The following is a 57671-nucleotide window of genomic DNA, read 5'->3' on the forward strand; positions in this document are numbered from 1 at the left end:
TGTTCCGCCACGCTGCGGTAGAGCGCATCGCTCACGCCGTGAACGCCAATCTGGGTTAGCGCTTCGGTGAAGGCCAGCGCCGCTTTTTCACGGGCGCTAAACAGCGGGGACTCGCGCCAGGCCGCCAGATGATACAGGCGCAGCTCGCGCTCGCCGGCGATTTTCGCCTCTTTTGAGTGCATATCCAGACAGAACGTACAGCCGTTCAGCTGCGACACGCGAATGTCGATCAGGTGCTTAAGCGCCGGGTCGATGGAGGTTTTTGCCACCTCCATGCTCAGGGCAGACAGCGCGTTGGCGAGGGCAGGTGTAGCTTTATGGTGGTTAACGCGAGTGCTCATGGTCTTTCCTCTTTTTGTGCGGCATGTGTCATGCGATGAGGCAAATCTACGCCGTTCATGACATAGTAAAAAGATACAAAAATCGTGAAACGAGGTAGGACATGAAGCCGGGCTATCACGAGATTTATTCCCGCTATCGCGACAACATTATGCGCGGCGTGCTGAAGCCGGGCGATAAGGTACCTGCCATCCGCGTGCTGGCGGAAGAGCTGAAGGTGGCGCGTAAAACCGTCGAAACGGCGTATGCCATTCTGACGGGTGAAGGGTATCTGGTGAGCCAGGGGGCGCGCGGCACGCGGGTTAACCCGGACCTCCTGCTGCCGGACAAGCATGCCCCGGCGGAGCAGCCCACCGGAGCGCTTCCGGCCTCGCTCATCAGCCAGCGCGAGCGGGCGGGTTTTCTGCGCCCCGGCATCCCCGCCCTCGACAGCTTCCCGTATAAAAAGTGGCTGCTGCTGGCGGGCCAGGCGACGCGGGCCATGCGTCAGGAGGAGATGCTCAACCCGCCGGTGCTGGGCTGGTATCCGCTGCGCCAGGCCATCGCCAGCTACCTCAACATCTCGCGCGGCTTGTCCTGCACCGCTGAACAGGTGTTGATCACCAGCGGCTACAGCGGCAGCCTGCGGCTGATCCTCGATACCCTCGCCAGCCGCAGCGACAAGGTGGTGTTTGAGGATCCGGGCTATTTTATGGGCCAGCAGCTGCTGAAGCGGATCGTGCCGCGCCTGCACACGGTGCCGGTCGATCGCTGCGGCATCGACACGGACTACCTGCTCCGCCACCATCGCGACGCGCGTTTTGCCATCGTCACCCCGTCGCACCAGAGTCCGCTGGCGGTCACGCTCTCGCTGCCGCGTAAACAGCAGCTGCTCGACTGGGCCAGCCAGAACGAGGCGTGGATTATCGAAGACGATTACGACGGAGAGTTTCACTATACGCGCAAGGTGCTGCCGTCGCTGAAAAGCCTCGACCAGCACGACCGGGTGATTTTTATGGGCTCCTTCAGTAAAACCATTATGCCGTCGCTGCGCATGGGCTACGTGGTGATGCCCGCCAGCACCGTCGGGGCCTTTACCGACTGCGCGGACATCACCACCAGCGGCCAGCCGGTGCTGACGCAGAAGATCCTCACCGCGTTTCTCAACGAAGGGCATTTTTCCGTCACCTGAAAAAGATGCGCGCGCTGTATCAGACCCGCCGCGACTGGATGATTGCCGCTCTGCAGGAGGTGTATGGCGATCTGTTTTTCACCGAGCAAAACGACGGCGGGATGCATATCGTGGCGTTCCTGACCAAAGGAAGTCGTGACCGGGAAATCGCGCGCTGCTGGCAGGAACAGCAGCTGCAGGTCAACGCGCTCTCGGAGTGGTATCGCGGGTCGGGCAAACGCTACGGGCTGGTGATGGGCTATAACAACGTGCGTTCTTATCAGGAGGCGCTGGATTTGCTGGAAAGGCCGAAGCGGCAGACGCTTGCGCTGTTGAGCTGAACATCGCCGGGTGGCGGCTTCGCCTTACCCGGCCTACTCGATCCTGTAGGCCCGGTAAGCGTAGCGCCACCGGGCGATGACGCGGCTCATACATCATACCGCGATAACCCGACGTCCTTGAGCTGCTCGTCGCTCATCTGGCTCAGGATGCGGCGGGTGCGGTTGATGCGATACCAGTTACGCAGCGTTTTTGCGATCCAGACAAACACAATAAACGGACGTTTTGAACGATTCTCGTAGAATTCCATGATGCTCTCCTCACTGTGTCAGTGGGGTTATCATCCCGGAAATCGGCCTGTGCAATACAGATGCAAAAACAACTTTTGTTTAACATACAGATCCGCTAAAACAGTATCTGCATGGCAATTTTCGCAGCAATCTGTACTGGTTTTATAATCTGTATGGTGAAAATAGAGGATACAGCATGACGCGCTATCAACATCTGGCCAACCTTCTGGCAGAACGCATTGAACAAGGGCTGTATCGCAGCGGCGAACGTCTGCCGTCGGTGCGCGCGCTGAGCCAGGAGCACGGCGTGAGCATCAGCACCATACAGCAGGCCTACCAGATCCTCGAAAACCTCCAGCTGATCACGCCTCAGCCGCGCTCCGGCTATTTTGTCTCGCCGCGCAAGGCTCAGCCGCCCGTCCCGGCGATGACCCGCCCGGTGCAGCGCCCGGTGGACGTTACCCAGTGGGATGAGGTGATGATGCTGCTGGACGCCCGCGCCGACAAAGAGATGATCTCCTTCGGCGGCGGTTCGCCGGACATTAACCAGCCGAGCCTGAAGCCCCTGTGGCGCGAGATGAGCCGCATCGCGCAGCATAACCCCGGCGAGATGCTGAGCTATGACGTGCTTGACGGGCGCCTGGAGCTGCGCGAGCAGATCGCCCGTCTGATGCTGGACGGCGGCTCCACCGTCTCGGCAAGCGACATTGTGATCACCAACGGCTGCCACGGCGCGCTGTCGATCGCCCTCCTGTCGGTGTGCAAACCGGGGGATATCGTGGCGGTGGAATCACCGTCGTTTCACGGCACCATGCAGATGCTGCGCGGGTTTGACATCAAGGCGATTGAAATTCCCACCGACTCTGAAACCGGGATCAGCATCGAAGCGCTAGAGCTGGCAATGGAGCAGTGGCCGATCAAGGCGGTGATCCTGGTGCCCAACTGCAATAACCCGCTCGGGTTTATCATGCCGGAGGCGCGGAAAAAGCAGGTGTTGGCCCTCGCCCAGCGGCACGATATCGTGATTGTCGAGGATGATATTTACGGCGAGCTGGCGGCGGAGTACCCGCGCCCGCGCACCATTCATTCCATGGATATCGACGGCCGCGTGATCCTCTGCAGCTCGTTTACTAAAACCGTGGCGCCGGGCCTGCGCGTCGGCTGGATTGTGCCGGGACGCTACTACGACCGGGTGATGCACATGAAATACGCCGCGGGCGGGTTTAACGTGCCGGGCACGCAGATGGCGGTGGCGGCGTTTATCCGCGACGGCCATTACCATCGCCACGTGCGCCGTATGCGCCAGATTTATCAGCAGAATATGGAAACCTACACCTGCTGGGTGCGGCAGTATTTTCCGGCAGAGATTTGCGTCACGCGCCCGCAGGGCAGCTTCCTGCTGTGGGTTGAGCTGCCGGAGACGGTCGATATGGTGTGCGTCAGCAAGCAGCTGTGCCGGCTGAAAATCCAGGCCGCGGCCGGGTCGCTGTTTTCCGCCTCCGGGAAGTACCGCAACTGCCTGCGGATCAACGTGGCGCTGCCGCCAACGGAGAAACATCGCGAGGCGTTGAAGAAGATGGGTGAAGCGATTGTGATTGCGATGGAGGAGTAGTTTTTGCCGGGTGGCGGCTTCGCCTTACCCGGCCTACGTTCTCGCCGTTGTAGGCCCGGTAAGCGCAGCGCCACCGGGCAACAGGCCGCACTACTCGTCGAAGTACCAGTACCCCTGATTAATCAGCCCGGTGAGCTCCTCGACAAACGCCGGGTTTTTCAGCGCATCGCCCAGCTCGGCCTGACCGAGTTCGGTGTAGCGGCACAGCGCATCCGCCGCCTTCGCGTCTACCGTCTCCAGCTGTTCGCTGTTGATGAAGAAGCTGCCGTTGATGTTCAGCACGCGCAGCCCGCTCAGGCGAGACAGCGTTTCGCCGCCCTGCAGCGCGTCCAGCACCTCTTCCGGCGCGTACGGCGGCTCGGCGGCGGCGATATCCAGCTCGTGGCGCGGCGTGGAGACAAAGCTGCCGAACCATTTTGTGAAATCATCCGGCTTGCTAATCATGTCGATCATCATCTGACGAATGCGATCCAGCTCGTACTGCTCCACGCGGCCCGGGTGTTCGCGACAGGTCAGATCCGGATCGCTGTAGTGCTCGCCGCCCAGATCGTTTTCCAGCGCATAATCGGCGAAGCTGCTGATCAGATCGCGGCCGTTCGGCCCGCGAAAGCCGACGGAGTAGTTGAGCGCCGTTTCATGGGTAAATCCGTCGTGCGGGAATCCTGGCGGGATGTAGAGGATATCGCCCGGGGCCAGATCTTCGTCAATAATCGGCTCGAACGGATCCACATGCAGCAGCGCCGGATGCGGGCAGAACTGACGCATCGGCAGCTTGTCGCCCACGCGCCAGCGGCGGCTGCCCATCCCCTGAATGATAAACACGTCGTACTGATCGATATGCGGGCCCACGCCGCCGCCCGGCACGGAGAAGGAGATCATCAGATCGTCCAGGCGCCAGTCCGGCAGAACGCGGAACGGACGCACCAGCTCCGCGGCGGGCATATGCCAGTGGTTCACCGCCTGCGCCAGCAGCGACCAGCCGGTTTCGCCCAGATCGTCGAAGTGCTCAAACGGGCCATTGCTGGCCTGCCATTTACCGTTGAAATGGCTCACCAGACGGCTATCGACCTCCGGCTCCATCGCCAGCCCTGCCAGCTCGTCCGGGGTAATCGGATCGACAAAATTCGGGAAGGCATTTTTCAGCACAACGGGTTGTTTTTGCCAGTATTTCTCAAGAAATTCCGGCCAGTTCAGGTTCAGTTGATACGCCATGGGTAGCACCAGTGAGAGGGGAAACAGGCGCGATTATAGGTAAGAAAGCAGAGGGGGAACTTGTCATGGGTCAAACCCGCACGCGTAGGTCGGGTAAGGCAAAGCCGCCACCCGACACATACACGGTGCTAAATCTTAATCCAGGTTCAACTCGTCGTAATGGGTAATCAGTTTACCCACGATGCCGTAGTCCAGCGCTTCCGCCGGGGACATCCAGAAGTTGCGGTCGGTGTCTTTTTTCACTTTTTCCAGCGGCTGGCCGGTGGCGTCAGCGATCAGCTTGTTCACGCGATCCAGCATGCGGATGATCTCGCGCGCTTCGATCTCAATATCCGTCGCCTGACCGCGCACGCCGCCCAGCGGCTGGTGGATCATAAAGCGGGTATTTGGCAGCGAGTAGCGGTGCTCTTTTTTCGCGGCCAGGAAGATGGTGATCCCGGCGCTCGCCACCCAGCCGGTGCCGATGACGTGCACTTCCGGGCGAATGAATTTGATGAAGTCGTGGATGGTGTCGCCCGCTTCCACGTGGCCGCCCTGGCTGTTGATGTACAGCTTGATCGGATCGTTGCTGACGCTTTGCAGCAGGATCATCTGGGTGATCACTTTCTGCGCCAGCTCCTGGTTGATCTCACCGGAGATCACAATCGAACGGGACTCCAGCAGTTTTTGCTGCAGAGCGCCCGCGCCGTTTGACCCTTCCGCTTTATCCTTGTCGCTTTCTTTCAGTGTGTAGTGCATTGTCTTTTCCTCAGCTTGTCGCGCTCAAAACCAGAGTGTAGCCTGTTTTACCGGTGAAAGTCCTCACCGACACATCACGAGGGAACTTATGCATATTGCCCATGTTGCACTCTGGACCCGCAGCCTGAACGCCCAGGTTCAGTTCTGGGAAACGGTTTTTAATGGCCGCAGTAACGAACGCTACGTCAGTAAAAATCGTCCGGGGTTTGAATCACACTTTATTACGCTGGATGACGGTCCGACCATCGAGCTCATGACGCTGCCGGAGCTGCCCGACGCCCCGCTGCACCCGGAGTTTATCGGCTGGGCGCATATCGCCATCAACGTCGGCAGCAAGGCAAAAGTGGACAGCATGGCCGAGCGAGCCCAGGCCAACGGCACGCTGCTCAGCGCTCCGCGCCTGACCGGAGACGGCTTTTATGAGGCGGTGATCGCGGACCCGGACGGCAACCGCATTGAGCTTGTCGGTGCATAAAAACAGCGTTTCGTTCCTTCACCGCCCCCGCCCCGGCTCGCTATACTTCATACGGTTATCATATTGTTAAATGATAATGATAGTTAATGTGTTAAGATGAAAGGCAGCATAAACAGTCTCTTACGTCGCCGTAGTGACTGTTTGCATCCTCGACATGTCAATCAGCACCGGGGCGGTGAATGGAACACATTGTGTATGTGGTAGATGACGATGACGCCGTCAGACAGTCCGTGATCGGGCTGCTGGACTCGGCAGGCCTGAACGCCATCGGCTTTTCATCGGCAGAAGCGTTTCTGCAATACCGCTTTGAGGATCTGCCGTCGTGCGTGATCCTCGATATGCAAATGCCCGCCATTTCGGGTTTTGAGGTAGCAGACGCCCTCAAGGAAAGCGGGCGCGAAATCCCGATTATTTTCCTCACCGGCCACGGCACCATCCCGATGTCGGTGCGCGCCATCAAAGGTGGCGCGTACGAATTCCTCACCAAGCCCGTCGAATCTAACGCGCTGATAGACGCCATCGAATCCGCACTGCAGCTGGCGGAAAACAACGCCGAGCGCAATAAAGAGCACTACGCCCTGAAGCAGCGCCACATGTCCCTCACGCCGCGCGAGCACGAGGTGCTGACGCTGGCGATAAGCGGCATGCTGAACAAACAAATTGCCGCGGAGCTGGGCGTCAGCGAGATCACGGTGAAGGTGCACCGCCGCCGCGTGATGGAGAAAATGCAGGTGCGCTCCGTGGCCGAGCTGGTCAGGGCCGTTGAGCGCCTGACCAAAAGCCAGCCCGCGGAGTAACGTTTACGCTTCCTGCGCGGCCAGCGGCAGCGCGAAGGCAAATACCGTGCCGTGCGGCTCCCGGCGGCGCGCGCTCAGCTTCCCGCAGTGGCGCTCGATAATGCTGGCGCTGATGGTCAGCCCCATCCCCATTCCCTGCGGCTTGGTGGAATAGAACGAGTCAAAAATCTGCTCCAGCCGCTCGGGCTCAATGCCGCTGCCGGTGTCGGCGATCTCAACGATCACCTTCCCGTCCGCGTTGCTGGTGCTGAGGGTGATGGTGCTGGCACGCTCCTTCACCTCGGCCATCGCCTCAACCGCGTTCATCACCAGATTCAACAGCACCTGTTGGATCTGCACGCTATCGCCGGTGATAAAGCTGTCGCTGGCGTTCAACAGATAATCAACGCTTATGTATCGCTGCTCCAGCTCGCTGCGCGAAAGCGTGATGATATGGTGGATCAGGGAGTGCATGTCGATGCGCGAGAAGGTGGGATCCTGCTTGCGCGTCAGGGACTGAATGCTGCGAATGATCTCCCCCGCCCGCGCGCCTTCGGCGGCGATCTCCTCCAGCCCTTCCCGCACTTTATCCAGCCGGGCGGGCTCGCGGTTGAGCCAGCGCAGGCTCGCTCCGGCGTTCGAGACGATCGACATCAGCGGCTGGTTGATCTCATGGGCGATGGAGGAGGTCAGCTGCCCGACGGTGGTGGCCCGGGACACCCGCGCCAGATCCGCCTGCGCCACCCGCATGGCATCCTCCGCGGCGCGCTGGCTGGTGATATCGGTGATGATGCCGTAATACTCGTTCACCTCGCTGCCCACGCCCACCGGATCGCCAATGCCGAGGATGTAGCGCGTTGAGCCGTCGGGACGCTTAACGCGAAACTCCGCGCGCATCGAGAGCCCGTCGCGCACGCTTTGGGTAACAATGGCGCTGATGCGGGCGTAATCGTCCTCATGGACGAAGGTCAAAAACTCCGCCATGGAGATCGTCTTTTGCTGCTCGGGCAGGCCGAGAATGCGGGCATACTCGTCCGAGACAAACATCAGATCCTGCTCCAGCTCCCAGCGCCAGCTGCCTGTGTGGCTGATCTGCTCGCCCAGCATTAGCGAGGTCTGGCTGGCGCGCAGCTCTTTCTCCACCCGGCGGCGCTGGATGTTCTCCGCCAGCAGCTCGGCGTACAGCCGCGCCGTCTCCAGGGAGACCGCCGCCTGCGCGCCCAGCAGGCTGACCACGCGCGAGTGCTCGGCGGTAAACACTTCCGGCATCAGGCGGTTTTCCAGGTACAGCACGCCCACCAGCCGCGCCTGTTTGAACATCGGGACGCACATCACCGCCGCCCCCGAGGTCACCAGATAGGGGTCCTGACTGAAGGGGTGAAACTCCTCCGGCCTGCCGGTGCGGATCTCCTGCCCGGTGCGGATCACCGCCGCGAGCACCGACAGCGGCAGGTCGGTCGCCGTCGGCACGTCTTTCAGGATCCGCACCCGCACGCCGTCGGTGCTGGTCCAGGCGCTGGCCTCGATCTCCGGAATCAGGCTATCGCTCACGCGAAGCAGCAGGCCGCGCTGCGCCCCGGCGCGTTCGAGGAGGATCGTCATCAGGTTTTCGATTAAGCGCTCAAGGTTGATCTCTTCCGACAGCGCGCGGGAGGCTTTGATCACGCTCTGCAGATCGCGGATGGTCTCGTTCTGGGCGAACGCTACCGTGTCATAGGCGCTCGCCTGCCCGGAGGCCAGCAGGTGCGGGAAATCCTGCTCCAGCTGGCGCACCTTGGCCTGCGCGCCCGCCCGGCCCCAGGCGGCAATTGCGCCGCGGAAGTGCGCGTCCGAGGCGGTTGGATAGCCGCAGGCCAGCGCAAAGCGCCCCGCCAGCTCGTGTGCCAGGGCATTAATCGGATTAAATCCGCCCTCGCGGGAGAGCCGGACCGCCTTCTCATACTGCTCAAGCGCGATGCTGTTCATTCCGTCCAGACGCACGATTTCGGCGTAGATCAGCGCCTCTTTATCCGCGAACGTGCCGGGATTGATGCGCGCCCAGAGGGCGATTTTGTCGTAGTGGGCGTGAATGCTGCGGCGGTGGTTCGCCGAGAAGGTCTCCGGCGTCAGCTGACGCGAAAGCGCCAGCGCGCTGTAGAGATGGTAATCCAGCAGATGGATGTGCCCCGGCGCGGACCACGCGTACCACCCCGCCATCTCCAGATCCGCCTGCGCGTCGGCGTACTCGCCGCAGGTAAAGTGCGCCATGCCGCGATAGAGCCAGTACCAGAACAGCATGGTGGAGGTCTGCTCCGGGGCCTGCTCCGGCGACGCGGGAAGCAGCGCCTCGGGCAAGACCTGCGACGCGGTCCAGGTGCCGATGACCGGCGTGCGCAGGAACTCAACGTAGCCGCGCTGCACCATCAAAATGCTTTCCACGTCCTGGAAGTGGGTTTTACGCACGAACGCCAGGCCGCGATCGATGCTGGTCAGCACCCCGTCCAGGTGATCGCCCCGCGAGAGGAAGTTGATCACCTGGTGGCAGGCCGCAAAGCAGGCCATCGTCATATCCCCGTGGGTGACCGCCGCGCTGAAGCAGGCTTTCGCGCACTCGATGGTGAACGACAAAGGCTGGGTCCAGACGCTGAGCTGGTCGAGCGGCAGCAGGGTCTTGGCTTCAAAGGCATCGTAGCCGTGGCGGGTCACCAGCTCGCGGGCCAGCGTGCCGTACTGAAACCCGAGGCGATACTCGGCGTAGCGGTGACCCATCAGCACGCCAAACCAGGCCATCGCCGTGGTGGAGGCGCCGGTGATGCCGTGATCGAGGGTCAGGTGCATCATGCGGCAGAGCAGTAAAAAGTGCAGGCGCGGGCAGATGAAGCTGGCGCAAATGCTGGCGCTGTAGAGCAGGTTCATCACCGCTTCCGTTTCCGGGTTCTCCATCCGCGAGAGCGGGGCAAAGAGATGTTGCGGCGCGTCATTTGCGCGGTTGCAAAAGCGTTCCCAGGCCTCGTCGCAGTCGGCATCTTCCGGATAGCGGCCAATCTGGATGCCAAACACCCCCAGCCAGCAGAGCGCCGCCTCCAGCGCCAGACGGCTGTCCGACTGACGAATGTAGACTTCCACCAGCAGGTTTGCCGCCAGCGCTTTTTCGGTCAGCCCGCCGGGGCAGCCGAGGATGGCGTCACACAGCTCGCGAGTCCGCTCCAGGTGCCCCAGCGCAAACTCGCAGCCCGCCTCTTCGATATCGAGCATAAAGTCCGACACCGTCCCGGCGTTGCCCAGCGCTCTGGCGGTCTGGATATAGCTCAGCGCCGAAAGATAATCTCCCGAACGCTTCGCGCGTCGCGCGGCCAGCAGGCTCAGCTCGCGGAACCTCTGGCGCTGCGGGGCGGGCTGGATGCTGTCCAGCGCGGCCGTGACGTGATGTACAGCGCGGAACAGCAGCTCATTCCCCGCAGCCTGGCGGGCGGCGTCGGCCAGCAGGCTGGCGGTGGTCAGGTGAAGATGGCTTTTCTCATGCCGATCCAGCAGCGCAAAGGCGGCCTCCTGCACCCGGTCGTGGGTGAAGGAGTACGCTTTCTCCGTCAGCACGATAAGCTGCGCCATCACCGCCGGGTGCAGCGCATAGCGCATTTCCGCCATCGACATGCCGACCACGCGGCACATCATCTCCATCTCGCCCGTGCCGCCGAGACAGGCGATGCTGCCCAGCAGGCGGCGCGTCTCGTCGGGCAGCACTTCGAGCTGCTCCAGCACCAGGGTGACCACGTTTTCGGTGTAATGCCGGGCGCGGATCGCCTGCAGATCGTAATGCCACTTGTCCTGGTATTTGTTATGCACCACCAGCCCGTCGTCGACGATGCGGCGGAAAAATTCATGCACAAAAAGCGGGTTGCCGCCCGTCTTCTCGTGGATCAGGGTGGCAAGGTCGGTCGTCGCCGCGCTGCGGGTGCGAAACACCGTTGCCAGCCAGCGCGCCACGGCTTTAACCGAGAGCGCCTGCGGGACAATCTCGCTCGCGTGCTGTGCCGCCTCCGGCAGGCTCGCCAGGTGCTGTTGCAGCGTGGGGTCGGACAACGAGCCGATATCGCGGTGAGCGACAACCACCAGCAGCGGGATGGCGCCGCAGCTCACCAGCAGCGCGTTGAGCGTTTGCAGGCTGGCGGCGTCGCTCCACTGAAGATCGTCCAGCACCAGCACCAGCGGGCAGCCCTGCGAGGCAAAGGTTTTCACCAGCGCCAGCACCATATGGCTGAAGCGCGCCCGGGCATCAATGGAAAACGTATCCGCCGAGAAGCGCGGCTTGCGCTCAAGCAGCAGGCCCAGCTCGGGCACCAGGCTGACGGTCAGTTCTTCATAGCCTTCCAGGGCGCGCGAGAGGCGGATTTTCCACTTCGCCACCTCGTCTGCCGGCAGCCCCAGCAGGTGCAGCGTCAGGGTGCGGAACGCGGAGCTTAATACGCCGTAGGGCAGCGACGGTGAAAACTGATCGACTTTGCCCACCGCCAGCAGCACCGCGCGCTGCTGCAGCGTTTTAAGCGCCGTCGCAATGATCGAGGATTTGCCGATCCCCGACGGCCCGCCGATGGTCACCAGCTCCGGCACGCGGTTCTGCCCCACCCGCTCAAACGCGGCAATGACGTCGTTCGCCTGCGGATGGGTCGCGAACAGGGAGTCCGCCAGATGGATCGCCGGGGTACGGTCCTGCTGGCCGGGGGTAAAGACGACGATTTCGCCCTCGCAGGTCAGCGTCGCCTGGCAGCGGCGGAGGTCGGCAATCAGCCCGTCGACCGTCTGGTAGCGGTTATCGGGGTGCTTTTCCAGCAGCTTCAGGATGATGGTCGACAGCATCCCCGGCACGTCCGGGCGTATCGCGTCCGGGGCCAGCGGCGCCGAGGCGATGTGGTAATGCGCCCAGTTGGTCTGGTCGTCCTCTCCCAGCTCAAACGGCAGGCGGCCGGTCAGGAGTTCATACAGCACCATGCCGAGGCTGTACAGATCGCTGCGGTTATCCACGGGACGCTGGGTGCGGGAGGTGTGTTCCGGCGACATCCAGGCAGGCGTACCGCCCGAAACGGCAAGCCGGGTCTGGGAGAAAGCATCGGAGAGCGTGCAGGAGAGGCCAAAGCTGCCCAGACGGCAGGTGGCATCGTGCTGAACAAAAATGCTGCCGGGCTTGATATCGCCGTGGATCAGGTTTTGCAGATGCATCTGGCGCAGGGGGGCGCAGATCTGGATCGCCAGCTCGATAAAGCGCGCGATCCCCGAGATCGCCCTGCCCGCGCGTCGCGCCAGCAGCTCAAAGGGAAACGGGGCGTACACCAGCGCGAAGCGCCCCCGGTACTGGGTGGAGGCGACGGCGCGAATGGCCCAGCTGTCCTGCAGCATATCGCGCAGCGCAAACTCGTTTTTGAGCAGCCGGGTGGCCCGCTCTTCCTCTTCGTCGCTCACCGCGGTGGCGATAATGAACGAGCCGCCGGAATGAGGATGTCGCGCGTGCATCCAGGCGATTCCGCCCTCCTGCGCCAGCACGGTAAAAATCACATCCTCTTTAAGGACAAAAACCCGCCCCTGGTGAAGATTCCCCTGGGCGGGCCAGAATGCAGGCTGCTCGTTTTCGTTCATCCGCGATCCTTATTGTCGGCGGGCCAGCTCCCGCTGGATATGATCCAGCAGAATATCGATGTTAATGGGCTTACGCAAAAAAGCAGCGGCGCCCAGACCGAGAGCGTACCGCTGCATATTTTCATCAGCATGACCGGAGATAAAGAGCACGGGCGGCGGCGGTACGGCCAGCAGCCGCAGCTTGTCAAACAGCTCAAGGCCGCTCATGCCCCGCAGCTTGATATCGGTGATCACCAGCGCCGCGCCGGACAGGGCGAGCGGATGGCTCAGAAATACCTCTGCCGAATCAAACGTATCGGTCGAATAGCCTTCCGACTCCAGGAGATTACTCAACCCGCTGCGGACGGAACGTTCGTCATCAATGATGGCAATGCGCCACGGCAGCGTCATGCTGTTATTCCTCTAACCAGTCATTTAACGTCGCGGGTATCCTTCGCGGGCGCAGGGGGCGCCGTGCCGCTGATTTTCGGTACGCATTCGTGACGAAACCAGGCGAGGGTAAGCGGTTCGCGACTCAGTAAACGCCGTCCCTCCGGGATGAGCTGTTCACCCACCAGCATGCCAAACAGGCCAAGCAGGGCGACAACCGGCGGCGCCGGGGAATGGACGTCGAGCAGAGCGTAAATTACCCCAGCACCCACGCCGCACACCAGCGAAATTATCCATGCTTTCATGACGACGCTCCCGTCTGCGAACTGGCCTGCGGAACGATCGCCTGAGGCGGCGGCGCGCCGTCGCGGGATAAGAGATGGCGCGTCGCCTGTTCACCCGCCAGCATCCCCAGCAGGCCAATCAGCGCCAGCGCGGGGGGCGCGGGGGAGCGCACCTTCAGCACGGCATACATCAGGCCAATCAACACGCCTGCCGCAAGGGATATCAGCCCAGTACTCATCGTGAACTCCAGAGAAAGAGGCAGCGGCGAGCCGGATGAGGGACCAGCCCGCCGACGGGACTTAGCGAGCCGGAACCGGCGCTAAGGTGCGGTGCTCGCTCTTCTGGCGAGACGGCGCTTTGTGCACCATGGTGTAGGCGTAATCCACGCCCATGCCGTACGCGCCGGAGTGCTCGCGCACGATGTCCATCACCGCGGTGTAGGTCTCTTTACGCGCCCAGTCGCGCTGCCACTCCAGCATTACCTGCTGCCAGGTCACCGGGATCACGCCCGCCTGGATCATGCGCTGCATCGCGTAGTCGTGGGCTTCTTTGGAGGTGCCGCCGGACGCGTCCGCCACCATATAAATTTCGTAGTCGCCTTCCAGCATCGCGCACAGGGCAAAGCTGTTGTTGCACACTTCGGTCCACAGACCGGCCACCACGACCTTCTTCTTGCCGTTGGCCTTCAGCGCGTCGCGCACCTTCTGGTCGTCCCAGGAGTTCATGGAGGTACGCTCCAGAATGTCCTGACCCGGGAACACGTCCAGCAGCTCAGGATAGGTATTGCCGGAGAAGCTTTCGGTCTCTACGGTGGTGATGATGGTCGGGATGTTGAACACCTTAGCCGCTTTCGCCAGCGCCACGGTGTTGTTTTTCAGCACCTGGCGGTCAATCGACTGCACGCCAAACGCCATCTGTGGCTGGTGATCGATAAAGATGATCTGACAGTTCGCAGGGGTTAACACTTCGAGCTTTGAAGAGGTCATAGCATTTTCCAGTGGTTAAGAGTAGAAATCGCCGCGAGCGCCGCGACGATAAAGTCACCCTCATCCTGCGGTTTTCCCTCTCCGCGCGTAATTATCTCTTCGTATAGTTAACCTTAGGTATAGTTGTACTTTGGTATACCTATCCTATTGTATAACTGGATCTTTGCCGAAACCGGTTCCCATAATCCTGACCATTCCCCTCTCAGTCAGGAGCAGTTATGGTTACCCTCGGTAAAGCCGATCTCATTCTGGTTAACGGCCAGTTTCACACCGTCGATCGCGAGAATCCTGTCGCGGAAGCCGTTGCCGTGCGCGATGGAAAATTTCTGGAAGTGGGTACCGTCGCCGAGGTGATGCAACACCACGGCGACGGCACCAAAGTGGTGGATTTGAAAGGCCACACCGCCATCCCCGGCCTCAACGACTCGCACCTGCACCTGATCCGCGGCGGGCTGAACTACAACCTCGAGCTGCGCTGGGAAGGCGTTCCGTCCCTGGCCGACGCCCTGCGGATGCTGAAAGAGCAGGCGCTGCGCACCCCGTCGCCGCAGTGGGTGCGCGTGGTGGGCGGCTGGACCGAGTTCCAGTTTGCCGAGCGCCGCATGCCGACCCTGGACGAAATTAACGACGCCGCGCCGGACACCCCGGTCTTCATCCTGCACCTCTACGACCGCGCCCTGCTCAACCGCGCCGCGCTGAAGGTGGTCGGCTACACCAAAGACACGCCAAACCCGCCGGGCGGCGAGATCCAGCGCGACGCCAACGGCAACCCGACCGGGATGCTGATCGCCCGTCCGAACGCCATGATCCTCTACGCCACGCTGGCCAAAGGGCCGAAGCTGCCGCTGGAGCAGCAGGTTAACTCCACCCGCCAGTTCATGCGCGAGCTGAACCGCCTGGGGCTGACCAGCGCCATCGACGCGGGCGGCGGCTTCCAGAACTACCCGGAAGATTACGAGGTGATTGCCGAGCTGCACGACAAGAAGCAGATGACCATCCGCATCGCCTACAACCTGTTTACCCAGCGTCCGGGCCACGAGCTGGAAGACTTTGAAAAATGGACCGACATGCTCACGCCGGGCCAGGGCAGCGACTTCTTCCGCCATAACGGCGCGGGCGAGATGCTGGTCTTCTCCGCCGCCGATTTTGAAGATTTCCTCGAGCCGCGCCCGGACCTCGCGCCGGGCATGGAGGATGAGCTGGAGCGCGTGGTGCGCCATCTGGTGGAGCACCGCTGGCCGTTCCGCCTGCACGCCACCTATAACGAATCCATCAGCCGCATGCTGGACGTGTTCGAGAAGGTGAACCGCGACATTCCGTTCAACGGCCTGCACTGGTTCTTCGACCACGCGGAAACCGTTACCCAGGCCAACATCGACCGCATCAAAGCGCTGGGCGGCGGCATTGCCGTCCAGCACCGCATGGCCTTCCAGGGCGAATACTTTGCCGAGCGCTACGGCATCGAAGCCACCCGCCACACGCCGCCGGTGGCGAAAATGCTCGAGACCGGCGTGCCGGTAGGCTTAGGAACGGACGCCACCCGCGTGGCGAGCTACAACCCGTGGACCGCGCTCTACTGGCTGGTCTCCGGCCGCACCGTCGGCGGGATGCAGATGTACGACCACAGCGCCCGTCTGGACCGCGATACCGCCCTGATGCTCTGGACCCAGGGCAGCGCGTGGTTCTCCAGCGAGCAGAACCAGAAGGGGCAGATCAAGGTCGGCCAGCTCGCCGACCTGGCGGTGCTGAGCAAAGACTACTTCCGCGTGCCGGAAGAGGAGATCAAGGGCATCGAGTCCGTCCTGACGGTGGTCAACGGCGATATCGTCTACGCCGCGGGCAGCTTTGGCCCGCTCGCGCCGCCGGCCATCCCGGTCCTGCCCGAGTGGTCCCCGGTGGTCAAGGTACCGGGCCACTACCGCAGCGCGCCGCCGCAGGCCGCACGCGTCGGCATGAGTCCTATTCACCACTGCAGCGGCCCGTGCGGGGTTCACAGTCACCAGCACGATTTCGCCCGCACGTCAGCGATGCCGGTGTCCGACGATAACGCTTTCTGGGGGGCGCTGGGCTGCAGCTGCTTTGCATTCTGATGAAAAACACCACTATGCCGCCCCGGGTCGACCTGGGGCTGTTCTTCCTGCGCCTGACCGGCAGCCTGCTGCTGCTGTACGTGCACGGCCTGCCGAAGGTGCTGCACTTCAGCGAAGAGCTGACGCGCATTGAAGATCCGTTTGGCTTCGGGCCTTACGCCAGCCTGATCCCGGCGATTGTCGCCGAGGTAATTTGCCCGCTGTTGATCATTGCGGGCGTGTACACCCGCCTGGCATGCCTGCCGATTATCGCCGTGCTGCTGGTGGCGATGCTGGCGGTCCATCCCAACTGGTCGATTGCCGAAGGGCAGTTTGGCTGGCTGCTGCTGATTATCTTCACCACTCTCGCCCTCACCGGGCCGGGCCAGTGGCGGCTGCAGCGTAAGGGAACGGAGAGGTTCGCATGACCCAGGTTAACGACGTTCGCGACGCCCACGTCGAGACGACGCCCGCACCGACGGTTTCACCCTGGCAGCCGCTGAGCCAGCCGGTGTTCCGCATGCTGTGGATCGCCACAGTGGTCTCTAACGTCGGCTCATGGATGAGCGACGTCGGCATCAACTGGAGCATGCTGACCCTGAGCGCCGACCCGCTGGATATCGCGCTGGTGCAGGCGGCCAGCAGCCTGCCGATGTTCCTCTTCGCCCTGCCGTCCGGGGTGATGGCGGACATCGTTGACCGGCGTAAATACCTGCTTTTCTCCCAGCTGTGGGTGTTCATCGCCGCCGCCGGGCTGACGGCGCTCTCCTTCACCGGACACGTCACCCCGACCGTTCTGCTGGTGGCGACGTTTCTGCTGAGCGTAGGGGCGGCGATGAGCTCGCCGCCGTTCCAGGCCGTGGTGCCCGATCTGGTGAGCAAGCCGGAGCTGGGCGCCGCCGTGGCGCTGAACTCGCTCGGGGTGAACATCAGCCGGGCGATTGGCCCCGCGCTGGGCGGTTTTCTGCTTTCGCTCGCCGGGCCGTGGATGGTGTTTGCCCTGAACGCGCTGTCCGTGGTCGGCGTGGCGTGGGTGCTGTGGCGCTGGCGTCCGGCGCCGTCCGTGCAGCGTCTGCCGCCGGAGCACTTCTTCTCCGCGGTGCGCTCCGGCATTCGCTACGTGCACGCCGCCCCGGTGCTGCGCAACGTACTGGTACGCACCGTGGCGTTCTTCGTTTTCGGCAGCGCGGGCTGGGCCCTGCTGCCGCTGGTGGCGCGCCGCGAGCTGGGCTTAGGCCCCGCGGGCTACGGCGTGATGCTGGCCTGCATTGGCCTGGGGGCGATTGCCGGGGCCATCCTGCTGCCGCGCCTGCGCCAGCGGCTGAACGCCGACCGCCTGATGGTGGCCGCCAGCCTGGTCTTTGCCCTCACCATGCTGGCGCTGGCGTTCGTGCGCCACGTCTGGCTGCTGAACCTGTTTGAGTTTTTCACCGGCTTCGCGTGGATTGCGGTGCTCTCGACGCTGAACCTCGGCGCCCAGCGCAGCGCCGCCCGCTGGGTGAAGGCCCGGGCGCTGGCGGTCTACCTGACGGTGTTCTTCGGCTCGATGACCACGGGCAGCGCCATCTGGGGGCAGATTGCCTCCCGGTTCGGCACCCCGACCGCGCTGGTTGTCGCCACGCTGGGGATGGTGCTGGCAAGCGCCACCGTGTTCCGCTGGAAGCTGGAGAAAGACCCGGACCTGAACCTCGACCTGATCGGCCAGCCGCTGGACGGCGTGGAGATCGACCTGCCGAACGAGCGCGGCCCGGTGCTGGTCTCGCACGAGTACATCATTGACCCGCACAACGCGAAGGCCTTCCTGGAGGCGGTCCACGAGCTGCGCCGGGTACGCCGCCGCGCCGGGGCGATGAGCTGGGCGGTGTACGAGGATATCGAACGTCCCGGACTGTTTATCGAGACCTTCCTGATGGGCTCCTGGATTGAGCATCTACGCCAGCAGGAGCGCCACACCATGAATGACCTCCTGCTGCAGAGCCGCGTTCTGGCTTTTCATCAGGGCACAACATCACCGGCCATTCGCTACCTGGTCGCGCCGGTATAACCACAACCATCACCTGTACAGGAACACACTATGGCAACGTTTAAGGCAAAAGACGGCACGCAGATTTACTACAAAGACTGCGGCGCGGGTAAACCGGTTCTCTTCAGCCACGGCTGGCCGCTGGACGGCGACATGTGGGACAGCCAGCTGAACTATCTGGCCGAACGCGGCTTCCGCGCCATCGCCTTTGACCGTCGCGGCTTTGGCCGCTCGGATCAGCCGTGGAACGGCTACGACTATGACACCTTTGCATCCGACATCAACGACCTGATTACCACTCTGGATCTGCAGGACGTGACGCTGGTGGGCTTCTCCATGGGCGGCGGCGACGTGACCCGCTACATCAACAACTACGGCAGCGCGCGCGTCGCCGGTCTGGCGCTGCTGGGCGCGGTGACGCCAATCTTCGGCAAATCCGACTCCTTCCCGCAGGGCGTGGATCAGAGCGTGTTCGACGGCATTCGCGACGGGCTGCGTAAAGATCGCGCCCAGTTCATCAGCGACTTCGCGACGCCGTTCTACGGCATCAACGCCGGGCAGACCGTTTCCGCCGGTGCCCTGACCCAGACGCTGAACATCGCCCTGCTGGCGTCCCTGAAGGGCACCATCGACTGCGTGACCGCCTTCGGCGAAACCGACTTCCGCCCGGATATGGCGAAAATCGACGTGCCGACGCTGGTCATTCACGGCAGCAACGACCAGATCGTGCCGTTTGAAAGCACCGGCAAGCTGGCGGCAGAGATGATCAAAAACGCCACGCTGAAGGTGTACGACAACGCGCCGCACGGTTTCGCGCTGACCCACCAGGACCAGCTCAACGAAGATCTGCTGGCGTTTGTGAAGTCGCTGTAATGTCCCGGGGCTGACGCCAGCAGGCGTCAGCCTGAATATGCACTTCCTAGCATACAAAATTTTAATGTAGAACTCCCTTTCCGTTGTGACTAGTATTCCTTCTTTTCAAAGGGAGACTACATAAGATGAATATTCAGTTTTATAAGCAGCTAACCCGAAAGTTTATCATCGCTATTTTAACATCCTCTTCATTTGTCACAGCCTGTACATTTAGCGTTATATGGTTCTATCTTGCGAATATTGATCGGCTTGATATTTTATACGATGCGTTGAGCGTGAGTAGCGCAGTAGGAATAATATTTGGGTTTACCCTTGTTTCACTACTTGGCTTCAGCCTTGTCATTTTTATCTCATCTTTCCTTGCTTACTTAATTTACACCGCACATGAGAAAGAGTTTGTTAAATACGAAGGTTTGACACATAGCTTTACCTCAGTCTGTTTTGGTAATAGCGTTGTGATGTGCGTTGTGCTTATCGGAGCGTTCTGCTTAGAATTTTTTCTGCATATAAATGGTTTTATCGTTCTTGCCTTAGCGATAGCCATAATACTGGCCGCATCGTATGGCTTATGCTACAAGCTTATGTTCAACGTTCAGTCATATAAGGATGTTGATGATACGCGTGATGTAAAATATTTGCAGAAAAATGCCGTCAGGAAATGGCTGCCTCTGTTATTGATTGCCCCTGCTTTTACACAAATCTTCCCACTCATTTTTATCGCGGGTCAGCTAGATTTTAACGAAGAAAGTAATACGTTCTTACAGGTTATCATTTTCCTTGCACTCTCGGTCGCGATGATTATTGTGGGTATTTTCCCAGGAATGATCCTGATAAACGAAAAGAAAAATAAAAATATATTGCAAATAATCATTTATACACTAATCATTATTCCTGTCAGCATTCTTGTCCTGACAATGATTTTCCGCCCCACCCCCAATATGATCATTAACATGACCATGAACCTTTCCGGCATTAGCGACTGGCGCACACATCAATATTACATAGATACTCACACTCACCCGCCAGCGATGTTTGATGGTTTAACATGGAACACACGCTACTATAAAGATATCCCTTCGAGATTCTTTATCACCGGCGTAAACATTTTCTCGCTTGGAAACATTCAGCTTATTTGCCCTACGCAAATCAATCATGCCAGATCGCTGAGCCTGAAAACTACGCCAGACAACTTTGACGAATATGACCTTCGCATAAAACGGTTGAAAAACACCGCTATGAAATGTATCCCGTTTAAGAAGGATGAGATACACCAATGGGACTCGCCTATAGCTGAACCTGTTTATTTTCAGAAAATTAAATCTACCGATGATAGCCTTTTATTAAAGTTGCTTCACGATATCAAGTAGCTTTTTAAGAAACGCCCGCAGCGCGGGCGCTACTTAATCAATTCACCGTAAGCGGAGGATCATGCTTCTGCCCGGGCTCACCGCGTTATGGACAAATTTGACGTGCCGACGCTGGTTATTCACGGCAGCAACGACCAGATCGTGCCGTTTGAAAGCACCGGCAAGCTGGCGGCAGAGATGATCAAAAACGCCACGCTGAAGGTGTACGACAACGCGCCGCACGGCTTCGCGCTGACCCACCAGGATCAGCTCAACGAAGATCTGCTGGCGTTTGTGAAGGCGCTGTAAGTCTTTAAAAGCGAAGCCTGATGGCGCTTCGCTTATCAGGCCTACAAGGGCTGGTCCTGTAGGCCGGGTAAGGCGCAGCCGCCACCCGGCGCTTTCGCAGACGCGTTCCGCTCCGCCAGCAGCCGACAAATCTCCGCGTGCTTCTCTTCGGTAAAGGTAAAGCGCGACATAAAGCCCATGCGGATCAGCGACCCTATTGCCGGCAGCAGACAAATCCCGAAGAACAGCCCCGACAGCACGCCTTGGCTCTGAATTTGCGCCTGCGGCACGTAGCCGATCATCGTCAGAAACACGCCGATTAACCCGCCGCCCACCGCCACCGACATCTTGCCGGTAAAGGTCTGCCCGGAGAAGGTGATCGCCGCGCAGCGCTTGTGGGTGTGGTACTCCGCGTACTCGATGGTGTCGGCAATCATCGACGAGGTGAGGATGTTGGTCATCATCACGAACAGCGTGCTCAGGCCGAGCAGAATAAACAGCATCGTCACCTGCTGATACCCGACAAACCACATCACCACGCGCACCGCCACGTCCAGCCCGCAGAGGATCATAAACAGCTTCCGCTTCTGCATCCGGCGCGTCAGCATCGGCGCGACCAGGCACAGCACCGCCGCCACGATCCCCATCACGCCAATCGCCATCTGCAGGCTGCCGTCGCCCAGGTTGTTGATAAAGAAGTAGATATACAGCCCGCCCGCCACGTTGTGGAACACACAGAAAAAGAACGACAGCAGGACGATAAACAGCGGCTTGTTCTGGCGCAGGTTGTGGAAGGTGTCGCGGATGGTCACCTTTTCCGGGCTCGGCGGCACGCGCTCTTTGATCTGCATAAAGCCGTTGAGCATCAGCGGCAGGCCCACCAGCATCATCACCAGCGCCGCCATAAAGTAGCCTTTATCGTTGCTGTACTGGGCGAAGAATGCCGCCAGCTTCGGGAAGAAGATGTTGGCGCAGGCAATGCCCGCGTTCACCCCGAGCATCGCCGCCGTCACCGCGCGGGTGCGCTGGGCGGAGTCGTTGGTCATCACCGACGACATCGACCAGAACGGGATATCGGAGATGGCGTACAGCGTCCCCCATAGGATATACGTCACCCCGGCGTAGAGGATTTTGGTGGTCATGTCCGCTTCGATTTTATAGAACGACAGCAGCGTGACGCCGGTGATCAGCAGCGGCGCGATCAGCAAAAAGTGGCGAAACTTGCCGAACCGGCTGTTAATGGTGTCCATAATGCTGGCAAACAGCGGATCGTGAACCGCGTCCCACGCGCGGGCAATCAGGAAGATGGTACTGGCCGTCAGCGCCGAGATCCCCAGCACGTCGGTGTAAAAATAGTTAATAAACGAACCCACTAAACCAAAGCTAAAACACTGACCTAAACCATAGCCAAAATAAGACCACAGCTCGCGAGACGGTATTTTCATTGTCATTGCCATTGTTATATGCCTGCCTGGTTGCCCGGCGGTCGGCCGCCGGGTCGATATTATTAGTCCTGCGCCTGCGGGGCGATCTTGCGCAGCTGCTGCATCAGGGCGATTTCACCGCGCGAGAACGGAATGCCGTTCTCCTCGAACACGTCGTGGAACCAGAGGCGGCAGTAGTCCGTGGACTCCTTCATCACCACCGGCCACGGCAGCCACGTCTGGGTTTTGCCGCGCACCAGCCCCCACTGGTACGGCGCGACCTTCGCCGCGTACATCAGCGGGAGCTGCTCTTCGATGGTGCTGCCCACGTGGCGCGCCAGCCATTCGGTGCAGAACAGTGGGCGACCGAGCGCCTGCAACTGCTGGATAATCGCCGTCATCCGCCCGGTGTGGGTGTAGGCGTGGAAGCTCACCACGTCCGAGAGCGCCAGCGCGGTCTGGTCCAGCGGATGCTGGAAGAACGTCTCGCCCTCCTCTTCCGGCGGCAGACGCCACGCGCAGACGGTGAGCGGATGGGTTGGATCTTCTTCACGCACCCACTGGAATGCGAGCTTCATCAGCGCGTGGGCGCAGGTCTCCAGCTTCGCGTCGTACTGCACCTCCTGCGTGCCCGTCGCGAAAATGCCGCGGTTGCCCGGCTCGTTGTACAGATCCCACAGCAGCACGCGCTTATCCTCGCGGAACTGGCGGACAACGTCGCGGATATAGCGTTCAATGTCTGCCCAGCAGTCGGGATCGCACACCTTGTCGCGCCCCGGGCTCGCCGCCGCCTGGCTGTTGTGCTTGCCCGGCACCGGCGGCTTTTGCGGGCCGAGATACGGCTCGTCGCCGGAGAAGCCGCAGTCGTCCATCAGGGTCAGCATGGTGCTGAACCCGTGGCCGTCAGCAATCGTCAAAAAGCGGTCGATTCGCGCCATCAGCCCGTCGCGGTCGTGCTCCCAGACGATAAACGGCAGGTTGATGCGCAGGGTGTTGTAGCCCGCGTCCGCCGCCCAGCCCAGCTCGCGCTCGATGGTTTCGGCATCGAAGGTCTCTTCCTGCCAGATATCGGTCCAGTTCACCGCCGTCGACGGCAGATAGTTAAACCCGCACAGCCAGCCTTTTTGCTGATACCACGCCTGTGCCTGCTCCCTGCTCCACTGCTCTTTCATTACGCGTCCTCTTACTGATAATATTTAGCTAATAAATATTAGTTGCGGGATAAATGCGCAAATCACGGCGATAAGAAAAGCGACGCCCCTCACAAAGTTCACGCTTCGATGAATGAGAAACGTGATCGACGGCGCGTAAGCGTGCGGTTAGGGTATGATGCGAATTCGCGAAAGGGAGAGGACGGATGAAGCGAAAAACGAAAGTGACGATGAACGATATTGCGCGGGCGGCAGGGGTGTCGCAGGCGACGGTATCGCTGGTGCTTAACCAGTCCCGCAACATCAAGCTCAGCGACGATACCCGCCAGCGGGTGATTAATGTGGCTACCGAGCTCGGCTACGACCGCCTCCCCGCCGTTCACGCCCCGCGCAACCAGGAAGAGATCGCCCTGCTGGTCAGCTCCATGCAGAGCTTCGACCCGTTTATCGACGCCATCAGCCAGGCGCGGGAAGCGGCGTGGCGCAACGAGACCCTGCTCACCGTCTACGACTACGGCGACGACATCGAGCTGGCGCTGAACATCATCCGCCAGCTGGAGAAGCGCAACTGCATCGGGATTGTCCTCGCCTCACCGGTCACCACGCTGGTGGACATGACGGCATTCCAGGACTGCACCCGCATCCCGCTGGTGCTGCTCAACCAGCGCGACCCCGGCTCGCCGCTGCTGCCGTCGTTTATCCCGGACGACTACGCCAATGCCTTCCAGGTGACGAAACACCTCATCGCCTGCGGGGCGACGCGCATCGCCCACATCACCGGCGAGAGCTGGATGGAAGCCTCCCGCCAGCGTCTGGCGGGCTATCAGGCGGCGCTGCAGCAGGCCGGACTCGCGTGCGACGATAATCTGGTGCGCCAGACCAACTGGCAGTTCAGCGAGTCCTTTACCGCAACCACCTCCCTGCTGGAACTGGCCGAGCGCCCGGACGCCATCTTCTGCGCCAGCGACTGGCTGGCGATTGGCTGCTATCAGGCGCTGGCGGTGAACGGCGTGCGCATCCCGCAGGACATGCTGCTGGCGGGCTACGACGACCAGAAGATTTCCGAGCAGCTCACCCCACCGCTGACCAGTATCCAGCTGCCCTACAGCGAGCTGGGACGGCTGGCGGTGGAGTACCTGTGTAATCAGGAAGATGCCGCCACGCACGTGACGCTGGCGGGCAGGCTGAAGGCACGCGCCTCAAGCCCCGTCTGAGGTAAACACCATGCCCGCATAGGGCTTCTCGCGACACGCCGCCAGCCGCGCGGCGAGGCTGCCCACGTGCAGCTCCAGCTTGTGCCCGTCCGGATCGAGAAAATAGAACGACGCCCCCTCGCTTTTGTTCTGCTTCCAGACGGTGACGCCCGCCTGCTCCAGCCTTTGCGAGAACGGTTCAAAATCTTCTTCCGTGACGGTAAACGCGTAGTGGGTGTAGTCACTCTCCTGCGGCGGCACGTACCGGCGCGCCTCGTCGTACGACAGGCAGACCCACAGATCGCCGCAGGTGAGATAGGCCCCGGTATTCCAGCGGGCGTGCAGGGTCAGACCCAGCAGCTCGTGCCAGAAGGTGACGCTTTTTTGCAGGTCGCTGACCGCGAGGGTCAGATGGTTGAGTGATTGCAGCATGACGTGCCCCGTATGACTGAAATTTAGTTAATTTATCTTACCTCTACAGAGCCTTTTCAAAACCATTTCGGAGTAATTTGCATTAAGTGAACTCCATATTTAGCCCCCCTATAATTGACAGCAGTAGATGCAGAGGATCTTGTTATATGATACTCGCTATCATATACCTCGGACATATAACCAAATGAAAAAAATCATAAAATACCGTTTAAGTAATCTTCAGACATTCATAATTTCTTTTTTCTTAATAATTATCGGTTGTAGTATAACACGGTATACCAGCCTTGAAACCGCATGGCTTTTTTTGTTGGGTGGGCTTTTTTTAGCATTTATATCACTTCTGGAAAGCAAGCGTCTTTCGCGCGTTGAAAAAGGGGTTTCGCTCATTTTGTTTGGGATATTCATGGGATTAGGAATTCCCGAACTATTCCAAAAAAACTATAAAGACTTAATGACGCCTGATTTCAACGAGAACCTTGCTATATTTACTCAAATGGCTTTTTTTGTTTGTGCCGGAGCCGGAGGAGGTGTACTCGCCAACCATGCAGAGAATATTAAGACGGTCGACGTCACACCAAATACTCAAAATGGAAATGTTGATACAGCATTAAACTATATAAAAATATTGCAAGTAGAAGCCATATCACAGCGTAAAAAGATAGAGCAGTTAAGGTTAGTTATAATCGTGGCTGTAGGCTTGGGTTTGGCAAACCTTATCGTAACCATTTTAAAGTAGAGCAGGATGCAATTGAATTGTTCAATAATTATGATACTGTAGTTCTATGAACATAAACCACGCCGTGCTCACCGTAAACCGCTGGTGGCTGCCTTCTTAAAGGCGGCACGGAGTAGTTTTTCCCATTTTCAGATAGCCGCCGAAAGGCGGCTTTCTCACATCTAAGACCCCTTTCGGCAATTGCACATTAAGGAGTCTTTATGAACGCACCAACCATCCTTACCGGCGACCGCCCAACCGGCCCGCTGCACCTTGGCCACTTCGTCGGATCGCTGCGCCAGCGCGTGGCGCTGCAGCAGACGCACAGCCAGTTTGTGCTGATTGCCGACCTGCAGGGGCTGACCGACAACGGCAGTAACCCGCAGAAGATCCGCGACAACATCCCCGAAGTGCTGGCCGACTACCTCGCCGCCGGCATCGACCCGAACCTGACCACGATCTGCCTGCAGTCCGCCCTGCCCGCCCTCGCCGAGCTGACGATGCTGTATATGAACATCGTCACCGTCGCCCGCGTGGAGCGTAACCCGACGGTGAAAAACGAGATTGCGCAGAAGGGCTTTGCCCGCTCGCTGCCGGTCGGGTTTATGGCCTACCCCATCAGCCAGGCGGCGGACATCACCGCGTTTAAGGCCGAGTGCGTGCCCGTCGGCGACGACCAGCTGCCGATGATTGAGCAGACCAACGAGATTGTGCACAAGATGAATAGCCTGCTGCCCGCCCCGGTTCTGCGCCACTGCAAGGCGATGCTGAGCGACACCAGCCGCCTGCCCGGCATCGACGGCAGCGCCAAGATGTCGAAATCGCTGGGCAACACGCTGCACCTTTCTGCCAGCGAAGAGACGATTCACCGTGCGGTGAGCGCCATGTACACCGACCCGAACCACCTGAAGGTGAGCGACCCGGGGCAGATTGAGGGGAACGTGGTGTTTACGTATCTCGACGCGTTTCATCCGGACAAGGAGAAAGTGGCGGCGATGAAGGCGCACTATCAGGCGGGCGGGCTGGGTGACCGGGTTTGCAAGAACGAACTGGAGGGGTGTTTGCAGGAGCTGATTGCGCCGATGCGGGAGCGGAGGGCGATGTATATGCAGGACAAGGGGGAATTGATGGCGATGCTGAAGCGCGGGACCGAACGGGCGCAGGGGGTGACGCAGGAGACGTTGAGGGAGGTGAAGGTTGGGCTGGGGGTGCCGGTGTTTTGAAAGTGGTTTAAATAAATATCCCGGCGCAGGGCCGGGATATTTATCAGGCGTTGCGCTTAATTACCGGAATATCGCCGGTATCATTTAACGCGCCAGGAAATGTTTTTAACTACTGCGCGACTTTCTGCTTATTGATATTCACCACGCTCATACCTTCCAGGCATCCCCATAATTCTCTTGTATGCTGGGGCGTAATCACAATACAGTCTTTCATGGCGCGGATTTTTACCGGCATGCCGTTGATAAAGCCTGCACGTTTTAACCAGTCGCCGCCCAGAAGAAGGTATTTCATGTCTATACGCGCATACAGTTCGCAGCAGGCGGCACTGTCCTGCGGCGATTCCGCGGGGGGATGAACGGGTGCCGCGTTGGGCGGGTTGCCGTGAAGTCGGCGGGCGCTGTTTTTGCGTACCAGCTCGCAGTTTTCAATCATGCCGGTGAAAGCGTCTGATTCTGTTTTGCAAACGGTAAACTCTGGCTTAAAATTCGTCGCAGCCATTTTCAACTCCTCAGTAGTTGTTGTGGTTAGCGGTATGGGGGTGTTGCAGCACCTTCATATCGCGAATTCCTCGTTAAATTTTCTTTGATACTTCCTTTGCCGTTCGGCGTAATTTCTGGTGCTCATTATACAGAGCTGAATATAAACACAGCGGTTTTGGAGGTGGTAAATTTGAATTTTGCGAGGAGGATTCAGGAAAAGGGTTGGGTCAGAGAAATTAGCAGCGAGGACTATCAGAATATAAGGTGAGCGTCCGCATGAACCTCAGAGCAACCATTCGCCGATCTGCGGGCTGGCAATGCGTCGTTTTATTATCAAGTTCGGTGACCGACTGAGCGATCACCTTTAATACGATGGCAGTTACACAGCATTACGGACAGGCTCCTTTGAGAGGATAAGCGTTAATAAAGAGGAGGCACTCAATGCCTCCTTTCTATTTGTTACGCTCTTACGTTCCAATCGTCCGTATACTGGACATTACCATCAACATAACGCCAGGTGATTTTGTCATACATCAGGGAAACAGATTCCATGTGGTTGATCTGCGAGTTTCCTGCCATTTTAGCGTTTGGCATCCCTGGGTTAATGCCCGTCACTTTCACACCCTCAATGGTCATGACGAAGTAGCACTCTTCTTGTCCTGCATGGTTAATGCGATACCAGCGAATCTCCGCACTTTTCAACGTTTGACCGGTGGCAACGGCTTTGTATAGGTACGGGCTGGAGCTATCAAACTCCTTTTCAATCATCATCGGAGAATGTGAACGCTTGCCAGTAATCTTCCCGTTGGCACTGTCTACTGGAATGTTCAGACCATGACTAAAGCCGACAATCTCTATACTCCCCTCACGATCCTGAACGTCTACGGCTCCTTTAATGTCTGCGCCGCCATCGTCCTTAAGCCACATGTAAGCCGGAATAGGCATTTTACAAACTCCTTTTAGTTGTGATTTTCTTCGTGATGAACCAGTAGCAAACAATCGTTAAGAGCAACTGAAAGCCCACAATCGCCGCCATTGTGAAATTTGAATACGTTTGATCCGGGAATAAAGACTGATAAGGCAGCAAGCGAAATAACGCCCAAAACAGGAAGGTAAACCCGAAGATTTTAGCTAACCGTCGCAGTGTGGAACTGAACCACTCTCTGGGGATGCCAGCTGGACTAACTTTGTGTGTCGCGCCACTGTACGCCGTGGTTATGGCGCTCATGACAGGTACGCTGATTAATGTATTGATTAAGATGCTAAAATAGCCGTCTAACGATTCCCAAACTTCTAAATCAGGTTCACCCAAAATGAAGCGGGTAAACTTGTCGGCGCTCTGGAAATCAAAAAGCCCCGTAATAGAATTAACTAATCCATCATACGGAACCATTTCAGCAACGATCAGCACAACAACAGCGAACAGCACTATCTTGATGAATAAACTAAGGGCATGTTTTGCCATTGGAGATCACCTCAATCGTGCCGTATGCCTGTAGCTTCCTCATGCAAGGAACATCTATTTTTTGGCTTCTCAACAGAGCATTACGCAACATGGCAAAATCAGAATCATGTGGGAGAGTGATACAACCTTCTGATAGTACGCCTGGGTGCAAACGGAAATTGCCACGCTGAACGCTCTCAATCCATGTGTAATCGTCGATCCCCCAATCATCACGCCATAATGCGAACCATTCAGAATGTTTGAACGTTGCACCATTGGCGAAGTGATTATAAATGTCTCTTCCCACTGTGTTTAGCTGTGACTTGAGTCCACCCTGAGGGCGGTCAACAATCCAGTATTTACCCGCTGGTACTGGCCCCTCTTTGGGGATCATTCCACATGCCCCACGATTACGGTAAGCACCATTACCAGAGAAAGCTAAAAACGTGCCTATACCAGGAAACGATAACGGGGAGTAGTACGCATCATTAATTACGAACTTTCCATGTAGAGCCATAGATAACCCTTTTATCTATAATGATTTATTGGCTTATCGTACTCCTACGCAATCGGACATAAGAAGGTTTTCTTCCGAGAGTCCTCTGATTTTCAGACAATAGCCCGTTGGTGGTAAGACAACGTGTAAGGCCGTTAGGCGGTAACATCAGAGGTGAGTCAGGAAGCTAAGTTTATCAAGTTGACCATGTAGCCTCAGGGGCAAGACCGAACCGCTGGCAGAGTGACCTGCTCCCTGATGTTAGTAATGTCTTCATAAGCCACATGAGGACATCCCCATGAAGAGGCGTTTTTCCGACTGGCGTAATTACTGCTGCCTATTATACAGAACTGAAGATAAATACAGCGGTTTTGCGACAGGTAAAATTGGGAAATACGAGGGGGATTCAGGAAATGGGTTTGGGGGATACTGGTAAATCGCTGGCTTGAAAATCAGTCTTATTTTCCTCATCCAGAAATCTATTCATTCGCTAAAGTACCTTAGACGACAAATCCGTCGCATCCAGCCCTTCTTCTCAGATCCCACAAAAATTCATCAAACCTATAGATTAACGATTTACATCACCCTGATTTTGTTATGTGATCCTGTTACAGGCTTTAGTAACGCCCTGCCCAGCCAACCGTAACAGGACTTCATTGATGGAATTTTATCAGGTCGATCCGACGCTTGAGAACTACTGGCGTGGTGTGATCCTCTTTGGAAGGAACGTCGCATCTTACAAATTTGCGCTGGCGTCAGCGTTGTATGAAGTGGATAAGACAGGCAGCGATTTGATTACGCTCGACCAGCTTGCTGTGCCGTTCAGCCGTTATCTTTGCGAGCACCTGAAACATGCGCCAAAACAGATCACCTCCCGCAGTAGTCAATTTTTGGAAACCTGCCTGAAGTTCAACAGAGGTGAAATCACCCACGCCCAGCTCATTGAAGCGACGGTGCGCCTTGGCTTTAACAACGTGATTGATGCCTTTCATTACGTGAACCAGGGCGAGATCGATAAACGTTTTTTCCTTGATGAACGCAAAACCAACAACGGGATCCGCCTGACGCATAACTTCTTTTTACTGGGCGAACGCCTCCAGTATAAAAACCTCGCCTTTGAAACCAATGCCCGCTGGAACCTGGTGGAACAGGCCTGGTCGATGGGGATTTCGCGTAACCTTGTGGGCGTAGAGTTCGACGAAGATAATCAGCTGTTGTTCACAAGGGTGAATAAGCGTCGCGTAGACATCACCAGCTGCCGCGACAGCCTGAATGGTTATCAGAAAGGACGATGTTTTTACTGCTTCAAACCCATTAGCCTGGTACCGGGAGACGCAGAACTGGCGGACGTCGACCACTTTATTCCCTGGGCTGCCCGCCATGAAGTGAGCAATATTAACGGCGTATGGAACTTAGTGCTGGCCTGTCGATGTTGTAACCGTGGCGTTGAAGGCAAATCTGCACGCATTCCCGAGCTCAGGCTCCTGCAGCGGTTACACACCCGCAATGAGTATTTTATTCAGAGCAAACTGCCGTTACATGAGACGATTGTTCTACAGACGGGGCAACGTCCTGAAGCACGAAAAAGCTTTCTTCAGCGCAACTGGCAGGCTGCGCTGGACAAACTTATCCATACCTGGAAACCCAACGCGGAAGGCGAGGCAACGTTTTAATGACTCTTCACTATTATCAGAACCACGCACAGGATTTCTTCGATGGCACGGTCAATGTCGATATGACCCCGCTTTACGAGGCCTTTACCCAGCATCTGCCTCATGGTGCCCGGGTTCTGGATGCGGGTTGCGGTTCAGGCCGGGACGCAAAAGCCTTTCATGAGATGGGTTATGAGGTGGATGCTTTTGATGCCTCTTCCGCGATGGTGGAACTGGCAAGGCAACATACCGGGTTACCCGTGCAGTTGATGACGTTTTCAGAGATCGACGGTAAAGCGCAGTACGATGGGATCTGGTGTTGTGCATCTTTGCTGCATGTCCCCTCTTCTGAGTTGCCTGCGGTGATGCAGAAGCTTGCGGATGCGCTTAAGCCTGGCGGCGTCTGGTATGTGTCCTTTAAGTATGGGAACGGTGAACGCGTGCAGGGTGAAAGACGGTTTACGGATCTGGATGAAGAGGGGTTGCGGATGGGAATAAGTAATATAACAGATGTGGCGATAACTTCGCTTTGGGTTACGAAGGATTATCGGCATGAAAGAAGTGAGAGATGGTTAAATGGGATATTACATAAAAAAAACTCTATTTTTTAGAGTGGCTTTTACTTATCGGTGAAGGACTTATATTGAGATGTTCAGTTGTACACATCTCATCTTCATGCCGACATAAATGGCTATATCACTCTATCCTCAACAAAGATGTTATCGCAGCTCTAATGAACTTAGAAACTCATAGTCCAAACATTTAGCTCGTTCTCTTTTTTTGACAAGCCATACAAATTTCGTATTTTACTATTGAACCATCACCATAATTGTTATATAGCGTAATAGGTGGTTTTTCAGATATTATATTTACTCATCACTTAAGTGAAATTTGCTTTTACTTAGAAATCATAAATGAAAGCAATGATGATCAAGCAATTAATCAATATTTGATATGTCATATATCAGTAGTGTTCCTCCTGGCCACCTACAAAAATTAGGTATTGCCATACAAACGCTTCGAGGGTACGCTAATCGGTTTTTTAAATTAAACATTCATTAAGTCTTGTCTCGCTTGACTATAAGGAGAATGCTTTGGTTCAATCAGAATGCATTTCATGGACAAAATGTACTTCATGGCTAACAAACTTTCTTAGTCGTAGAGGATTGAGACAACCCGATGGTCGCCCGCTTTATGAATATCAAGCGACGAATGAAGAATATGTGGACTTAACGCAGTTACTTCGAGCGGTTAGCCAAACTACAAATATTGTTGATTATAAAGGCTATGCTTCCTGTTTTGTGTTTTTTTGCTCTGAATGGTACCGCAGAGACTATGAGCGGAATTGTGGGTGGACTTGGGAGCCCATTTACAAAAAGCTAGGTACATCGTTAACGGCGACGGAACTAAGGCATATCGTTCCTAAAGGAATGGAGAATTACTGGATGCGACCAATTCGATTTTATGAATCGGATAGACGTAACTTTCTAGGAACGTTGTTCAGTGAGGGTGGTCTACCTTTTCGTTTACTGAAGGAATCAGATAGTAGTTTTCAAACCGTATTTTCCCGGATCCTTAATCAGTATGAACAAGCTCAGATAGCAGGTTTTTCCATGCTTTCGCTGGTAAGAAACATTATAGAAAGATCTTCGCTTCCAGCTGTTTTTATTGAAGACACATCAGTAGAGCTCATCAGTCATATGGCAGAAAAACTCAGCTCATTGGTACTGATGTATAATCTAAGCGATGACTCTGAACCAGTAGCGCAGCTTGATAAAACTCATCCAAAATGGCGGGATGAATTCCCTATGCCACTTGATGATGAAACAGGCACCCGCTTTCTAAATGGATTGTTACGTACTGCATCTATAGAAACAAAACCCCGTTCACAAAAAAATAAATGTACCGGTTGTCAGTTCTTTTGGACAGAAAAATCGCCGGATCAAATACGTGCGATAGTTTCGTTACCAGATGAACTCTCTTTTCCAATTATTAGTGAACCTTCAACTACACGATTTGAACTTGCTATTTACGAAGGCATTAACGAAGTTGCAAGCCTTGGTGTAGTCTATGCCTCCCTCGAAAATTCGCATGCCAGAATTCGCATCCGTAAAAATGAATCACGATTTGTCAGACATGACCCTTCTGCGAGTTTATCGTTAGTTGCTCGGGCAGGCGGAATGAATGTTGGCGCAATAAAACTGGATGATAGCGAAATCGCCATTGGTGAGGTTCCACTTACTTTTGTTGCTGAAGGAGAACGATGGCTATTACAAGGGCAAGCTTCGTGCAATGTTCGTAACAGCGATGTTCTTATTGTTCTACCTCGAGAAAAGACAACTGTTTCAGGATATGAAACGACTTTGAATACAATTTCAGTCTTAGGCTTCGAAACACTCTCCGTAAAAGGTTGCCATGAATTAATTATTTCTGGAAATGAAATATATCGTATACGCACTGGAAAAGAACAGACTAACCCTGGTGGGGTTGAGTTTTATGGTAAAAGAGTAAATTGGGTATGCAACCCTACTGAAACATTCCTTGGGGTCCCTAAAGTCACCTCGAAAAATCCTGATGTAAAACATATCCAATTTAAACCTTATTTTAATAGTAAATCAATCGAAGAATGCCAGTTACAAGAGATGATGGGATCTCAATTTGTTTCCGTCAGGAATAGTGATAATGAGACTATACTCCGTCGAAAAATTGGAATATTACCGGCAGACTTTAATGTTCAGATTCATGGTGGCGATCAAGCTAATGAAGGTACCATTGTCATCTCAACGCAACATCCCTGCATGTCTGTCTTAAAAAATAAAACATTCGAGATTGCGCGAAAACGCACAGCAGGACGCACCGAGATATTACTCAAAGCCGAAGGCATCCCTCCCGCCTTTATCTCTCTGGAAATTTATCCTAATTTGGGGGCTGACTCAATTGAATTGACTTTGCCTTATCCTGCTAAAGGTTGTTTGGTTTTTGATGCAAATGGAGACCTTCTTGAAAAAAATATCACTTTGCATGATTTACTTGGTTCAAGAGCCTACTTGTTTGGTAAAAATGGTGAACCGACTCGATTTTCACTGGAATTACATCTACGCACTATAAATGGTCAACAGGCATGGCATGAATGGTTTTATACGGCAGGAGAACGCCCTATTGAACTCAATTTATACAGTCTAAGAGAGCATATTGAAAATTTGCTATCTCTTGAGTCAGGAATTGACCAAGTTGTGGATATGCGAATCAGAGGTGCTGGCGTAGCGATGAGCTGGCAGATTCGGCGCTACAAATACAGTTTGCGTTATGATTATGAAAAAGAAGTTCTCACCAGCCAGTCGACAAGCTATCGTGCCGGGCAACTCCCTTCTCCTGTCATCATGTTATTGAGCGAGCCAGAGCGAAAAGCAGTCTCGTTGTCATCGAGGCTAAGTGAGGGTGTACCTGTTGGTGAATATGAACTGAGTTCAATCGTTAGCAAAAACGGGCCTTGGCTAGTAGTCCCAAAGGAAGGTGATGAAATGGCGTTTCGTCCATGCTTCATTCGTGGCGAATCTTCCTTACATGGCGATGAAAGTAGCGTTCGTTCACTTCAGAAAGCCACCCAACTTTTTAATCCCCAGGCAAAAGTGAATACCATAACGCTGGTGCTTGATCAGATGGCTACCGATCCTGCGCACTCCGGTTGGCAGTTTATGCACAGTCTTTATGAACATTTTGGCTATCTTCCGCTGGCTACATTTGAAGTATGGCGAGCACTCGTACAACATCCAAGAGCGCTGGCGATGTCTCTCTTCAAATTTGAAATGTCCGCCGAGTATTTAAACCGCATTGAGAATGAATTCCCTGTTTTTTGGGAGTTCTTCCCTATATTAGAAATTAAATCCGCAGCAGAAACCTTCAAACGATTCCTGTCCCAAAAAGGGGCTCCAGATGAAGTTTTGGTAACACTGCTGAGTAAGATGTATCGACAATTAGGGATCGTATTTCCGACTTATGCCGATGAAGTTGAAAAATGGTTAAGTTATGGGAAATTCCCTCCTCCCATTCCAACATCCTTTGTCCGCGAGTGGTATCAGGAGCTTTTACGCGAACACAGTGAAGCTCGGTGGCCAGAATATGGCTGTAAGCGACTGCATAACTGGATGTCGTCACAAACAGATGTAGTGATAGATATTTATCCCGAGGCTGATTATCGCTATTCAGTTGCCTGGTTACCTGTTTTCGCGGCTGCAGTGGCAAGCGGTAAAACTTCCTTTGAAACTGTGTTTGAACACAAACCTGGCGCCGTATTTTTCCTGAGACAAGTTCGGGACTTCGATTCTCGCTGGTTCAAGGCCATATTCCAGTGCAGCCTTCTGCGTTATATTTCAAAAAATAAAAAGGATTAAAGATGACTACACGCTTTTTTTCGTCGCTTATTGAACAATCGTTGTCTCGCTCAACCGAAGCAACGCTCAGTATTATGGGGATCACAAACCCGAACTTACGCAAGCATCTCGCAGAGCAAATGGGTGCCGATTGTGGGAAATCAGGCTCATTTCTTGCCTCACCAGTATTCCAGCAAATGTTTGGCTGGAAAGAGTCAAATTATACAATGCGCAACCTGACCGAAGGTAAGGCATTACTGAGTAAAGCTGTTGTTGATTCACTAGATGATCATAACAACGGTCGTTACCGTTTTGGTGCAGACTGGAAACCCTTCACTCACCAGCTAGCCAGTTGGAAGGCTTTACTGGAAGATAAACATTCGGTAGTGGTGACAAGTGGTACGGGGTCAGGCAAAACGGAATGTTTTATGGTTCCTGTGCTGGAAGACCTCTACAGAGAATTACATGAAAATGGCAACAACCCACTTGTCGGCGTCAGGGCCCTTTTCCTCTACCCCCTCAATGCCCTAATTAATTCACAGCGGGAGCGCTTGGATGCGTGGACACGTGGATTTGGTACTGGGATCCGTTACTGTCTTTATAATGGCAATACAGAAAATCTTCACGCTTCGGTAAAAAGCGAGCAGGCAAAAAGGCCAAATGAAGTGCTTTCACGCGAAAAGATGCGTGAAGAACCCGCACCAATTCTGGTAACAAACGGCACGATGCTGGAATATATGATGGTCCGCCAGATTGATGCTCCAATTATTCAACAGTCTAAAGCACAAAAATCATTACGCTGGATAGTACTGGATGAAGCGCATACCTATGTCGGATCGCAGGCCGCTGAATTAGCTCTGCAGTTACGCCGCGTGATGACGGCCTTTGGCGTGACGCCAGACGATGTGCGTTTCGTGGCAACCTCTGCAACTATTGCCGGAAGCGATGCCGAAAAACAACTGAAAAAATTCCTCTCTGAATTATCCGGTATACCGCAGGAGCGCATCGATGTACTGGACGGAAGCCGAGTGATTCCGAAACTGGCATCGTGCAAACACGTTTATATTCCTTTAGAAGAAATTGAACAAATCCCTGATACAGACATGAAGGGCGTAAGCCCTGAGCGCTTTGAAGCTCTTACGCATTCACCTGAAGCACATTACTTGCGTGAGATGTTAGTTACTCAGCCGGATCCAATGAAGCTGGATACGATGACGCAGCGGTTGAATACGCTGACCAAGCAGAATTATAGCCAGCAGGAAGTACTTCGCTGGATCGACATCTGCTCTGGTACACAACCTAATCCTAAAGATCCGGCATTCCTGAAGATAAGAGCGCATATTTTCCAGCGCAATACCCAGGGAGTATGGGCTTGTGTTGATATAGAGTGCAGACAAAAGCATGGCACTCCGCTGGAAAAGGGCTGGCCCTTTGGTTATGTGTATGTGAATCAACGGCAAAATTGCGAATGCGGGAGCCCGGTCTACGAACTGGCATTCTGCAATGAATGTAACGAACCGCATCTTCTGGCCCGGGATAAAAATGGCAAACTTGTCCAATGGGAAAATAAAGGTGGCGATGAATTCTCTTTGCAGGATGAGGTGAATGTTGAAAACGACGCTACTGAAGAAAAAGTTGAGAAAGAAAGTAGTTACCGTCCTCCACTTGTTATTGCAGCAGAAAAGACCAGCGAAACAGGTTATATCCTACAGCGACTCGATCGCAAGACTCGTCGTATTGGTGTAGTTAATAATGAAAGTATTGAACTGATTATTAATGATTTTGAACAGGTATGTAGTGCCAGTGGCTGCGGCTACAGAGGCACGAGTGGAAAACAACCTTTCCGCCGCGCATTGTTAGGTGGACCGTTTTACGTCACCAATATTGTGCCAACCGTTCTGGAGTATTGTCAGGACTTTGTCAGCGAAGATGGAAAGGAAGGAGTGGGGCCTGATTCACTGCCAGGTAGAGGCCGCCGTCTCATTACCTTCACCGACAGCCGCCAGGGAACAGCGCGCATGGCGGTACGCATGCAGCAAGAAGCTGAACGCAGTCGCTTACGTGGCAGCGTAGTAGAAATATTGGGCTGGCATCAACGAACACAGACTTCCACCACACCAAATGCCAATACAGATCTGGAAAAGTTAGCAGCATTGGCAAAACAGGCACGCCAACAGGCCGATGAATTTAGAAGCTGGGGATTACCTGAACAAGCGAAGCTGGCAGAAGTACAGGCAGAGCAGCTTGAACAAGCTTTTCAGGCTGCGACCGGAGGTAACGTAGCGACCATTCTCATTTCCCGAACCTGGACAGAAATAGTCAATGAGCTTAGAGAGAAAGCCGATATTAGCGGCCCTATTCTGCAATATAATCACTATCTGAAGCCTGAAATTTTCAACGAAAACGGCGGGCCGCTGAAGCTTTCGGAAATGTTGCTTTTCCGGGAGTTCATGCGTCGTCCTAAACGAACTAACAGCCTGGAAACGCAAGGGCTGGTGCGGGTTGGTTATCAGGGGCTAGAGAAGATTCATAAGATGCCGATGCATTGGCAAGAGCAAGGGCTGACGCTGGATGACTGGAAAGATTTTCTTAAGGTTACTCTGGATCTGTACGTACGTGAAAGCAACTTCACACAACTGGACGATGAGTTAAAAAACTGGATTGGTAGTCGTTTTTCGTCAAAATTCGTCCGTAACCCGGAAACAAAAGATCCTGAAGATAATCAGAACAGACGCTGGCCACAAATTCGTAATGGCAATTTGTCCCATCGTTTGGTGAAGTTATTAATGCTGGGTGCGGGATTAAAAAAAGTAAATACGGCGACGATTGATATTATCAATACTTGGTTAAAAGAAGCATGGAACCAGCTTACCGGGTCACTTGCCGTACTGAAGCCTGATGGTAACCGTTTCTATTTGCCGAAAGAGCATTTGACCTTCTCTTTAATCACGGATGCCTGGATTTGTCCGGTCACCAATAAAATTCTGGACACTGCTTTTAAAGGGTTAACCCCATATCTACCCACTCACATTTCCTTTGAACAACTCACCCAGACGCAATATGACGCATTTGTCGCGCAGAAGGTCACCATGCCAGAGATCTGGAAGGTGGATCGCTCACAAGAAGACTACGCTCCGGGTCTGGCTAAAGTACGTGACTGGGTCAGCAACGAGCCGCTGATCGCACAATTGCGTTCGGAAAATGTCTGGACGGATATCAACGATCGTGTCGTTGAAGGTGGCTTCTACTACCGCACTGCCGAGCACTCTGCCCAGCAGTCTTCAGAACGCCTGCAAAGCTACGAAAAGATGTTCAAGAACGGGCAGCTTAATGTTCTCAACTGTTCCACCACCATGGAAATGGGGGTTGATATCGGTGGCATTACCGCCGTGGTGATGAACAACGTACCGCCGCATCCGGCAAATTATTTACAGCGAGCCGGGCGAGCCGGACGTAGCAAGGAATCGCGCGCGATATCTTACACATTGTGTAAAGGTAACCCGCACGATCAACAGGTATTTGCCAACCCGCTCTGGCCGTTTGAAACGATGATCCCTGCACCGATGGTGGCGATGAACTCAGCCCGGCTGGTGCAACGCCACGTCAATGCGTTATTGCTCTCTGACTTTTTATGTCACGTTATTGGCGAAACGGACAAAGAAAAAACCAGCCTCGACAGCCTCTGGTTTTTCGGTGATGACGAAGATCAATCAAAATGTGAACGCTTTAAAGTCTGGCTTGAACGCCCCGAGCTTGATATTGACGCGGCGCTGGAAAGGCTGGTAAAAGGCACGGCGCTGCATGGCGCCAGCTCCCACAAATTGCGAGAGAAAACAGTTGATGCGATTACTCTTCTGCAACAGAGATGGCTTTCCGTCTATCGCGATCTTGTAGCACAGGAACGCGAATCGCAGCCGCAAACGCCTTATCGCAAGCGCATAGAACTGGAAAAAAAACGACATTGCGGCGAATATCTACTGCGCGATCTGGCGGCCAGAACCTTCCTTCCCGGATACGGCTTCCCAACGGATGTGGTGACGTTTGATAACTTCACAATGGAAGACTATATTCGCGAAAAATCGCAGAAAAGCCGGGATAAAAAAGATCGCGAAGATAACGTGTCGCGTTATAAAGGGCTCCCCTCCCGCAACCTTGGAGTTGCTATCCGTGAATATGCACCAGGTGCAGAAATTATTCTTGATGGTAGGGTCTTCCGTTCTGCCGGCGTCTCCCTGCACTGGCACAATATTAATGCCGATACGAATGAAGCGCAGCGTCTGGATTGCGCCTGGCGCTGCCACAAATGCGGGACCATCGGCTATGAAGAGGGAATGAGCAGTTCCGGGGTATTATGCTGTTCCAACAGCACCTGTGGTGAAAAAATCATCATGGATAATCGCCGCCAGGTGCTGCAGCCTGCCGGGTTTGTGACCGATGCGCATGCACCTGTGACAAACAACATTGAAACCATGAAATTTATTCCGGTTGTCCCTGCCTGGGTATTTGTTAAAGCTGAACCCGTACCGCTGCCTAACCCGACAATGGGGTATATGACGTCTGGTGCTGATGGTCATGTTTTCCAACAAAGTCTCGGAGAAGGTGGGCATGGTTACGCGTTATGCCTGAACTGTGGGCGTGCAGAGTCGATGCTGAATGAGAATGATGCACCGAGAAGTATGGAAGCTCACTACCCACCTCGTCCAGGAAAAGCGGACCGCGATAGCCAAAATCAGCGGCTGATTTGCCCCGGTTCGACGGCACTGATGAAAAACGTCACGCTGGGGGCATTAGCACGAACAGATGTATTTGAAATGGTTTTGCGAAAGCCTCAAAACGGTGAATACCTGCCGGATAATACAGAAGAAGGTCGGCTTGTCGCCATGACTCTGGCGGTTGCCCTGCGTCAGGCGCTAGCGGGTGTATTGGGTATTTCTGCTGCAGAACTGGGCTACGCTGTGCGTCCGGTCAGACTGGAAGATGGACAATCGGTGTTAGCCGTTCAACTCTACGATGTGATTAGCGGTGGCGCAGGTTTTGCGTCCAGTGCTCCATTACACATTGAGACCATTCTGCTGGGGATGGTTAAACAGCTGGGCTGCAACCATTGTGATACCGCATGCAGTGAATGTTTGCTCGATTCCCAAACCCGCCACGATCATGACCTGCTGGATCGTAAAGCGGCGCTGACCTGGCTTGGGGATGACTTCAGTTTCTACATTGGTTTGCCAGATGAAGAGACATTCTCGCTACCAGATGCCCGATATTGCCCGGGAGCGATTAGCGATACCCTTCGTCGGGCGATTAACGAGGGAGCTGAAAAACTCACACTGTGGATGAATGGGCCACTCAATGAGTGGGATCTTTATGCTCGTCAATTCCGGGCAGCTATTCAGAACTACCGTGTTAAAGACAATGTTGCTGTCGACCTTATCATTCCTGCTGGCGTCGATGATCCGGAGCTGTTGCACGAGCTTTCGCAGTTTACTGCTTTGGGCGTGCGTTTGTGTCATAGCGAACAGGCTCTGGAATTGCCGATTGTGGCGCAAATCGCCTTTGCCGATTGCGTAATGACGCTGGCTTCACGCAGCCAGCAGGCAACTATCCCAGGGCCAGGCTGGCACCTGAATGACGAACTGGTCGTTCGCAGTCTCGGCTATAAAACGGTAAAACTGAACGAGTTTGTTCTGCCGGGGAAAGCAGCGAACGCGGTTGAGCGTGTCAAAGACATAGAGATTCATAAACAGTTAAATGGTCCACTTTCGCAGTTCGGACAACGCTTCTGGGACGCGCTGTTTAACAATCATGAAGAAGCACACTCGCTGATGAAAAACCAACGGATCACCAGCGTTCACTATACCGATCGCTATCTTCAAAACCCGGTTGCGCTGGCGCTGCTGGGAGCGATACTGAAACCGCTAAAAACAAAGCTGACCGATAACGCAGAGTTGGGGCTTGATACGCTGTTTAAGCCCAAAGATCGTCCCGGTAACCGGCCATTCCATGACTGGATGAGCGAAGCGGATTTTCAGGATTTCGCCGACCAGTGGTTTACTGCGGCAATGGGCAGAGCGGTAGAACTGACGGTGTTCGATTCGCCACGTGATATTCCACATCATCGTAAGCTGACGGTGACCTTTGAAGATAGTCAGATGTTGAAGATTCGCTTCGACCAGGGAATGGGATACTGGCGTATCGACTTCCCGTATGCATGGCGTAACTTTGACTTTACTGATGATGTGACTTATCAGCTAGTAAAACTGGCGCAAGCCTGCCAGGAGGGCAAAGTCCTTAATAGCGAGGAAAGCTGGGCAACGGATGTGCTGGTAGAGGTGATGCCGTCTTAATGCATTAGCGCTCCCAATAAAGAGTTGGGAGCGCTAAAACGACTCGAGTCAGCGATGGCCGATGACCATCATTACGCTTTTTTACGCGAGGTTTTTTTACCGCCGCTGGCGGCGCGTTCGGCCTTGATTTTTTCCAGCAGGGCGGCGGCGCTGTTTTCACCGCTGATGAGATCAGGGTTTTCAGCACGCCACTGGGCGGTCAGCTCGCCGCGGAAGGCTTTTGCCAGGATAGACTGGGTGAGATTGTTGACGCGGGTCAGGGCGCTGTTGACCTGTTTTTCAATGGTGTCGGCGTAGGCGAAGAGTTGCTCGACGCGGCGGACGATTTCGTGTTGTTCTGGGAGTGGTGGTAAAGGATACATTAATGATTCGACATCAGCTACCCGAAGGTGCTTAACTCCAGTACCTATTGCCTGAGACAACATTCTCGCCTGAAAACTAATTGATAGAATATTCAGCAAAACATATTTATTGCTGAGATAGCTCTGCATGGGGCGAAGTAGCATCATTCTTTGTCCCATGCAGAGACGTGTATTCTCAGGTACAATTCCAGCCTCTCCCATAGGAGCTTCTCGTGTGAAAATTATATCACCACTTCTTGGGGGGCATCGTTTTGACCAAAAATTATAGGTGTCTTCATTGACATATTTAGTATTTTTTAATGAAATAATACCGTTACGAATATCAGGTGTCCTGATAAGATAAATACCTTTCTCTGTATATGGTGCTGTTTTGTTATGACAGTCAACCACTTTTTCCATCGATTGTAAGAAAGTAGTCCATTTCCATCCAACTGGAAGAATAACATCAGGAATATTAAAATGATGGGCGTCAATCTTTGCAAGATATCGCTTAGACTCTGTAGCTAGAGAGTCTGCGCCACTGGTAAGATTTTTTTTTCTTGTTTTACTTATGGTAACGAGAAGTTCTTCCGCTGATTTTTCACTAATGCTCGCATCTCTCCAGTTTTCCGTTAATCTACCACTGACAGCTTCTTCAAGCACCGCCTGACGAAAACGTTTCAGGATTTGTGGGATTTGCTCAAGACGTGCTTTGGTGCTGTCTACCTGCGCCAGTAGCGTATCGAGTTTTTCGGCGATGATTTTTTGTTCAGTAAATGACGGGATTGGTATATTTATTAAATCAAAGCTTGCTGGTTTAATATTATTAATATTTGCGCCAGCAGAAAGTGATGAAATTTTGTTCCGATAAAAGGAAGATTTTGTGAAATGAGCAATAAAACTCGGGGATATGTGTTTCTCAGGACGCAATGCCCCGCAAAATGCGCCGAAACTACATTCAAATGGCAGGCGCTGATGTGCGGATTTACCGACTACAGATTTACTCCCTGAAGACATCGCAATTACAATATCTTCAGGAGATATTTTTTGACTTTCTTTAACAAGATTTTTAGGCACAAAAACTAAGTCTGTAGTATCAAACTTGCCATTTTGAATATTGTTTGCACGTATAAGAGGCAAATAATCATCTTGTAGATAATTGAGTGCCTGCTCTTTTTTATATGTGACCCCTCGGATTAGGGTTGTGACTGTCGATACTGGAGCGGTAGCCCACCCCTCCGGCAATTTCCCCCCACTCATGCCTTCACCTCACCAAACGCTTCTTCCAGCAACTGGCGCTGCACATCCGCTTCATCGCCCGCACCCAGCTCGCGCATCAGCGCATCCAGCTCGCCCAGCGCCTGCACCAGCTCACCCATCGCTTCTGCGGCTAACACGTCCGGTTCCGGCAGGCTGTCGGCGTCAATGCTGTCCTTATCCTTCAGCCAGGAGATATCCAGCGAATCGGATTTCGCGCTGCGGATCCACTCGCGGCTGAACTTGCGCCAGCGGCTGGTGGCAAGGTGCTGGTCGGTGTTCTTGTTCTCTTCGCTGTCGGCAAGTTCCGTCTCTTCGGCGTTAAAGCTCCACTCGCCTTCGGTACGCGGGCTTAAGCCGTGCGGATCTTCGCCGTAGACATTTTCAAACGGCAGCAGATGCTGTTCGGTAAACGGCGTGCGCTTGCCAAAGCTCGGCATATTGGTACGCAGATCATACACCCACACGTCGTCGGTGCAGTTTTTATCCTGATTCGGATTGGCCACCGTGCCTTTGGTAAAGAACAGCACGTTGGTTTTGACGCCCTGGGCGTAAAAGATGCCGGTCGGCAGACGCAGGATGGTGTGCAGATGACATTTATCCATCAGATCGCGACGAATATCCGTACCCTTACCGCCTTCAAACAGCACGTTATCCGGCACCACCACCGCCGCGCGGCCGCCGGGGCGCAGGGTTTCGATAATATGCTGCATAAAACACAGCTGTTTGTTGCTGGTCGGGTGCACGAAGGTACGAGTGATGTTGGTGCCCGCGGCGCTGCCAAACGGCGGGTTGGTGGCGACGATATCGGCCTGCGGTAAATTCTCGCCGTCGCTGCCCAGCGTGTTGCCCAGACGGATGGCGCCGCCGTGGTCGAGGTTACCTTCAATATCGTGCAGCAGACAGTTCATCAGCGCCAGACGACGGGTGCCGGGCACCAGTTCGAGGCCGATAAACGCGCGGTGGATCTGGAAATCCTGGGTGTCGCCATCAAGATCATCCAGATCGTGGGTCTGTGACTTCACGTAGCGGTCGGCTTCAATCAGGAAGCCTGCGGTCCCGGCGGCCGGATCCTGCACCACTTCACGCGGCTGCGGCTTCAGCAGATGGATAATGGTTTTGATCAGCGGACGCGGAGTAAAATACTGGCCTGCGCCGGATTTGGTTTCGTTAGCGTTCTTCTGCAGCAGCCCTTCATACATATCGCCGAAGTCATCGCGGGACTTCCCGTGGTTGCCGTTGTACCAGTCCAGCGCGTCCATATAGCTGACCAGCTCAGTCAGCTGTTTGGGTTGCTCAATGGTGGTACTGACATTATGGAACACCGCCTGCACCAGCTTTTTCTCATCAGCGCCTAACTGGACCAGCAGGTTACGGTAGAACTGCATCTGATCCTGGCCAATGCGCGACTTCAGATCATCCCAGCGGTAGCCTTCCGGCAGGTAGTCCGCTTCTTGGCCGGTCTCTTTACACATTTTCAAAAACAGCAGCGAGGCAAGTTCATTCACGTAGTTTTGATAGGAGACGCCGCCGTCGCGCAGGTTGTCGCACAGTTTCCACAGTTTGGCGACCAGATCGTTATTGTTCATTGAAGATCCCATTTGACATGGCGACCACCATTGTGGGTCGCAAAAGTGATTGAGCGTTTCGGATGCCTGATGGCGCTTCGCTTATCGGGCCTACACGTAACCCTGTAGGCCCGATAAGGCATCGCCGCCATCCGGCGAAAACGGGGATGATACCCTTTTAAGCCAGTTCGTCCCAGATGTAATCGCTGAACTTATCCAACACGCTGTCCAGGTTGTCGTCAAAGGTGCGTTGTAACATTGGCTTACCGCCGCGGCGGTGGAAATTGCCGGTTTTGAAAACATCGTCGTCGAGCACCACCTTCTCTTTTAGCGCCTGCGCTAAACGGTCGAGCCAGCTTAGCTGTTCATCGCTCCAGTCGTTCTCGGCCTTGATACGCGTCAGCGCGTGATCGACACGCTCGTCGAACGGTTTGAGCGCATCGCCCACCGCCGCACGGCGGATGTGGCCGATCAGCCGGGCGGCGATATCCTGATTGCGCGTCGCTTTCCACGCGCTGCGCAGGGATGACTCTTCAAAATGCTGGCGGTCAAACCACTCCTGCAATTCCACCAGCCCTTTACGGGTGAGGTCGCGCGGGCGATTAATCACCGCCTGCAGCGCGGGCTGGGTGTTCGGGGAGCGTTGCACCAGCTCATCAAACGCTTCGAGGAAATCCTGCGGCGTGTCGTAATCGCCATACAGCGATTTGACGCTCACCACCTCATCGTCAATATCGAGGAAAATGGGGGCCTCGCGCAGTGCGTTGATATCGGTTTTCAGCCTTTCGAGGCGCGCGATAAAACTGGGAAGCTTATTGAAAATCTCGGCGCTCCAGTGCGGTCCTTTTTCCCGCAGGCGTGAGGCCAGACCGCCAAAGTTGGCGCCCGCGGCATCCAGGCACAGCTCGTCCAGACGGCGAACCTGCTTATCCACCGCTTCGCTGCGATCGCGGTTATAAATGGCGAGGCCGATGATTCTCTGCAGCTTAGCGACCAACTGTTCATGGCTGTGCTCGGCAAAACTGCGGCCATCCGCTTCAATGGTTTTGTAGGTTTCTGAGTCGGTAATTTCATTGACCAGCGTTTGCAGTTCCACCTGTGGACGCACAACCACCGGGCGCATGGTATCGACGCTTTCCAGCGAGCTGTAGATATCAACACAGTCGAAAATCTTAAAGCTGGTTTTCCCCACCGACGGGCACAGACGCGTGGCACGGCCCTTCATCTGCTCGTAGAGAATGCGGCTTTTGACTTTGCGCAGGAACACAATATTACAGATTGACGGGATATCCACGCCGGTGGTCAACAGATCGACGGTAACCACAATATTAGGTAGCCGCTCTTTGTTGAAGCGGACGATCATGCTTTGCACTTTCTTCGCGTCTTTATCGGCATCACCGGTGATCTTGATAATCGCGTCGTGCTCCAGCTGCGGATACTTTTTCTTAAACGCGGTGCGCAGCTCGTCAACCACCATGTCGGCATGGGCGTTGGTGACGCAGAACACCAGCGTTTTTTGTTGCCCGGTGGGATCCAGGTATTTGGTGAGCTCACCGCATACCGCACGGTTAAACGCCGGGATCACCAGGCCGCGGTTAAAATCGGCAACCTCAAAATCCTGATCGTCAGCCAGCGTGTCGTTGATCAGCTCGCCCTGTGGGTTCAGGCGTTCCACCTGTTCACCCTCGGAAAGATAGACCCCATCCTGCGCATTGCGGGTAACGATCTGAATAGGCGGATCCTGATCGATCAGGTAGCCGTCGATCACCGCCGTACGGTAGGTGTAGCGGTAAACCGGCTCGCCGAAAATATCGACCGTGTGCAGCGCTGGCGTGGCGGTCAGGGCAATTTTTACCGCATCGAAGTGATCGAGAATGCGACGGTAGGCGGAAACGTAATCCAGCTGGCTGCGAAACTGCAGCTCGCCTTCGGTCTGCTCTTTATCGAGAATGTAACCGCGGTGTGCTTCATCGACGACAATACAGTCGTAACGGCCGACCGGCATCGGTTCATCTGATTGCAACGTGCGTTTAACCAGCGACTGAACCGTGGCGACGTGAATTTTGGTGCTGTCTTCCGGGAATTTATCAGTCAATCCTTTGATATCGAAAATGCTGTTAAAAGTGTCGCCGTTAATCCGTGTATCTTCAAACGATCCCAGCGCCTGCTCGCCGAGCGAGCGACGATCAACCAAGAACAAGACGCGTTTGAAACGCTGCGACTGGATCAGGCGGAACATCAGGGCGATGGCGGTACGGGTTTTACCGGTACCGGTCGCCATTGCCAGCAGGATCTCTTGTTGGCCGTTAACAATGGCCTTCTCTACCGCGCGAACGGCATCCTCCTGGTAATAACGCAGACCCAGTTCGCTCATTCCGGGGTTATCGGCAAACCACTGATTCTGTTTTTGCGGGTCGCTGCCCAGCATATCCAGCAGCTCTTCCGGGCGATGCCATTCCGGCAGCGCTTTCGACATATTGGTGGTGTGGCGGACGTCGCGATACCAGATACCGCTTTTGGTCTTCATTGCCGCGCGGTATTCACGCCCGTTGGTGGAGTAGCAAAAGGGGATTTTAAAACGCTGTGTGCCGCTGGTATCTTGCCAGCTGATTTCGTAAACCGGTAGGGCTTCGTGTATATCGTCGGGGGTAAATTGCTCCAGAAGCGTATCGCGCAAAAACGCATTATCGAAATATTTACTGTATCGATAAGCCTCATTCAGCTTGCCGGGAACATCAATATTTTTACGTTTTGCTTCGACAACGGCGATGGGCTTGAGGCCAACGAACAGAACATAATCCGCAAATCCTTGCTTACCCGTTTCATCTACGCCCGTAGGCCATTCGGCAATCGCTTTATTAATACCCGGTTCCGGGCGAGCACCTTTGGCAAAGCGCAGCATTTTACTATCCGCCTGCCAACCCGCTTTACGTAACTGAGCGTCAATCAGGAAGCGACTCTCCTCTTCACTGAGATTCAGTGTACGCTTGACGGCCTGGTCGGTAATTTCTTTATGGTAGGCTTTTCTTTCCTGTTCTGTGAGCTTAGCCAGCTTCGCATTTTTCTCAGCTAACTGCGCTTCCAGTGCTGAGAAACGAGCCAATGTCTGTGCTTCAGTTTCCTGCTGCTTACCTTCAAGAATGGCAATATAGCCGTTCAGAGCAATCAGTTTCTGCTGCTGTGCTTCGAGTTCAGCCTGACTGAGTACTTTCTCACGTGATTGCTCTTCTAGCTTTTGTTTTAACGTCAATACTTCCTGACGGTAAAGATTTTCTCCGCGCTCCGGTAAAACAAAAACAGGCACAGGGAAGTCATAATCTTTCGTAACCAAACGGTAGTACCAGACGCCCAGCCGAAAACCTAGCCGTAAGCACATCTGAGCATCATCAAGATCGTTATGGTATTCGTGGACAGCCTGGTTACCAATACGACGTAATTTATGGAACACGGAAAGAATGCTGTCGTCAACGAAGGCAATTTTTCCAAGCTCACGCAGGAGTTCGTGCTGATTTTCACAGGGAGGAATATCCAGCAGCAGACCAAGATGTTTTGCCGTCGCTTCGCCAAACATACGCATTTTTACCAGCGCAGTATTGGGATCATCCGGGTAGTTATTTTCCGCCGCACATGCAATGGCATAGGTGAAATCGTTCACGCCCTTCAGGAACTCAAAATTGGATTTATTCATCATTGTTATGCAGGCCTGCGCATACATTTTAGGAACATAATTTTTACTTTAACTTTCTGAAGCTTCCCGAGCAATGACCAAAATCACAGCAAGTTAATCAATGATGGAGAAAGTTTGAGGTTCGTTACAGCAGATGTGAGATGTTTAAACCATGCGGGACAGCATACATTCCTTTTCCAGGATAAAGCGGAAAGCGTCAGGCTAAGACAAATAACCTTTCAAAATCACCGGAAAGCTTATACACAAATATGACAATTATCGAATGAGAATATATTCTGTTCTATACTTATAAGAAATTTGATATTGGCTGAATCAGATTGTCTTCCGTTGAAAGGAAAACTTTACGTGTATTTCAGACACAAAAAAAGCCGCCCTTAAGCGACTTTAATTCACATCTTATGGTGCCGAAGGCCGGACTCGAACATCGCAACTATCCTATTGATCTTAAAAGATTAAAATTTACCACATTAGACATGATACCATCATTCATACCATCAGTCCCGATTGGTGATAATCGAACAATCTATGTAGAAACATTAGACCAGCATTATTAGGTTTACATCTAATGAGAAATTATAAACTACAATTAAAAAAGTACAATAATTAATTGACGACCAATTACCTTGAAAAAAAAAAGATGATGAATAATTGTTTCGGCCAACATAATAGTTTTATTAAAAATAGCCACAAAAAACGCCACATAAAATATTTGTTAACTATTAACCAATAACATTCCTCGATATTGAGAAGATAATTCCAAACCTATAAGATTTATGATATAATAGAATTAGGAAATATATACATTTGGAACTAAAATGCAAAAGAATCTTCCAGAAGAATCACTACTTGAGAAACTAACAAAAGAAGAACTTCTTAAGCTAGTTAAAGAGATGCATGAAGATAAAAAAATGCACGCTATTTTCTCTACGGACGCAGATTTGTATGCTAATGATGCAACTCTAATGTGGCAGGGTCGGAACAGATTCTTGGCTGAAACAGTAACACCAGTCACGATAAAAAGCGATGCGAAAAAGAGTTTCCCTGAAAAGGTCGGGGGAAATCATCGCATCATTGATGGTGATAATTTAGCTGTGATGCGCTCATTAATTAATGAATTCCGTGGCGGTCCGAACACTGGATTCGATGTGGTATACATGGACCCACCATATAACACAGGAAGTGATGCATTTATTTATAATGATAATTATAGGTTTTCAAAGGCAGAAGTAGATAAATTAAAAGATGCTATTGGAAGAGTTGAAAAGGGTGTTTCACTTGATGACCCATCCCGACATACTAAGTGGATAAATCATATTGCTCCTCGTCTTTGGGCAGCAAGAAAATTACTAAAGCATACTGGTGTGTTAATAATTTCTATCGATGAACATGAATTACCAAGACTGTGGATGCTTCTAGAAGAAATGTATGGTGAAAAAAACCGTATTGCCACACTTATTTGGGAAAGATCGAGGAAAAATGACGCAAATTATATTTCTGAAGGTCATGAGTATCTATTAGTTTGGGCCCGTGACAAATCTGCTCTCGATTCAAAAATGAAAGAACTTGCTAAGAATAAGAAATGGGAGAGATACAAAGGTAAATGGAGAAAGCCTAAAGAAGGTGCAGAAGATATACTAACAGCATACTCTGATGCTAAAAAAATATTTTTGGATGATATTCCTAAAATCCAAAAATATATGAATGATTTTTTCAAAAATCTGCCAGAAGACCATCCTGCAAAGAAAATTCGTTATCGGAAAGTAGACAAAAATGGCGTCTATAATGACGACGGTAATCTAAACTGGCCAGGCGGTGGTGGTCCTAGATATGATGTATTACACCCAATTACACATAAACCATGTAAAGTCCCAGCATCTGGCTGGAGGATTGCTAATCCTGAGGTAATGCAAGCTTTAATTGATGCCGATAAGATTGCTTTCAAAAGCGATCATAATGGTATTCCGAGAATGAAAACCTATTTACATGAAATGGAATCAGAAGTCGCAACTTCGGTGATTAGAAGAATGGGTCAAAGAGCGGTAGAAACCGTAACAAATATTCTTGGAAAAAACTCATTCGATAATCCCAAAGATCATGAAATGTTGGCAGAACTCTTCAACCTTGTTACTTGGAGAGATCCCAATGCAATTATTTTCGATCCTTATGCTGGAAGTGGAACTACTGGTCATGCTGTTTTGACTATGAACTCTGAGGATAATGGCCAGAGAAAATTTATTTTAGTAGAAAATGGTGATCCTTCTAATAAAAAAATCAACCGCGATCACTATGTGAATAATATAACGGCTGAACGAATTAGAAGAGTCCTTTCCGGTAATTGGGCTGACAAATCCCAGCATCCAAAAATCAATGAAGGATTCAATTTCTATGAAGCTAAAAAGACTGTCAGCAAAACAGTCATCATGGAATCTAATAGAGAAAATTTGGCTGATATTATTTTACAGGTTGTTGAAGATGATTCTAACCGTTTAGATTGTCGCATGGATGGCTATAAATATCTAATTGGAAAGACAAAACTTGGCTTTGGAATTGCGTTGGTGTGGGAAGCAGGCAAAGCCAATGGACATCAGCCCTTAACAAGAGAAATCCGTTCAGTAATTATGGATGAGGCTAAGAAAGCGAATGTGAACAGACCTGTTTATATTTATGCTGTAGCCAATGTATCTCCGTTGAATGATCAGCTTTACCGCTTCCAGCAGATTCCTGATTCAATTCTGGCGAGATTAAATTTACTGGAAGAAGAGTAATCATTTTGAAACTAACAATAGACACACTCAAACCATTTCAAATTAAAGCAGCAAGTGAAATTGCTGAGATGATTGCAACTTACCCTAACCCTCCTTACAAAAGGAGGTTTGATCCCGAAACCGGTATGTCGCTTCCCTTCCTTTGCAGGCTAAAAGCTATTACGGGGAGTGGTAAAACGCCAATACTTTCACTCGCATGTAACAAAATCGGTGATGGTATTATCCTTTGGACAACAAACAGAGGAGCAGTCATCTCACAAACAAAAAATAATCTTAGTGTCGGAGGAAAATACTCCAATTTACTTCCTGACGATGTAAATATCCTGAATTTAAATGAGATTACGGAAACTGATTGGATCGATATTTGTCGTGCCAAAAAAGGCTTAACAATTATCCTTGCTACTGTTGCTTTATTTAATAGAGATGGAGATGCTTTGAATGTTCATAAAGACAGAGATGGCATTAGTCATTGGGATGTTCTTTCAGGAAAGGGACCAGAAGGTAGAAACCGCCAACTTTATGTAGTCTACGATGAGGCTCATGGTGGTACAAAAGCTCAGTTCTCAAGATTGAAAGAACTCAATCCTCGTGCATTTATTTTAGCATCTTCCTCCGAAATGTCAGGCGATCTCATTGATCTTTTGCCTGGAAACAATGTGGATGAAAAATCTTTATCTTTAAAAACTCAAACAGTAGTAGTTTCGACACCATTAGTTGTAAAAGAAGGGCTATTAAAGACCCGTCTTTATCTAGTCGATTGTAACACTTCTCGATTAGATGCATTAACCGAAGCTAATACTAAATGGCAAGAACTTAGCACTAAAATGAGTAGCTTTAATACTTGGCCTGTAATTTGTTGCATTGTAAATTCAACATTAGCAGGCTTAGAAGTTTGGGAATCATTGGTCACTCAGTTAAAAGTTGATCCAAAAAGAATTGCAGTTCATTTAGCAAATGTAAATTCCAATTTAGCCAATGTTAATCCTAATGCACCGTGGAACTTATTAGTCGATACTCATAAAGCTAAGAAAAGCCCTGAAGATTTACATGATGAAGGTTATTCACATATCATCTGGAACTTATCATTAAGAGAAGGTTGGGATGAACCATGGGCGTATGTAGCTTACCTTGATGGGTTAGGTAAATCTACTACTGATATCTCACAAAAAATTGGTCGTTTTTTGAGACAACCTAATGCTACTCCTTTTGATGATGGAGACTTAAATTCAGCATACTTTTATTTTAATGTTCCTGATAAAGATTTTTCAGAACTTGTTAAAACTACACAAAATGACCTAAGTGATTCAGGCTATGAAATAGTCTCAATAGAAAGTAATAGTCCGAGACCACAAACGTCGAGAGAAGTGCCTGTTAAAAAGGAAGTGTTTGTTTCTAAAGTCGCAGAAACTTTCGGTGAAGACCTTGAAATACTAGACCAAATACTACTTTCAAATGTGCCTCTTTTTTCTGATGAGAGCCTTCGTTCAAAAGGAAAAATGCATACAAGAGTTTTAGATTTAGCTAACAGTTGTGAAGATTTGGATCTTAATAAAGAAGAAACAAAGGATGACAATGCTGATATTTCTGTGTGGGAATATTTAGTCTCACGATTAGGAACTTATGATAACCGTATAGCCCGAAAATCAGGGACATGTTTTACTCCTTTTGTAAAAAATGATCCTAAGATGAAACAGCGAATGCAATTTGGCTCAGATGCAATGTTGCAAATCAACAATAATTTATCAAATATTATTCGTCTGCTTAATAATGAGTTTCATCTCGAATATGAATACGATGACATATATGCGGTAAAATCATTTAATTTAGTTTCACCAGACTATCAATATGAAGACTTAAATAAAAGAAACAGATACAAAGTTAACTCCTTTAAAAATGCCTTGCATTCAGAATATAATGGCCTGAATAAATTTGAGTTAGAAATTGCAGAATCTATTGATTCATTAGGAGTTGATTGGTGCAGAAACCCATCAAAAACAGGTTATAACATTCCTATTCCTGAAATTGGTCAAGGGACTTCTAATTTCTTTCCTGATTTTTTATTATGGGGTAAAAACCAAGTATGGGCTTTAGATCCAAAAGGTTCACATTTAATTAATGATGCGATTTTTCTAAAGCTTATGGCTGTATCAGATATCAATGATAAAAGATTGAGATTGAAGGTTGGATTTGTATTAGAAGGCGAATATATGCTTGGTATCAATAATCGGCCCCAACTTCAGAGTAAAAATGGTTGTACTTTAATTTATAAAAAGAACTCATCTATCAGAGCTAAATCATACCCGACGTCAAAAGAACTAGTTAAAGATTTGCTTGTTTTATAGTGAAATTAAAATTGTGTTAGATGACAAGTTTAGGCAATTCATCTAACACTTTTTTTTTCAAAAGTATAAATTTCTGTTATGCCGTGTATTTAAAATTATGAACACATAGCTTTATCATATTTTTTAATAATTATGCTGAGGAAAAAGATGGAATATACATTCAATATTTTTGAAAAAACCGATGAAAAAAATCGTAACCATTATTTTGTTTTCGATTCATTTAATACTTGCCTTGGATATTTCAATAACATCGATTTAGCATATGGTTTGATAAATATCTATTTAAGGTATCTAGAAGAAATTTATGAAGACAGTTCACACTTTAAGCTTGAACAACAAATAGTACAAGTTTCAGATGAAATTAAAAAGCAAAATAATAAAGAACTTGACGAATTAGTATGTATTGAGGAAATAACCACATCTCTGCTTTACATAGAAGAAAATAAGGAAAAAGAATTTCTATTTACTGAAAAATATAAATTATTCTCTACTATGCCTACTTTACTAAATAAAAATTTTACAGTTATATTCGATAATGAAGATATCAAGATATTGCACAAGCAATTTCTTTCTACATTGATTGAAAGGAAATATGCTAAAGGTAGTACTGTTGAAACTTTGAAAAATGCTCTTTCTGATAAATTTGAAGAAAAGGAACTTGCTAATTATTTCCCATTTCTAATTCAAGAAAATGAAGTAGATGATGAATCAATCAAATTGATAAAACCATCAAAACTAAGTTCATAATTTTTATTTATAATTACTATTGACTTCTCCTTTTTTTGTTTTATTAATTTATAAAAAAGGAGATTTCAATAGTGGCCGCACATTACGATTCAATACAATCCGTTTTCTCAGAGTTGATTAGACAATATAGCAACCCAAGTAATAAAAATGAAAAAGGACAAAATCTTATATTTAAAGATTACACATGGAATATGAGTGACTTAGAATCATTAACAAAAAACGGATTCAATATAAATAGCACTGATAACTTTGGTAAAACCCCTATTTTTTATTGTAAGGATAAAATTCAATTCAGATTACTTATACTTTTTGGGGCTAATATTAATCATGTGGATAACGAGGGGAAGAACCTATTGTTTTATGTTAATGAGCCTGAAAATGTTGAGTTGATGTTGAAGTTAGATATAAATAAAAATTTAACTGATATCAAAAATCATTGTTTTTTATCTCATGAGTTGTTTCATACGATACCAGATGTATTTTCATCACAGCTAAAATCTACTGAAAAAACAAATATAGAAATTTTCCAAGTGTTCACCAACACGCATAATTGCTTAAAACTACTTAATGAAAAAGAAATCAAATTTTTTCTTTCCAAGAAAGTTCATATCAATTTTGATCCTCTTTCAAATCCAGTACCATTTCAAAAAACTCTTGGCTTACTGAAAGAAATAGAAGCATCCCCAGATACAAAGTTTACATTCTACTCTGATGAAAATAAAATATGTAATTTATACACACTTCATCAATTAGAGAAGAAGATAAGCAAGAGCTAATTTATAGAAGCGGTTGCACCGTTCTATAAAGCTCTTGCTTTTCTTGCTTCCTTTCAGTCAGACAATAAAAGAAAATCAAAACAATCAAGCCTATAGATTGACAAAAAACTCATTCATTATATAAGTGATATATAAAGCATATGGATTATGCTTACCAATTAATATCATATAAAATGGAGTTTATATGCATAAGATAAATTATACAGATGATATAGATCTATCCAAAATTTCCCGCCGTGGTAGTTTTGATAAAAGTAAATTACCTTCAGAATCAGTAAGAAGCTATTGTGTCAGTGTCCGTTTGAATGTTGAAGAACTGCAACTCCTGAATATTAAGCGAGGCTCTTATAAAAAGGGAGAGTGGCTTCGAATGGCTTCCCTTCAAAGGTTACCTCCGGCTATACCAGCGATTAATACCAAAGCCTGGAAAGCTTTAACTGAAATATCACAAAAACTAAATCGCATTGCGGCCCACATAGATGGTAAGAGTAAAGATAGTCACCTTACTCATACAGAGCTTTTCGCTGTGAAGCGACAACTGGAAGAGCTTCGCACGAATCTTTTAAGTGACAGTATATGGAGCCTCCCGAATGAAGGGTATGCGAAAAATTCGCAGGGGTAAGAACTTTGCTGGTGTGGTCCAATATGCATTGAAGCCAGGTTCACATCATAAAAGTGATCCAATCGTTATTGGCGGGAACATGTTAAGTGGCTTTGCTCTTGAACTGATTTCCGAATTCAATGGCACAAAACAGCTTCGGCCAGATGTTCAGAAACCGGTTTGGCACAACTCGCTTCGCTTACCCAACGGTGAATCACTAACGAATGAACAGTGGTCGAGTATCGCAGATGACTATATGGAACGAATGGGGTTCAGTGATACCCATCTCCGTTGCTATGTCTTACATGACGACGACGGTCAGCACATACACATTATCGCCAGCAGAATCGACATGGCCGATGGGAAGCTTTACTTAGGTAGGAATGAAAACCTCATCAGCACCCGGATTATCAGTGAAATTGAAATCGATCATAACCTGACAGTTACCAAGACTGCTCCTGCGATTGCACCAAAGCAACCGAAGCGAAAAAGAATCTCTCGCAACGAACAAATGCTATCGGCCCGGACTGGTGTTCCCTCCCCTAAGGAAGCTCTCCAGCAGATACTTGATAAAAGTTTATCTGATAAGCCGGACCTTCTAACTTTCACAAAACGACTGGAAGAAGCAGAAGTCGGCTGGACGGCGAATGTCGCTTCAACCGGGAAAATGAACGGGTTCTCATTCTCTTACCGCGATATAGCTTTCAAGGCTTCGCAGTTAGGTAAGGGTTACTCTTGGGCTAATCTTCAAAAGCAACTTAACTACAATCCTGACCACTTAGAAGCTATACGAGCGACCAAGAAGGCTATCCCTGCTCCTGCTCCTGCTCCTGCTCCTGCTCCTGCTCCTGCTCCTGCTCCTGCTCCTGCAATAGTTTTGAAAACCGCTGAGAGAAAGGAAAGTATCGGTAAAAAAATTGCAGAACTGGAACTACGGCTCAGAGAAGACAAACGGAACGAAATCGTAGAAAAGATCCTTCAAAAGAATGCAGCCAAACAGCAAAAGCATCTCAGGCTCACCGGCTGGATTCCCTTTTTACAACGGCTCATAGAGCTTCTCAGAAAATATGGAAAGAGCATCCTCCACAAGGTTCCTACAAACTTCTCAGAAGTCTATTCAACACATCATCTGAAACCTACAAGAAAAATTCGTTTATAGACAGCTAGTTGTAAACACCTTTCGTAACCTAACTCAATTGCTTAGTAATAAATTTGTGTTTAGTCAAGAAAATATTGATCGTTATTACAGATCGATAATCTAGCTATGATAGACAATAACTATCAAGTAACAATCATCGATCGGTACAAGCAATTTTACTAAAGCGAGTCGGTCATCGAGAATCCCTACAAACAGCAGTAAATCTTCCACCCTGGGGTTGCTATGAAAAACGAAACAATTAAGTGCCCGTTCTGCTTTCAGGAGAGTCCGTTTGGTGTCCGTGTCTGCACTGGCTGTCATTCAACTATTAGATATGGAGCCGTTTCAGCCTGGTTAGCTTTACTAATAGGAATTGTGCTGTTAGCGATTGCTTTTCTTATATTCGCTATCAGTCAAAATTTTATATTAACTGTCGTTATCTATTTTGCGTCAGCAATTTCTTTAAGATTTTTTTTACGTAAGAAATTTGCACACAGAGCCGTTTTCACACATAAAAGCTAACCCTGTCCAAATATAATAAGGAAGATAAAATGAATAAATTTATTGTTACATCATTTTTTATTGCAATATTTTCAATTTCTGGCTGTTCTACATCCGGCAACCAAAAAATCAAAAATGAAACGGCACAGAGTCTACAATCAAAAATAATTAAAAACAAAACAACTAAGGCAGAGCTAGTTGCTCAACTTGGTGAGCCTGATACCAGAACGACTCTTGACGATGGCAACGAGCAATGGAGATATTTCATGTATAACAATCAGTTCAATGCCTCGACTTTTATCCCTG

39 protein-coding genes and 4 pseudogenes (2 of these 43 only partly in view) are annotated in these 57671 nt (G+C 51.8%); 24 read left to right on the top strand and 19 right to left on the bottom strand.

The genetic code is table 11. From position 1 onward, the window contains the following. A protein-coding gene (locus N6P30_RS03150) for a carboxymuconolactone decarboxylase family protein (RefSeq protein WP_023293366.1) crosses the window boundary here: on the bottom strand, window positions 1-341 show its 5' portion. Its footprint begins 139 nt before the window's first position; 341 of the gene's 480 nt are visible here — the first part of the coding sequence; the start codon lies at window positions 339-341; its stop codon lies beyond the left edge, outside the window. Between the two features lie 101 nt (window positions 342-442). Between N6P30_RS03150 and N6P30_RS03155 the strand changes: the two are divergent. Then, window positions 443-1830 (top strand): annotated as a pseudogene (locus tag N6P30_RS03155) (PLP-dependent aminotransferase family protein). A gap of 86 nt (window positions 1831-1916) precedes the next feature. Here the strand turns inward: N6P30_RS03155 and N6P30_RS03160 are convergent. Beyond that, window positions 1917-2078, bottom strand: coding sequence for a DUF1127 domain-containing protein (locus tag N6P30_RS03160; RefSeq protein WP_022650337.1), 162 nt, complete (start codon window positions 2076-2078; stop codon window positions 1917-1919). A 176-nt stretch (window positions 2079-2254) separates the two neighbouring features. On the opposite strand from N6P30_RS03160, the gene N6P30_RS03165 reads away from it, so the two are divergent. After that, window positions 2255-3670: a PLP-dependent aminotransferase family protein gene (locus N6P30_RS03165; RefSeq protein ID WP_023293369.1), complete on the top strand. Its 1416-nt coding sequence runs from the start codon at window positions 2255-2257 to the stop codon at window positions 3668-3670. A gap of 90 nt (window positions 3671-3760) precedes the next feature. On the opposite strand, the gene N6P30_RS03170 is transcribed toward N6P30_RS03165, so the two are convergent. Both N6P30_RS03170 and N6P30_RS03175 read right to left on the bottom strand, forming a co-directional pair. Next, the gene (locus tag N6P30_RS03170; RefSeq protein ID WP_023293370.1) at window positions 3761-4882 is read right to left on the bottom strand and encodes a cupin domain-containing protein; all 1122 of its coding nucleotides are present in this window, start codon (window positions 4880-4882) and stop codon (window positions 3761-3763) included. 135 nt (window positions 4883-5017) lie between these two features. After that, window positions 5018-5626 (bottom strand): annotated as a pseudogene (locus tag N6P30_RS03175) (ATP-dependent Clp protease proteolytic subunit); the annotation flags it as partial. A gap of 82 nt (window positions 5627-5708) precedes the next feature. Between N6P30_RS03175 and N6P30_RS03180 the strand changes: the two are divergent. Both N6P30_RS03180 and N6P30_RS03185 read left to right on the top strand, forming a co-directional pair. Beyond that, on the top strand, window positions 5709-6095 hold the full coding sequence (locus tag N6P30_RS03180; RefSeq protein WP_023293372.1) for a VOC family protein: 387 nt from the start codon (window positions 5709-5711) through the stop codon (window positions 6093-6095). 179 nt (window positions 6096-6274) lie between these two features. Then, a complete protein-coding gene (locus tag N6P30_RS03185) occupies window positions 6275-6892 on the top strand; it encodes a response regulator transcription factor (RefSeq protein WP_021240632.1) in 618 nt (205 codons plus the stop codon). A 3-nt stretch (window positions 6893-6895) separates the two neighbouring features. Here N6P30_RS03185 and N6P30_RS03190 read toward each other — a convergent pair whose 3' ends face one another. From N6P30_RS03190 to N6P30_RS03210, 5 genes are all read right to left on the bottom strand, one after another. Then, window positions 6896-12478 carry an ATP-binding sensor histidine kinase gene (locus N6P30_RS03190; protein WP_058673365.1) on the bottom strand — a complete coding sequence of 1861 codons (5583 nt, stop codon included), beginning with the start codon at window positions 12476-12478 and terminating at the stop codon, window positions 6896-6898. A 9-nt stretch (window positions 12479-12487) separates the two neighbouring features. Beyond that, a complete protein-coding gene (locus tag N6P30_RS03195) occupies window positions 12488-12868 on the bottom strand; it encodes a response regulator transcription factor (RefSeq protein WP_008501346.1) in 381 nt (126 codons plus the stop codon). A 20-nt stretch (window positions 12869-12888) separates the two neighbouring features. Then, window positions 12889-13152, bottom strand: coding sequence for a XapX domain-containing protein (locus N6P30_RS03200; protein WP_023293374.1), 264 nt, complete (start codon window positions 13150-13152; stop codon window positions 12889-12891). Next, the gene (locus N6P30_RS03205; protein ID WP_008501348.1) at window positions 13149-13370 is read right to left on the bottom strand and encodes a DUF1427 family protein; all 222 of its coding nucleotides are present in this window, start codon (window positions 13368-13370) and stop codon (window positions 13149-13151) included. The genes N6P30_RS03200 and N6P30_RS03205 overlap by 4 nt, the downstream gene beginning before the upstream one ends. A gap of 61 nt (window positions 13371-13431) precedes the next feature. Continuing rightward, complete coding sequence (locus N6P30_RS03210) at window positions 13432-14118, bottom strand: hydrolase (RefSeq protein WP_008501349.1); 687 nt, start codon at window positions 14116-14118, stop codon at window positions 13432-13434. A 218-nt stretch (window positions 14119-14336) separates the two neighbouring features. On the opposite strand from N6P30_RS03210, the gene N6P30_RS03215 reads away from it, so the two are divergent. From N6P30_RS03215 to N6P30_RS03240, 6 genes and pseudogenes are all read left to right on the top strand, one after another. Beyond that, on the top strand, window positions 14337-16208 hold the full coding sequence (locus N6P30_RS03215) for an amidohydrolase (RefSeq protein WP_260629929.1): 1872 nt from the start codon (window positions 14337-14339) through the stop codon (window positions 16206-16208). Then, window positions 16208-16615 (top strand): DoxX family protein, encoded by a 408-nt coding sequence (locus N6P30_RS03220; RefSeq protein WP_023293376.1) that lies wholly within the window; start codon window positions 16208-16210, stop codon window positions 16613-16615. Before N6P30_RS03215 ends, N6P30_RS03220 begins: the two co-directional genes overlap by 1 nt. Continuing rightward, window positions 16612-18231, top strand: a complete 1620-nt coding sequence (locus N6P30_RS03225; protein WP_023293377.1) for an MFS transporter — start codon at window positions 16612-16614, stop codon at window positions 18229-18231. Before N6P30_RS03220 ends, N6P30_RS03225 begins: the two co-directional genes overlap by 4 nt. Window positions 18232-18261: 30 nt before the next feature. Next, on the top strand, window positions 18262-19083 hold the full coding sequence (locus tag N6P30_RS03230) for an alpha/beta fold hydrolase (RefSeq protein ID WP_023293378.1): 822 nt from the start codon (window positions 18262-18264) through the stop codon (window positions 19081-19083). Window positions 19084-19208: 125 nt separating this feature from the next. Further along, window positions 19209-20450 carry a hypothetical protein gene (locus N6P30_RS03235; protein ID WP_260629930.1) on the top strand — a complete coding sequence of 414 codons (1242 nt, stop codon included), beginning with the start codon at window positions 19209-19211 and terminating at the stop codon, window positions 20448-20450. 75 nt (window positions 20451-20525) lie between these two features. After that, window positions 20526-20738, top strand: a pseudogene (locus N6P30_RS03240) (alpha/beta fold hydrolase); the annotation flags it as partial. A 41-nt stretch (window positions 20739-20779) separates the two neighbouring features. Here the strand turns inward: N6P30_RS03240 and N6P30_RS03245 are convergent. Next, the gene (locus N6P30_RS03245) at window positions 20780-22174 is read right to left on the bottom strand and encodes an MFS transporter (RefSeq protein WP_023293381.1); all 1395 of its coding nucleotides are present in this window, start codon (window positions 22172-22174) and stop codon (window positions 20780-20782) included. Window positions 22175-22224: 50 nt separating this feature from the next. After that, window positions 22225-23313 carry a cellulase family glycosylhydrolase gene (locus N6P30_RS03250; RefSeq protein ID WP_023293382.1) on the bottom strand — a complete coding sequence of 363 codons (1089 nt, stop codon included), beginning with the start codon at window positions 23311-23313 and terminating at the stop codon, window positions 22225-22227. A 185-nt stretch (window positions 23314-23498) separates the two neighbouring features. Here N6P30_RS03250 and N6P30_RS03255 point away from each other — a divergent pair, with 185 nt between their 5' ends. Beyond that, window positions 23499-24506 (top strand): LacI family DNA-binding transcriptional regulator, encoded by a 1008-nt coding sequence (locus tag N6P30_RS03255; RefSeq protein ID WP_023293383.1) that lies wholly within the window; start codon window positions 23499-23501, stop codon window positions 24504-24506. Here N6P30_RS03255 and fosA read toward each other — a convergent pair. Further along, window positions 24492-24917 carry a FosA/FosA2 family fosfomycin resistance glutathione transferase gene (gene fosA / locus N6P30_RS03260; RefSeq protein WP_023293384.1) on the bottom strand — a complete coding sequence of 142 codons (426 nt, stop codon included), beginning with the start codon at window positions 24915-24917 and terminating at the stop codon, window positions 24492-24494. The two genes, N6P30_RS03255 and fosA, sit on opposite strands and share 15 nt — an antisense overlap. A gap of 184 nt (window positions 24918-25101) precedes the next feature. On the opposite strand from fosA, the gene N6P30_RS03265 reads away from it, so the two are divergent. Together N6P30_RS03265 and trpS are read left to right on the top strand one after the other, a co-directional pair. Beyond that, entirely contained in the window at window positions 25102-25653 is a 552-nt protein-coding gene (locus N6P30_RS03265; RefSeq protein WP_023293385.1) for a hypothetical protein, read from the top strand. Window positions 25654-25853: 200 nt separating this feature from the next. Then, a complete protein-coding gene (gene trpS / locus N6P30_RS03270) occupies window positions 25854-26855 on the top strand; it encodes a tryptophan--tRNA ligase (protein ID WP_023293386.1) in 1002 nt (333 codons plus the stop codon). A 112-nt stretch (window positions 26856-26967) separates the two neighbouring features. Here trpS and N6P30_RS03275 read toward each other — a convergent pair. From N6P30_RS03275 to N6P30_RS03290, 4 genes and pseudogenes are all read right to left on the bottom strand, one after another. Next, window positions 26968-27354 (bottom strand): annotated as a pseudogene (locus N6P30_RS03275) (SymE family type I addiction module toxin); the annotation flags it as partial. A 440-nt stretch (window positions 27355-27794) separates the two neighbouring features. Continuing rightward, window positions 27795-28280 carry an Hcp family type VI secretion system effector gene (locus N6P30_RS03280; protein ID WP_008501360.1) on the bottom strand — a complete coding sequence of 162 codons (486 nt, stop codon included), beginning with the start codon at window positions 28278-28280 and terminating at the stop codon, window positions 27795-27797. Between the two features lies 1 nt (window position 28281). Then, window positions 28282-28800 carry a hypothetical protein gene (locus N6P30_RS03285; RefSeq protein WP_023293388.1) on the bottom strand — a complete coding sequence of 173 codons (519 nt, stop codon included), beginning with the start codon at window positions 28798-28800 and terminating at the stop codon, window positions 28282-28284. Then, the gene (locus tag N6P30_RS03290) at window positions 28781-29296 is read right to left on the bottom strand and encodes a DUF2778 domain-containing protein (RefSeq protein WP_008501362.1); all 516 of its coding nucleotides are present in this window, start codon (window positions 29294-29296) and stop codon (window positions 28781-28783) included. Before N6P30_RS03290 ends, N6P30_RS03285 begins: the two co-directional genes overlap by 20 nt. Before the next feature lie 638 nt (window positions 29297-29934). Between N6P30_RS03290 and N6P30_RS03295 the strand changes: the two genes are divergently transcribed. The 4 genes from N6P30_RS03295 to N6P30_RS03310 all read left to right on the top strand — a co-directional run bounded on the left by N6P30_RS03295 (window position 29935) and on the right by N6P30_RS03310 (window position 41641). Then, window positions 29935-30948 (top strand): HNH endonuclease domain-containing protein, encoded by a 1014-nt coding sequence (locus N6P30_RS03295; RefSeq protein ID WP_023293390.1) that lies wholly within the window; start codon window positions 29935-29937, stop codon window positions 30946-30948. Further along, window positions 30948-31538: a class I SAM-dependent methyltransferase gene (locus tag N6P30_RS03300; RefSeq protein ID WP_023293391.1), complete on the top strand. Its 591-nt coding sequence runs from the start codon at window positions 30948-30950 to the stop codon at window positions 31536-31538. Before N6P30_RS03295 ends, N6P30_RS03300 begins: the two co-directional genes overlap by 1 nt. Before the next feature lie 483 nt (window positions 31539-32021). Beyond that, a complete protein-coding gene (locus N6P30_RS03305; protein ID WP_154827258.1) occupies window positions 32022-35318 on the top strand; it encodes an STY4851/ECs_5259 family protein in 3297 nt (1098 codons plus the stop codon). A gap of 2 nt (window positions 35319-35320) precedes the next feature. Next, a complete protein-coding gene (locus tag N6P30_RS03310) occupies window positions 35321-41641 on the top strand; it encodes a DEAD/DEAH box helicase (RefSeq protein ID WP_023293393.1) in 6321 nt (2106 codons plus the stop codon). Between the two features lie 71 nt (window positions 41642-41712). On the opposite strand, the gene N6P30_RS03315 is transcribed toward N6P30_RS03310, so the two are convergent. The 3 genes from N6P30_RS03315 to hsdR form a co-directional block, all read right to left on the bottom strand. Beyond that, complete coding sequence (locus tag N6P30_RS03315; RefSeq protein ID WP_023293394.1) at window positions 41713-43242, bottom strand: restriction endonuclease subunit S; 1530 nt, start codon at window positions 43240-43242, stop codon at window positions 41713-41715. Further along, window positions 43239-44828: a type I restriction-modification system methyltransferase gene (hsdM, locus tag N6P30_RS03320; RefSeq protein WP_023293395.1), complete on the bottom strand. Its 1590-nt coding sequence runs from the start codon at window positions 44826-44828 to the stop codon at window positions 43239-43241. The genes N6P30_RS03315 and hsdM overlap by 4 nt, the downstream gene beginning before the upstream one ends. Before the next feature lie 157 nt (window positions 44829-44985). Beyond that, window positions 44986-48498 (bottom strand): type I restriction-modification system endonuclease, encoded by a 3513-nt coding sequence (hsdR, locus tag N6P30_RS03325; RefSeq protein ID WP_023293396.1) that lies wholly within the window; start codon window positions 48496-48498, stop codon window positions 44986-44988. Window positions 48499-49310: 812 nt separating this feature from the next. On the opposite strand from hsdR, the gene N6P30_RS03330 reads away from it, so the two are divergent. The 7 genes from N6P30_RS03330 to N6P30_RS03360 form a co-directional block, all read left to right on the top strand. Beyond that, the gene (locus N6P30_RS03330; RefSeq protein WP_044068041.1) at window positions 49311-51260 is read left to right on the top strand and encodes a site-specific DNA-methyltransferase; all 1950 of its coding nucleotides are present in this window, start codon (window positions 49311-49313) and stop codon (window positions 51258-51260) included. Between the two features lie 5 nt (window positions 51261-51265). Continuing rightward, the gene (locus N6P30_RS03335; protein WP_139153509.1) at window positions 51266-53602 is read left to right on the top strand and encodes a DEAD/DEAH box helicase family protein; all 2337 of its coding nucleotides are present in this window, start codon (window positions 51266-51268) and stop codon (window positions 53600-53602) included. A gap of 147 nt (window positions 53603-53749) precedes the next feature. Further along, window positions 53750-54349: a hypothetical protein gene (locus N6P30_RS03340; RefSeq protein ID WP_049001625.1), complete on the top strand. Its 600-nt coding sequence runs from the start codon at window positions 53750-53752 to the stop codon at window positions 54347-54349. Between the two features lie 71 nt (window positions 54350-54420). Then, the gene (locus N6P30_RS03345; RefSeq protein WP_049001628.1) at window positions 54421-55125 is read left to right on the top strand and encodes an ankyrin repeat domain-containing protein; all 705 of its coding nucleotides are present in this window, start codon (window positions 54421-54423) and stop codon (window positions 55123-55125) included. Window positions 55126-55309: 184 nt separating this feature from the next. Further along, on the top strand, window positions 55310-55747 hold the full coding sequence (locus N6P30_RS03350) for a hypothetical protein (protein WP_049012890.1): 438 nt from the start codon (window positions 55310-55312) through the stop codon (window positions 55745-55747). Then, window positions 55716-56885, top strand: a complete 1170-nt coding sequence (locus tag N6P30_RS03355) for a relaxase/mobilization nuclease domain-containing protein (protein WP_058845403.1) — start codon at window positions 55716-55718, stop codon at window positions 56883-56885. The genes N6P30_RS03350 and N6P30_RS03355 overlap by 32 nt, the downstream gene beginning before the upstream one ends. A gap of 530 nt (window positions 56886-57415) precedes the next feature. After that, a protein-coding gene (locus N6P30_RS03360; protein ID WP_001549551.1) for a hypothetical protein crosses the window boundary here: on the top strand, window positions 57416-57671 show its 5' portion. 131 nt of this gene lie beyond the right edge of the window; only the first 256 of its 387 coding nucleotides appear in the window; it begins with the start codon at window positions 57416-57418; the stop codon falls past the right edge of the window.

It is taken from the genome of Enterobacter sp. PL1 (genome assembly GCF_945957325.1).
Classification (GTDB): domain Bacteria; phylum Pseudomonadota; class Gammaproteobacteria; order Enterobacterales; family Enterobacteriaceae; genus Enterobacter; species Enterobacter roggenkampii.

Bases quoted from the DNA above. Each gene is read 5' to 3' on its own strand.
- N6P30_RS03160 (WP_022650337.1), bottom strand. From the start codon at position 2,078: ATGGAATTCTACGAGAATCGTTCAAAACGTCCGTTTATTGTGTTTGTC.
- N6P30_RS03165 (WP_023293369.1), top strand. From the start codon at position 2,255: ATGACGCGCTATCAACATCTGGCCAACCTTCTGGCAGAACGCATTGAA.
- N6P30_RS03170 (WP_023293370.1), bottom strand. From the start codon at position 4,882: ATGGCGTATCAACTGAACCTGAACTGGCCGGAATTTCTTGAGAAATAC.
- N6P30_RS03180 (WP_023293372.1), top strand. From the start codon at position 5,709: ATGCATATTGCCCATGTTGCACTCTGGACCCGCAGCCTGAACGCCCAG.
- N6P30_RS03185 (WP_021240632.1), top strand. From the start codon at position 6,275: ATGGAACACATTGTGTATGTGGTAGATGACGATGACGCCGTCAGACAG.
- N6P30_RS03190 (WP_058673365.1), bottom strand. From the start codon at position 12,478: ATGAACGAAAACGAGCAGCCTGCATTCTGGCCCGCCCAGGGGAATCTT.
- N6P30_RS03195 (WP_008501346.1), bottom strand. From the start codon at position 12,868: ATGACGCTGCCGTGGCGCATTGCCATCATTGATGACGAACGTTCCGTC.
- N6P30_RS03200 (WP_023293374.1), bottom strand. From the start codon at position 13,152: ATGAAAGCATGGATAATTTCGCTGGTGTGCGGCGTGGGTGCTGGGGTA.
- N6P30_RS03205 (WP_008501348.1), bottom strand. From the start codon at position 13,370: ATGAGTACTGGGCTGATATCCCTTGCGGCAGGCGTGTTGATTGGCCTG.
- N6P30_RS03210 (WP_008501349.1), bottom strand. From the start codon at position 14,118: ATGACCTCTTCAAAGCTCGAAGTGTTAACCCCTGCGAACTGTCAGATC.
- N6P30_RS03215 (WP_260629929.1), top strand. From the start codon at position 14,337: ATGGTTACCCTCGGTAAAGCCGATCTCATTCTGGTTAACGGCCAGTTT.
- N6P30_RS03220 (WP_023293376.1), top strand. From the start codon at position 16,208: ATGAAAAACACCACTATGCCGCCCCGGGTCGACCTGGGGCTGTTCTTC.
- N6P30_RS03225 (WP_023293377.1), top strand. From the start codon at position 16,612: ATGACCCAGGTTAACGACGTTCGCGACGCCCACGTCGAGACGACGCCC.
- N6P30_RS03230 (WP_023293378.1), top strand. From the start codon at position 18,262: ATGGCAACGTTTAAGGCAAAAGACGGCACGCAGATTTACTACAAAGAC.
- N6P30_RS03235 (WP_260629930.1), top strand. From the start codon at position 19,209: ATGAATATTCAGTTTTATAAGCAGCTAACCCGAAAGTTTATCATCGCT.
- N6P30_RS03245 (WP_023293381.1), bottom strand. From the start codon at position 22,174: ATGGCAATGACAATGAAAATACCGTCTCGCGAGCTGTGGTCTTATTTT.
- N6P30_RS03250 (WP_023293382.1), bottom strand. From the start codon at position 23,313: ATGAAAGAGCAGTGGAGCAGGGAGCAGGCACAGGCGTGGTATCAGCAA.
- N6P30_RS03255 (WP_023293383.1), top strand. From the start codon at position 23,499: ATGAAGCGAAAAACGAAAGTGACGATGAACGATATTGCGCGGGCGGCA.
- fosA (WP_023293384.1), bottom strand. From the start codon at position 24,917: ATGCTGCAATCACTCAACCATCTGACCCTCGCGGTCAGCGACCTGCAA.
- N6P30_RS03265 (WP_023293385.1), top strand. From the start codon at position 25,102: ATGAAAAAAATCATAAAATACCGTTTAAGTAATCTTCAGACATTCATA.
- trpS (WP_023293386.1), top strand. From the start codon at position 25,854: ATGAACGCACCAACCATCCTTACCGGCGACCGCCCAACCGGCCCGCTG.
- N6P30_RS03280 (WP_008501360.1), bottom strand. From the start codon at position 28,280: ATGCCTATTCCGGCTTACATGTGGCTTAAGGACGATGGCGGCGCAGAC.
- N6P30_RS03285 (WP_023293388.1), bottom strand. From the start codon at position 28,800: ATGGCAAAACATGCCCTTAGTTTATTCATCAAGATAGTGCTGTTCGCT.
- N6P30_RS03290 (WP_008501362.1), bottom strand. From the start codon at position 29,296: ATGGCTCTACATGGAAAGTTCGTAATTAATGATGCGTACTACTCCCCG.
- N6P30_RS03295 (WP_023293390.1), top strand. From the start codon at position 29,935: ATGGAATTTTATCAGGTCGATCCGACGCTTGAGAACTACTGGCGTGGT.
- N6P30_RS03300 (WP_023293391.1), top strand. From the start codon at position 30,948: ATGACTCTTCACTATTATCAGAACCACGCACAGGATTTCTTCGATGGC.
- N6P30_RS03310 (WP_023293393.1), top strand. From the start codon at position 35,321: ATGACTACACGCTTTTTTTCGTCGCTTATTGAACAATCGTTGTCTCGC.
- N6P30_RS03315 (WP_023293394.1), bottom strand. From the start codon at position 43,242: ATGAGTGGGGGGAAATTGCCGGAGGGGTGGGCTACCGCTCCAGTATCG.
- hsdM (WP_023293395.1), bottom strand. From the start codon at position 44,828: ATGAACAATAACGATCTGGTCGCCAAACTGTGGAAACTGTGCGACAAC.
- hsdR (WP_023293396.1), bottom strand. From the start codon at position 48,498: ATGATGAATAAATCCAATTTTGAGTTCCTGAAGGGCGTGAACGATTTC.
- N6P30_RS03330 (WP_044068041.1), top strand. From the start codon at position 49,311: ATGCAAAAGAATCTTCCAGAAGAATCACTACTTGAGAAACTAACAAAA.
- N6P30_RS03340 (WP_049001625.1), top strand. From the start codon at position 53,750: ATGGAATATACATTCAATATTTTTGAAAAAACCGATGAAAAAAATCGT.
- N6P30_RS03350 (WP_049012890.1), top strand. From the start codon at position 55,310: ATGCATAAGATAAATTATACAGATGATATAGATCTATCCAAAATTTCC.
- N6P30_RS03355 (WP_058845403.1), top strand. From the start codon at position 55,716: ATGAAGGGTATGCGAAAAATTCGCAGGGGTAAGAACTTTGCTGGTGTG.